Raw genomic sequence first — 40,838 nt, 5'->3', positions numbered from 1 at the left:
GCCCGGCCCGGTGAGCGTCACCAGCCGCCCCTCCGCGAGGAGTTGCCCCACCTCGGCGACCGCCGATTCGCGCCCGACGAGCTCGCCCAGCGCCGCCGGAAGGTTGCCCGCGGCGGCCGGAGCGGGCACAGGCGGCCCCGCCAGCTCCGCGTCCTGCCGCAGGATCGACTCGTACAGCGCCACCAGCTCCGGCCCCGGATCCAGCCCCAGCTCATCGGCCAGCTGCGCCCGCAGCACCCCGTAGCTCTCCAGCGCCTCGCTCTGCCGCCCCGCCCGGTACAGCGCCCGCAGCTGCGCCGCGCGCAGGCGTTCGCGCAGCGGGTGGCGGGCCACCAAGTCGCCCAACTCGTCCGCGAGCAGCGCATGGTCGCCGGACTCCAGGCGGGCCTCGGCCTGCTCCTCCAGCACGGTCAGGCGCAGCTCCGTCAGCCGCGAGATCTCCGGCCGCGCGAACTCCTCGTCCGCGAAGTCCGCCAGCACCTCACCCCGCCACAGCGCCAGTGCGTCGGCGAACAGCGCTGCCCGCGCCCGCGGTTCCGCGGTCGAGCGCGCACGGGCGGTCAGCTCCAGGAAGCGGCCGGTGTCCACCGCGTCCGGCGCGACCTGCAGCACGTATCCCGGCGTACGGGACACGACAAGAGCCCGCCCGACGCCCGGCTCGGCGTCCTCCAGCGCGCGGCGGAGCTGCGAGACCCGGGTCTGCAGGGCGCCCGCCGGGTTGGCGGGGAGCGCCTCGCCCCACAGGTCGTCGATGAGGCGGTCGGCCGGCACCACCCGGCCCGCGTGGATCAGCAGATCCGCGAGCAGGCTGCGCACCTTCACCTCGGGGACCCGGACCGGCCGCCCCTCGGACGTCCACACGGCCAACGGCCCCAGCACCCCGAAACGCATGCCGATCACCGTAGCCGACCTATCAGACAGGCCCCTCCGAAGCCCGTCTGAAGAAGACCTGCAGAAGGCCTGAAGCCCTGAAGCCCATGGTGATTCCAGTCCGGCCGACCGGGGCCGACACCGAGCAGCGAAGGAGGGATCCCGATGGATGCGGAGCCGTTGCGGATCATCGTTCTCGGTGGTCTGGTGCCCGGTCGGCCGGGACGGTCGGCCGCCGCCCTGGCAGCCGCAGGCGCCGGGCGCAGGGCCGGGCGCGAGGCCGACGTCATCGACCTCGCGGCCGCCTGCCTCCCGGAGCCGGGCCCGGAGCCCGGGTGGTGCGAGCCGGAGCCCGCGGCCGTACGGGACCTGCGTCCCTGGCTGGCCGCGGCGGACGGCTTCGCCGTCGTCGTGCCGGCCCGTACGGAGCACCCGCCGCCCCCGCTGCGCAGCGCCCTGACCTGGTGCGCGGACGCCTGGCGGGCCCGGCCGGTGGCGCTGCTCCCACACGGATACGGACCGGACGCAGCCGTACCGGCCGGGCTGCGGCAGGCCTTCGCCGAAGCCCACGCACTCACCGTCGCCACCACGGACTGTCCGGACGACGCCCTCGACCAGCTCACCTGGTGGGCCCGCGCCCTGCGCACCGCCAGGACCCACGACCCGTACCGCTTCTGAAGCAGCAATTAACGATTGAAGGGACCCACCATGTCCGCCCACCCCGCATCCCCTGCCCTCGCGGGCGTCCCCGAACGCGCCACACCGAAGCAATGGCTGGGCCTCTCCGTCCTCCTGCTCCCCACCGTCGTCCTCTTCCTGGCGATGACCGTCCTCTTCCTCGCCACCCCGCAGATGGCCGCCGACCTGCAGCCCAGCAGCGCCCAACTGCTGTGGATCAACGACATCTACGGCTTCATGGTGGCCGGCCTGCTCGTCGCCATGGGCACCCTCGGCGACCGCTGGGGACGCCGCCGGATCCTGCTCCTCGGCGCGGCCGCCTTCGGCGTCGCGTCGGCCGTGGCGGCCTTCTCGCCGAATGCCGAACTGCTCATCGCCACCCGGGCGGTGATGGGCCTGGGCGCGGCAGCCGTACTGCCGTCGACGCTCTCGCTCATCACCAATATGTTCCGCGACGGCCGCCAGCGCGGCATGGCCATCGGCCTGTGGGCCGCCTCCGTCTCGGTCGGCGTCGCCATCGGCCCGCTGGTCGGCGGGCTGCTGCTGGAGTCGTTCTGGTGGGGCGCGGCACTGCTGTTCGCCGTCCCCGTGATGGCGCTGGTGCTGGTCGCGGCGCCGGTGCTGCTGCCCGAGTACCGGGCGCCGGAGTCGGGGAAGCTCGACCCGCTCAGCGTGGTGCTGTCGATCGTGATGCTGCTGCCGCTGGTCTACGGGATCAAGGACCTGGCCAAGGACGGGGTCGGCGCCGCGCCGCTGCTGGCGATCGCCGCCGGTGCCGTGCTGATCGCGGGCTTCGTCAAGCGCCAGCTCCGCCTCGACAGCCCGCTGCTCGACGTCCGCCTCTTCGCCAACCGCACCTTCAGCGGCGCGCTGCTCGTCTTCCTCCTCGGCGCGATCGCGCTGGGCGGCGTGTACCTGCTCTTCACCCAGTATCTGCAGCTGGTCGCGGGCCTGTCGCCGCTGGAGGCGGGGCTGTGGATCCTGCCGGCGGCGGTCGCGCTGATCGCGGTGTCGATGCTGTCGCCGGTGCTGGCGCGGCGGGTGCGCCCGGCATACATCATCGCGGCGGGCATGGCCGTCTCGGCGGCCGGATATCTCGTCCTCACCCAGGTCGGCAGCGTGCACGGCCTGCCGCTGCTGATCACCGGGTTCTACATCCTCTACCCGGGCATCGCCCCGTCGATGGCGTTGACCACGGACATCGTCATCAACTCGGCCCCGCAGGAGAAGGCCGGCGCGGCCTCGGCCACGAACGAGACCGCGAGCGAGCTGGGCGTGGCCCTCGGCATCGCGGTCCTGGGCAGCATCGGCACCGGCGTCTACCGGAGCGAGATGCTGGGCTCCGTACCGGACGAGCTCCCGGCGGGTGCGGCGGCGGCGTCGCAGGACACCCTGACCGGCGCGCTGTCGGCGGCGGAGCGGTTGCCGGGCCCGCTGGCGGCTGACCTGCTGGAGCCGGCGAAGGCGGCCTTCGCGAGCGGGCTGAACACGGCGTCGTGGATCGCGGCCGGTCTGGTCGTGATCGCGGGCCTGGTGTCGGTGACGCTGCTGCGGAAGGTCGGGACCACGGCGAGCACCCCGGCGGCGGAGGAGGTGCGGGACGCCGCCCCGGAGACCCCGGAGACCCCGGTGGCCGTGCCGGCCGGGCACTGAGGGTCGTACGGCACCAGCACACCGCCGCGGCGGGAGGCACTGCGCCTCCCGCCGCGGCGGTGCGTGGTCAGCCGTCCAGGATCTTCCGCAGGCCGGTGATCCGGTTGGACGTGATCGAGTCGACGCCCAGGTCGCGGAGGCTCCTTATGTTGCGGTCCCAGTCGACCGTCCAGCAGGACACCAGATAGCCGTCCTCGTGGTCGCGGCGCACGATGTACGGAGTCACGTACCCCCAGCGGTAGTTGAGCCACCTCGGCCGCAGCGCCGTCAGCAGCGACGCGGTGTGCCGGGCGCCGTTCTTGCCCGACAGCGCGATCTCCGCCGTGTCGTCCGCCTCCCGGACCGCGAGCAGCGCCGCCGTCGCGCCGCAGTAGTACACGCTCGCCGCCGCGCCGCTCGCCTGCACCTCCGCCACCGTCGCGGTCGCGGCGTCCGGGGCGGGGAGGTCGATGAAGGAGCGGACCGACGGCTCCTCCGCCATCACCTTCAGCGCGGCGCGGAGCGTCGGGACGCCGCCGCCGGTGCGGCGCGCCACCTCCGCGTAGTCGAGCGCCGCCACCGGCATGTCGTAGCCCCAGAGCCGCTTCAGCGTCACGTCGTGCAGCAGCACCGGCACGCCGTCGCGGGTCAGGCGGACGTCGTACTCCACCGCGTCCGCGCCCGCCGCGACGGCCGAGCGCAGGGACGCCAGGGTGTTCTCGCGGACGCGGTACGGGTCGCCGCGGTGGGCGACCGCCAGGGTGCGGCCAACGGGTGTCACTGCGGGCGCTGCTCCTGCCATGCAGACAGATAAGCATCGATCTCGGCCGCGAGCCGGGTCTTTCCGGACGCGTCGAGGAACGAGGCCTCGACCGCGTTCTTCGCCAGCGCCGCCAGACCGCCCTCGTCGAGGTCCAACAGCCGGGCCGCGACCCCGTACTCCGTATTCAGATCCGTGCCGAACATCGGCGGATCGTCGCTGTTGATCGTCACCAGGCAGCCGGCCTCGACCATGGCGCCGATCGGGTGCTCGTCCAGCGTCGCTACGGCCCGGGTGGCGATGTTCGACGTCGGGCAGACCTCCAGCGGAATGCGGTGCTCCGCCAAGTGCGCCAGCAGCGCCGGGTCCTGGGCGGAGCTGGTGCCGTGGCCGATGCGCTCGGCGCGGAGGTCCTTCAGCGCGTCCCAGACGGTCTCCGGGCCTGTCGTCTCGCCCGCGTGCGGGACGCTGTGCAGGCCCGCCGCGATGGCCTTGTCGAAGTACGGCTTGAACTGCGGCCGCGGCACGCCGATCTCAGGCCCGCCCAGGCCGAAGGAGACCAGCCCCTCGCAGCCGAGGTCCACCGCGATCCGCGCCGTCTCCTCCGCCGAGGCGAGGCCGGCCTCGCCGGGGATGTCGAAGCACCAGCGCAGCACGACGCCCAGGTCGCGCTCGGCGGACACCCGCGCGTCCTCGATCGCCTCCAGGAAGGCCCGGTCCGGGATGCCCCGCGACACGGAGCTGTACGGCGTCACCGTCAGCTCCGCGTACCGGATCTGCTGCCGCGCCATGTCGCGGGCGACCTCGTAGGTCAGCAGCCGGACGTCCTCGGCATCCCTGATCAGGTCCACGACCGCCAGATACACCTCGATGAAGTGCCCGAAGTCGCGGAAGCTGAAGAAGTCCGCGAGCGCGCCCGGGTCCTTGGGCACGGGGGAGTCCGGATGCCGGGCTGCCAGCTCCGCGACGATACGCGGCGACGCGGACCCCACGTGGTGGACGTGCAACTCGGCCTTCGGCAGACCCGCGATGAACGTCTCCAGCGACTCGGGCATGATCACCCTCCCTCGGATACGGCTGCATCGGATCTTACGGGCCCGGCCCGCCGCCTCCGCCCCCACTGCCCACCCCGCGCACGCCCCTTCGGCGGGTTGTGACCCACACCACCTGCCCTTTCGCGTAATAGCCGGGCCCGGGCCCGCTCTCCCTTGTGTGCGCCGGCCCGACCGGGGGTCGGAGCGTGACCGAAACGAGGGGCGAGTGACATGACTGGCGCGGGGGCTAAAACGGCGGTCGAGTGGCTGGTGGCAGCGGCACCGGATCCGGACGGCGTGCGGTGGGAGTGGGAGCGCAATCCGCTCGGCACGATCCTGCTGCCGGCGGGAAAGCTGTGGGACGTACTGATCCTGCCGGGCGATCTCGGGCATCCCACGCTCGACGTGATCACCCGCTGCATGGACCGTCCGGGACCGGTGCTCGCCGACTTCCAGGACTCCCGGCTCGGCTTCTTTGTGCCGCCCGGTACCGCGGCCCGCTGGGTGGCCACCGGCGTACGGGGCGCGGGGCGCGGCACCTGGATCGTGGTGCCCTACCCGGGGCGGGCCACCGGCGGTGTCCGCTGGATCGTGCCGCCGGACGGCTCCGGCACGCTCACCGACCCGGCGCTGCTGGAACTCGCCATGCACGAGGCGGCGGCGCTCATCGCCCGCGAGGGCGGGAGCTGACCCGAGGGCTGATCCGCGGGCTGACCAACGCCACGGCGCACAGCGGCACCACCGCCAGGCACCAGGACGCCAGCACGTCCAGCGGCCAGTGGTAGCCGCGCCACACCAGCCCGAGCCCGTTGCCGAGGACGAGCACGACGGCGGCTGCTGCGAGCAGCCGCCGCGAGTCGCGGGTCCTGAGCAGCGGCAGCAGCACCAGCGCCGACGCGCCGTACGCCACCGCCGCCGTCGCCGCGTGGCCCGAAGGGAAGTAGCCGGCGTAGGCGCCGAGCGGTTCGCCCATCGGACCCGGGCGCGCGAAGAGGGCTTTCAGCGGCATGACGAACAGCGGGACCGCGCCCATCGCGACCGCCGCGGCCAGCGGGCCGCGCCAACTGCGGCGCGCCAGGGCGTATCCGAGCGCGGCGGCCAGGACCGGCACGGCCACCACCACGGTGCCGAGATCGGCGAGCGCCTCGCTCAGCCGGACCGGCTGGTGGCGTACGAACACCCCGGACACCCGCACATCGAGCCGCGCCAGCGGGCCGCCGGTCGCGACCTGCCACGCCAGCACCGCGAAGACGAGCGCCGATACGGCCGCGAGCGCCGCCAGCACAAGCAGAACCGTCCGCCCCGGAGCCGGGGGGAAGGCTCCGGGACGGACGGTCCCTTTTTCAGGTGGCCGCGCACCCAGGGGGGTGTAGGGCACGCGGGGATCCGATCGATGAGGAGGTTCTACGCAAAGACGGTACGGCAGCCGCCGTGCTCCGGGCAGGCGCTCCACTCGGTCACCATCGGGCCTCCGCAACTCCTTCACGCATTTATGCAATACGGCCGAACGCACCTGTGCAATCCGGCCGCATGCACCCGTGTCGGATGGCTGGATTACGCCGCCGTGGCGAGCGCCTGCTCGAGAATGTCCAGGCCCTCGTTGAGCAGGTCCTCGCCGATCACCAGCGGCGGCAGGAAGCGCATCACATTGCCGTACGTGCCGGTCGTCAGCACCAGCAGCCCGGCCTGGTGGCAGGCCTTGGCCAGGGTGGCGGTGAACTCCGGGTTCGGGTCCTTGGAGCCGGCCTTCACCAGCTCGATCGCGATCATCGCGCCGCGGCCGCGGACGTCGCCGATGACGTCGTGCTTCTCCTGAAGGGCCGTCAGCCGGGGCTTCATGATCTCGCCGATCCGCCGCGCCTTGGCATTGAGGTCCTGCTCGCGCATCGTCTCGATGGCGCCCAGCGCCGCGGCGCACGCCACCGGGTTGCCGCCGTACGTACCGCCGAGGCCGCCGACGTGCGGGGCGTCCATGATCTCGGCGCGGCCCGTCACGGCCGCGAGCGGCAGGCCGCCCGCGATGCCCTTGGCGGTGGTGACCAGGTCCGGGACGATGCCCTCGTCCTCGCACGCGAACCACTGGCCGGTGCGGCAGAAGCCGGACTGGATCTCGTCCGCGACGAAGACGATCCCGTTCTCCTTGGCGAACTCGGCGATCCGCGGCAGGAAGCCCTTCGCCGGCTCGATGAAGCCGCCCTCGCCGAGCACCGGCTCGATCACGATGGCCGCCACGTTCTCCGCGCCGACCTGCTTGCTGATCATGTCGATGGCCTGGGCCGCGGCTTCCTCGGCGCAGTTCTCCGGGCCGGTCAGCCAGCGGTACGGGTAGGCCACCGGCACCCGGTAGATCTCCGGCGCGAAGGGGCCGAAGCCGTGCTTGTACGGCATGTCCTTGGCGGTGAGCGCCATCGTGAGGTTCGTGCGGCCGTGGTAGCCGTGGTCGAAGACGACGACGGCCTGGCGCTTGGTGTACGAGCGGGCGATCTTCACCGCGTTCTCGACGGCCTCGGCGCCGGAGTTGAAGAGCGCCGACTTCTTGGCGTGGTCACCGGGGGTGAGCTCGGCGAGCTGCTCGCACACCTCCACGTAGCCCTCGTACGGGGTCACCATGAAACAGGTGTGGGTGTAGTCCTGCAGCTGGGCGGAGGCCCGGCGGACGACGGCCTCGGCGCTGTTGCCGACCGAGGTGACGGCGATGCCGGAGCCGAAGTCGATCAGGCGGTTGCCGTCGACGTCCTCCAGGACCCCGCCGCCCGCCTTGGCGGCGAAGACCGGCATGACGGTGCCGACGCCATTGGCGACGGCGGACTGCTTGCGCGCCATCATCTCCTGGGACTTCGGGCCAGGGATGGCGGTGACGAGGCGACGCTCCTGGGGGATGGTCATGGTGCTCCTCCGGTCCGGGGCAAACGGTGCGTTATGTCGCAGGCTAGGGGCGCGGGCGCGAGGCGGGGATGCTACGCGGCGGAGTGATACGCGTGTCGGGTTGTCCACCGCGTCCAGGGCGGCCTGGGGAATGCGGTCGCGGAGGGTGGCGATCAGTAGCCGTCGGTGATGGAATTGTGTGCTGCGCGACGCCCTCCGGCGCGCCGCGCGGTGCAGGTAACTGCCGGTCAACCGCCCTCGTGGGCAAGTAGATTGGGCCCGCCGAACGAGGGGCGAGGAGCGGGTTCTATGGGGACGCAGGGCAAGGACACGGCTCGGTGGCAGGGCGTACCGGCGCCGCCCAGGCCGGGGGTCCCGCCGCAGCGGTCGCCCGGGGAGCATCCGTTCCTTGCGTGGCTGCGCACACCGCGGCCGGAGGCCGGGCCGGGCATCTGGCGCTTCGGCCGGCGGCCGAAGCCGCCCGAGGAGCCGGACCGGGTCGAGGACCGGCAGCTGGTGGGCGGCGCGCTGCTGACCCTGGCCGGGGCATTCATCGTGTGGTCGCTGTACCGGAACGGCGTGATCCCCTTCCGCCACTGGCCGCTCGAGCTGGTGACGCCGGACTCGTGGTGGGACGGCAAGGGGCGGGACCGGGCCGGGGCCGTCTTCGCCGATCTGTACGACCTCGCGGTGCTCGCGTTCATCGGCTGGATCGCGGGGCGGGCCGGGCAGTGGCCCGAGGCGGTGCGGCGGTACGTGCTCGACGCCGGTGAACGGCGGCGGGCCGCGGGCACGATCTCGGGCGCGTTCGTGGTGTGGATGCTGGTCGTGCCCAGCGGATTCATCCCCGTGGTGCCGGTCTTCTTCGACCTCGCGCCGGACGCCTGGCTGCGCGATCCGAGCAGCGAGGCGGCGGTCTTCCTCTTCACCTACGGCGTCTACACGCTGCTCACCGGCGCGATCGTCTGGGGTGCCGCCCGGCTGGGGCGGTGGCGGGAGGTCTTCAGGCCGCAGCACAAGGACGCGGAGGAGGACGAGGCCGAGGAGCCCGAACTCGTCGCCGCCGACTGGGCCGAGCTGCGTGCCGTCGGGCTCGGCGATGTCGCCGACGCGCTCGAGCGCGAGGCCGCATCCGGCGCGATGAACGACGTCGACCAGGCCCGTATCACCCGCGCCTGGGAGACCGTGCAGGCGCAGCCCACCCGGCTGAAGCCCTTCACCGACGCGGTGCGGCACGACGGTGCCGGCGCCTTCCCGCATCCGTCCGGGCTGCGCGACATCGGGGCGCGGGCGGCGCTGCACGACCTCGTCACCGGGCAGGTGCGGATCGGCGCGGCGCCCGACGACGGGCGGAACGAGTACGCGTACCGCGGCGAGGGCATCGCCCTCGAGCCGTCGCTGGTGAGTACAGGCCTGCTCGTCGTCGGGCCCGCCGCCTCCGGGAAGACCGGCCGGGTCGTCGCGCCCTGCGCCGAGTCGCTGTGCCTGCTGGCGCTCGCCGGGCGGGCGGCGGTGGTCTCCGTCGGCTCTGCGGGGAGCGCGCTGGGCGCCGACGACGCGTACGACGTGGTGATCCGGATCGGCGACCCGGACTCGCGGCACGACCTCGATCTCTACGGCGGCACCCAGGACCCCGACCAGGCCGCCGCGCTGCTCGCGGACGCGCTGCTCGGCGCCGATCCGGGCGTACGGACAGCGGAGCTGCGGCAGGCGTCGCTGGCGCTCGCCCAGCTGCTCGGTCCGTATCGCTCCGCCCACGGCCGCTTCCCCGGTGTGCCGGAGCTGCGCGCCCTGCTGGACGCCGAGCCGGTCGCCGTCGGCTCGTTGCGCGAGGCCTGCGAGGCGGCGGGGGACGGGGCGGCGCTGCGGGAACTGGAGGGGCGGGAGCGGCAGTCGCGGCGGGCCGGCGACATCGGGCCGCTGCTGGCCGACCGGATCGCGGTGCTGGACCGGCCGGCGTTCGCCGGCTTCTTCGAACCCGGGTGGCAGGGGCGGCAGTTCTCCATGCGGGCGCTGGAGCACCCGATGCGGGTGCGGATCGATCTGCCGGAGCGCGGCCACGCCGAGGCGGCCCGGCTGCTGACGCGGCTGCTGCTGGCGCAGTTCGTCTCCGTCGCGCCCGCCCGCCGGGACCGGTCGCTCTTCGTCGGCCTCGTCCTCGACGACGCCGCGCACACGGTGACCGCCGAGACCGTACGGGGCGTGCAGCGGCTGCGCTCCGCCAACGCCGGCGTCGTCCTCGCGCTGCGCTCGCTCGACGAGGTCGCCGAGGCGCTGCGCGGCCCGCTGCTGTCGGCGGTGGGCTGCCGGATGGCGCTGTCCGGGGTCTCCACCTGGGACGGCCGGCACTTCGCGGACGCATGGGGGGCGGAGTGGGTGCAGACCCGCGACGTCACGCACACCCCCGATGTGTCCGGCGGCACCCTGCGGCGCTCGCTGCGCGGCGTGCGGCAGCTGGTGACCGGGTCGAAGGTGATGAGCCAGTCGGTGACCGTGCGGCAGGTGGAGCGGGAGCGCTGGTCGGCGTCCGAGCTGGCGAACACGGTGCCGGCGGGGCACGCGGTGGTTTCCTTCACAAGTGTGGAGGGTGCGCGAGGGGCGCCGGTGCTGGTGGACCTGCACGGATGAGGAAATAGGGCGGTGGCCTGCGGAAGCCCTTGGACGATGCGGCACAATTGCGGGTAGCCGTTCGTACGGAGCGGCGCAGAGCGTGCAAAAACTGTGAAGGACCCATGCCGACCCTCGCCGATCTCGTCCGCCATTCGGCGCTGAAGCTGTCCGTGCTCGCCGGCGCGGAACGGCTGGACGAGCCTGTGCGCTGGGCGACGGTCAGCGAGCTGATCGACCCGGTGCCGTATCTCGAGGGCGGGGAGCTGCTGCTCACCACCGGGATGAAGCTGGATCCGGACGACGCGGCCGCCATCCGGCGCTACGTGCGGCGCCTGGCGCGGGCCGGTGTGGTCGGCCTCGGCTTCGGGGTGGGCGTCAACATCGAGCCGACGCCGCAGGCGCTCATCGAGGCCGCGACGGAGGAGGGCCTCCCGCTGCTCGAGGTCCCGCGCCCGGTGCCGTTCATCGCCATCACGAAGGTGGTCTCCGCGGCCCTGGCCACCGACCAGTACCGCGCGCTGACCTCCGGCTTCGACGCCCAGCGCGACCTCACCCGGGCCGCGCTCGGCGACGGGGGCCAGACCGCGGTGGTCCGCCGCCTCGCGGCCCACCTCGACGGCTGGGCCGCGCTCTACGACGCCTCCGGCGCGCTGATCGCCGCCGCCCCCGACTGGGCCGCGGGCCGGGCCGAGCGGCTGACCGGCGACGTCGGCCGGCTGCGGGACCGGCCGGTGCCGGCGAGCGCGGTGGTGGCGGGCGTGGAGCCGGCCGAGGAAGGCCAGGCCGAAGACGCCGATGACGACGGCCCCGCCACGGACCGCGTCGAGCTGCAGACTCTCGGCTCCGGCCGCCGCCCCTGCGGCGTGCTGGCCGTCGGCACCGGCGCCGCGCTCGGCACCGCCCAGCGCTACGCCGTACACGCTGCCGTCGCCCTCCTCACCCTGACGCTGGAGCGCTCGCGGACCTTCCAGGTGGCCGAACAGCGCCTCGGCACGGCGGTGTTGCGCCTCCTCCTCGCCGGTCAGGCCGAGCACGCCCGCTCGGTGGCAGGCCCGATGTACGGCGGGCTGCTGGACGCGCCCGTACGGATGCTGGTCGCCGAGCCGGACCCGTCCGCGGAGGACGACGAGGGCGATCCGCTGAGCGCCCTCGCCGACGCCCTCGAAGCCGCCGCCCTCGGCGCGGGCGAGACGGTGCTCGCCGTCCCCGACGCCGGCCGCCTCATGGTGCTCGCCGTCGACGGCGGCGCCGCGGTGGCCGCCGCCGCCCGGCACTGCGCCGAGCTGGAGGCGCAGCGGCCGGACGCGATCGGCTCGCTGATCCGCGGCTCGGCCGCGGGACGGCGCGGACTGCCGCTCACGGTGGGCGTCTCCGCGCCCGCGGGCCCCGCGGTGGCCACCGTCGCGTACAAGCAGGCCGAGCAGGCGCTGTCCGTGGCGCGGCGGCGGGGGCGGGTGCTCGTAGAGCATGAAGAGGTCGCCACCGGGAGCGTGCTGCCGCTGCTGGCGGACGAGGCGGTGCAGGCCTTCGCGGACGGCACGCTGCGGGCGCTGCACGACCACGACGCCACCGGACGCGGCGACCTGGTCGACTCGCTCCGGGCGTGGCTGTCGCGGCACGGCCAGTGGGACGCGGCGGCGGCCGATCTCGGGGTGCACCGGCACACGTTGCGGTACCGGATGCGCCGGGTCGAGGAGATCCTCGGCCGGTCGCTGGACGATCCGGATACCCGCATGGAGCTGTGGCTCGCGCTGAAGGCGACGGCGGCGGCTTCGGCCTGAGCGGGCGGGTGTTGGCCCGCGCGCGGCCATGAGGCAGGGTAGTGATCATGACGACTCTGCCGGACGGCCGCGTAATACCGCCCCCGCATGCCGACGAGCGCGGCACCCTCGAATCCTGGCTCGACTTCCACCGCGAGACGCTCGCCACCAAATGCTCCGGCCTTTCGGACGAGCAGCTGCGGCTGGCGTCCGCCGAGCCCTCGGCGATGACGCTGCTGGGCCTCGTCCAGCACCTGGCGGAGATCGAGCGGAACTGGCTGCGGCGGATCTTCGGCGGCGAGCAGCTGTCCCCGGTCTTCGGCGAGGACAACGCGGACGGCTTCGGCCTGGTGCCGGAGCGCGGTCTCGACGAGGCGCTGGCCGCGTGGCGCGAGGAGATCGCCAGGGGCCGGGAGGCGATCGCGGGCGCCTCGCTGACGGACGCCGGGCACAACGTCAGCGAGCAGGAGGCCGGGTACCTGGGTGACAAGGGCGTCTCCCTCCGCTGGATCCTCATCCACCTGATCGAGGAGTACGCGCGCCACAACGGCCACGCCGATCTGCTGCGGGAGCGCATCGACGGGGTAGCCGGTACGTAGGACCGGCTGGACGATCCGTAGCAGGACGCGTCGCGACTTCTCCACGCGGGACAAACGACGAAGCAGCCCCGTGCCCCTACGGTGGGCACCAGATACCAAACCGGACCAAACTCGCACCCCGGAGGCGGAGAACACCGTGGCTACCGCACACCCCTTCTGGCTGGCCGGCCGCCAGGCGACCGGCGATGACACCCTGGACGTCACTTCCCCCTGGGACGGCCGTCTCGTGGGCACGGTGAGCGTCCCCACCGAAGCCCAGGTCGAGGAGGCCATCGCCGCGGCCGACGCGGTGAAGGACGAGTTCGCCGCGACCCCCGCGCACGTACGGGCCAACGCCCTCGACCACATCTCGCGCCGGCTCGCCGAGCGCACCGAGGAGATCGCCAAGCTGATCTCCGCCGAGAACGGCAAGCCCATGAAGTGGGCCCGCGGCGAGGTCGGCCGCGCGGTCTCGGTCTTCCGCTTCGCCTCCGAGGAGGCCCGCCGCTTCAACAGCGGTGAGGCCCAGCGCCTGGACACCGACCCGGGCGGCGTCGGCCGGCTCGCCTTCACCCGCCGCTTCGCGCGCGGTCCGGTGCTCGGCATCGCGCCGTTCAACTTCCCGCTGAACCTGTGCGCGCACAAGGTCGCCCCGGCCCTCGCCGTCGGCACCCCGATCCTCCTCAAGCCGGCTCCGGCGACCCCGCTCTCCGGGCTCATGATCGGCGAGCTGCTCGCCGAGACCGACCTCCCGGCCGGCTCCTGGTCCGTACTGCCGGTCGCCAACGAGCACATGGAGCAGCTGACCAAGGACGAGCGCCTCCCGGTCGTCTCCTTCACCGGCTCCGAGAAGGTCGGCTACGCCATCCTCGACACCATCCCGCGCAAGCGCGTCACCCTGGAGCTGGGCGGCAACGGCGCGGCGCTGGTCCTCGCCGACTTCTCCTCCGAGAAGGACCTGGACTGGGCGGCGCAGCGGATCGCCACCTTCTCCAACTACCAGGGCGGCCAGTCCTGCATCTCCGTCCAGCGGGTGATCGCGGACGCCTCGGTCTACGACGAGCTGGTCCCGCGCATCGTCAAGGCGGTCGAGAAGCAGGTCACCGGCGACCCGTTCGACGACGCCACCGACGTCGGCCCGCTGGTCAGCGAGGACGCCGCCAAGCGGGTCGAGGCGTGGGTCGACGAGGCGGTCAAGGCCGGCGCCACGCTGCTCACCGGCGGCAAGCGCGACGGCGCCTCGTACGCCCCGACCGTGCTCGCGGACGTGCCGCACGACGTGAAGGTCTCCTGCGAGGAGGTCTTCGGGCCGGTGCTGACCGTGACGAAGGCGGACGGCGAGGAGGCGGCCTATGCCAAGGCCAACGACTCCAAGTACGGCCTGCAGGCCGGTGTCTTCACCCACGACCTGCAGACCGCCTTCCGCGCGCAGCGGGCGCTCGAGGTCGGCGGCGTGATCGTCGGCGATGTGCCGTCGTACCGCGCCGACCAGATGCCGTACGGCGGCGTGAAGCAGTCCGGGGTCGGGCGCGAGGGCGTGAAGTTCGCGATGGAGGACTACACGTACGAGCGGGTCATGGTCCTCACCGGTCTGGACCTGTGACGTATGTGACGAGGGCCTGACAATGTGACGGTTGTCCCCCTAGGGTGCTCGGCGTCTCGAACCGCCGTGCCCCTGGGGGGACTTCTTCATGCTGCGTCACCGCTCCATCCGGTACGCCGGGCTGCTGGCCGTGCTCGCGGGCCTCTTGTTCAGCCAGGCCTCGCCCACCTCCGCCGCCGTCCCGAAGCCCGTCATCAACGGCCCGGTCTTCAACGACCCGCTCGGCACCGCCGCGCAGCAGTCGGCCAACTTCACCCAGCTGATCAACCTCATCAACGCCACGCCCGCCGGCGAGTCCATCAAGGCGTCGGTGTTCGAGCTGGAGGACAAGGCCGTCGCCGACGCCCTCGTGGCCGCCAAGAACCGCGGCGTCTCGGTCAAGCTGATCGTCGACGACAACACCCGCGACAAGGGCAGCGCCGCGTACACGACGCTGAAGAGCGCGCTCGGCGCCAATGACACCGCGGGCTCGTGGATCGTCGTCTGCGACGACAAGTTCGAGGACGACGACGGCATCGACGACGTCAGCCGCGGCTGCGCGTCGGTCCCGCCGCCCAACCCCGCCTACAACCACAACAAGTTCTTCATCTTCTCGAAGATCTCCGGCTTCTCCGACGGCACCAGCTACTCCAAGGTCGTCTGGCAGTCGTCCTCGAACCTCAACGACTGGTACAAGGTCGAGTCCTACAACGACTCCGTCACCTTCGTGGACCCGGTGGTCTACGACGGCTACGCCAAGTTCCACGAGGACGAGCGGAAGCTGCGGGCCTCGGCGAGCGGCGACAACACGTACTACTGGTCGACGCCGACCGGCTCCGCGTACCGCGCCTACTTCTTCCCGCGCGGCGACGCCAGCTACAACAACCCGGCGACCGACACCATCGTGAACACCCTCGACGAGGTCGCCTGCTCCTACACCGGCTCCGACGGGCAGAAGCACCAGACCGACATCCGGGTCGCGATGTTCCAGTTCCTCGGCTCCCGCAAGCAGGTGGCGAGCAAGCTCGCGGAGCTGCGCGGCAAGGGCTGCTGGGTCGACGTCGTCTACAGCGAGGGCGACGCCACGGTGAAGGGCATCCTCGACAACGCCGGCATCCAGAGCCTGGCCTGCAAGTTCAACAACGGGCCGGGCATCGATGTCCGTACCCACACCAAGTTCTGGCTGCTCGACGGCGACTACAACGGCTCGATCACCCCGCGGGTCTACACCGGCAGCCACAACTGGACGGGGTCGGGGCTGCGCTCCGCCGACGAGGCGATGGTCCGGATCACCGGCGCGGACTACCACGCGAAGTACCTCTCGTACTTCTACAAGATCCGGGACACCTGCAAGGCCCGCAGCTGACGCCGCGCGGGGGCGGCGCTCCGGCCGTATTCTGCGGATATGTCTGCCAGAGGAAACAAGCGCCGCTCCCGTAAGAAGAAGAACGCCAACCACGGCAAGCGTCCCAACGCCTGACGGACACTTGCGAGCGGGCTGGTGCACCGCTCCCGTATCGGGTACATACGGACGAGTAGCACTCTCCGGTAACCCCATCGGCGGCGAGGTGAGCTGAGCTCATGACCGAGGTGCAAGAGCCCGCGAAGGTATCCGAGAAAGAGGCGCGACAGGTCGCGGAGGCGGCGCGGGAACAGGACTGGCGCAAGCCAAGCTTCGCCAAAGAACTGTTCCTGGGCCGCTTCCGCCTCGACCTGATCCACCCGCATCCCATGCCCACGGACGCGGCGGCCCAGCGCGGCGAGGAGTTCCTCGCCAAGCTCAAGGTCTTCTGCGAGACGGAGATCGACAACGCCCGGATCGAGCGCGAGTCACAGATCCCCGACGAGACGATCAACGGGCTCAAGGAGCTCGGCGCCCTCGGCATGAAGATCGACACCAAGTACGGCGGCCTCGGCCTCACCCAGGTGTACTACAACAAGGCCCTCGCCCTCGTCGGCTCCGCCAATCCCGCCGTCGGCGCGCTGCTCTCGGCCCATCAGTCGATCGGCGTACCGCAGCCGCTGAAGATCTTCGGCACCGAGGAGCAGAAGGAGAAGTTCCTCCCCCGCTGCGCCCGTACGGACATCACCGCCTTCCTGCTCACCGAGCCGGACGTGGGCTCCGACCCGGCCCGGATGGCCTGCGCGGCCGTGCCGGACGGCGACGACTACATCCTCGACGGCGTAAAGCTCTGGACGACCAACGGCGTCGTCGCGGACCTCCTCGTCGTCATGGCGCGTGTGCCCAAGTCCGAGGGCCACAAGGGCGGCATCACCGCCTTCGTCGTCGAGGCCGACTCCGCGGGCATCACGGTCGAGAACCGCAACGCCTTCATGGGCCTGCGCGGCATCGAGAACGGCGTCACCCGCTTCCACCAGGTCCGGGTCCCGGCCGCGAACCGCATCGGCCCGGAGGGCGCGGGCCTGAAGATCGCGCTGACGACCCTCAACACCGGCCGCCTCTCCCTCCCCGCCCTGTGCGCGGGCGCCGGCAAGTGGTGCCTGAAGATCGCCCGCGAATGGGGCGCCGTGCGCGAGCAGTGGGGGAGGCCCGTAGCCAAGCACGAGGCCGTCGGCTCCAAGATCTCCTTCATCGCCGCCACCACCTTCGCCCTCGAGGCCGTCCTCGACCTCTCCTCGCAGATGGCCGACGAGGACCGCAACGACATCCGCATCGAGGCGGCCCTCGCCAAGCTCTACGGCTCCGAGATGGCCTCGCTCATGGCCGACGAGCTGCTGCAGATCCGCGGCGGCCGCGGCTACGAGACCGCGGCGTCGCTGGCCGCCCGCGGCGAGCGGGCGGTCCCGGCGGAGCAGGTGGTCAGGGACCTCCGGATCAACCGGATCTTCGAGGGCTCGACCGAGATCATGCATCTCCTCATCGCCCGCGAGGCGGTCGACGCGCACCTCAAGGTCGCCGGCGACCTGATCGACCCGGAGAAGTCGCTCGGCGACAAGGGGCGGGCGGCGGCGAAGGCCGGCGGCTTCTACGCCCGCTGGCTGCCGAAGCTGGTCGCCGGCAAGGGCCAGGTCCCGCGCACCTACGCGGACTTCCACCCCGCCGGGCACCCGGACCTCTCCACCCACCTCCGCTTCGTCGAGCGCAACGCCCGCAAGCTGGCCCGCTCGACCTTCTACGCCATGTCGCGGTGGCAGGGAAAGATGGAGACCAAGCAGGGCTTCCTCGGCCGCGTCGTCGACATCGGCGCCGAGCTGTTCGCGATGAGCGCCGCGTGCGTACGGGCCGAGCTGCTCCGCACGACGGAGGACCACGGCCGCCAGGCGTACCAACTGGCGGACGTCTTCTGCCGGCAGGCCAGGATCCGCGTCGACGAGCTCTTCGCCAGGCTCTGGAACAACACCGACGACCTCGACCGCAAGGTGGTCAAGGGCGTGCTCGGCGGCGCGTACACCTGGCTGGAGGAGGGCGTCGTCGATCTCTCCGGCGACGGCCCCTGGATCGCGGACGCGACCCCGGGACCGTCGGAAAAGGAGAACGTACGCCGCCCGATCCGCTGAAGGCTCAGGCCTTCTCGAGGATCGACTTCAGCTCCGACATCATCATGGTCCAGCCGCCGCTGACGCCCTCGAGCATCTTCGAGTCGGCCGAGGTGAAGCCGTCGTGGGTGATGGTCAGCTTCACACCCGCCTCCGGCACCTCGGCCGGCTCGATATCGAAGGCCACCTGCGAGCGCTCCTTCACCGCCTCCGTGAACTCCTCGTCGCTCATGCCGAACATCTCCTGGTGCATCGGCTGCAGCGTGTGCCAGGTGTAGGCCAGCCGCTTGCCCGGCACCGATTCGGTGACGACCTGGCCGAGGTCCTGCGGCTCGCCGCCGTCCTCGACCGGCCACAGCACCTTCGAGCCGGTCTTCCAGTCCGAGGACGGCGCGTAGCCGCCGTGGTACTGCTTCAGGAACTCCGGGCTGGTCAGCCCCTCCCAGAGCTTCTCGGGCGTGGTGTGGATGTAGATCGTGTAGACGTACGCGGGCTTGCTCATCGCCGTTCCTTCCAGGGCGTTCTTCAGATTGCCGAGCGCGGCCATCCGGCCCCGCTCGTACCGGCCGATCCAGCGGTCGGCGATCTCGTGGATGGGGACGGGGTTGAGGTAGTGGTGCTTCTCCCGGCCGCTCTTCACGGCGTTGACCAGCCCGGCGGCCGCCAGCACCCCCAGGTGCTTGCTCACCGCCTGCCTGCTCATCGCCAGGCCGTCGCAGAGCTCGCGCAGCGTCTGCCCGTTCCGCTCGTTCAGCCGGTCCAGCAGCCGCCGGCGGCTCGCGTCGGCGAGCGCCTTGAACACCTCGTCCATCACCACCGACCCCCTTCGACTTCAGATTGGCAACCATTTGGTTACCTGTCAAATGCGCGGGCCGTGCCGGTCCGGGCGGCCCGACCCGCCACAATGGGGGCATGAGCGACCGCCCAGCGCCTCTCGCTGACCCTCGTCTGCACCCGCCCGCCACCACCGATGGCGGCCCGCGGGAGATCGTGATCCTCGGCTCGACCGGCTCCATCGGCACCCAGGCCGTGGACATCGTTCTGCGCAATCCCGACCGCTTCCGGGTGACGGCCCTGTCCGCCGCCGGCGGCCGGGTCGGGCTGCTGGCGGAGCAGGCGCGGCAGCTCGGGGTGGGTACGGTCGCAGTCGCCGACGCGGGCAAGGCGGACGAGCTGCGGGAGGCGCTGCGGGGGGAGTACGGGACCGAGCCGCTGCCGCAGGTGCTGGCGGGACCTGACGCCGCCACCGAACTGGCCGCGTCCGACTGCCACACCGTCCTCAACGGCATCACCGGCTCCATCGGCCTCGCCCCGACGCTCGCCGCCCTGGAGGCGGGCCGGACCCTCGCGCTCGCCAACAAGGAGTCGCTCATCGTCGGCGGCCCGCTGGTGAAGGCCGTCGCCAAGCCAGGGCAGATCATCCCGGTCGACTCCGAGCACTCCGCCCTCTTCCAGGCGCTGCTCGGCGGCACCCGCGCCGAGGTACGCAAGCTCGTCGTCACCGCCTCCGGCGGCCCCTTCCGGGGGCGTACGCGGGAGCAGCTGGAGTCCGTAACGCCGGAGCAGGCGCTCGCGCACCCCACCTGGAGCATGGGCCCGGTCGTCACGATCAACTCCTCCACCCTGGTGAACAAGGGCCTGGAGGTCATCGAGGCGCATCTGCTCTTCGACGTGCCCTTCGACCGCATCGAGGTCGTCGTGCACCCGCAGTCCTACGTGCACTCCATGGTGGAGTTCACCGACGGCTCCACCCTCGCGCAGGCCGGCCCGCCGGACATGCGGCTGCCGATCGCGCTCGGCATGGGCTGGCCGGACCGGGTGCCGGACGCCGGGCCCGCCTTCGACTGGAGTACCGCCTCGACGTGGGAGTTCTTCCCGCTCGACGAGAAGGCTTTCCCCTCCGTCCCGCTCGCCTGCCACGTAGGCTCGCTGGGTGGCACCGCGCCGGCGGTCTTCAACGCCGCGAACGAGGAGTGCGTGGCGGCTTTCCTCGACGGCCGGTTGCCCTTCAACGGAATCATGGACACTGTGACGGAAGTCGTCACCGAGCACGGGGCTCCTGCTACGAGAGGTGCGGGAACCTCGCTCACCGTGGCGGACGTCCTGGAAGCGGAGACGTGGGCGCGGGCGCGCGCCCGGGAGCTCGCAGGTCTGCAGACAGCGGAGGCGCGCGGATGACCACCTTCATGACGATCCTCGGCATCGTCGTCTTCGCCGTGGGCCTGCTGGTCTCCATCGCCTGGCACGAGCTCGGCCACCTCTCCACGGCCAAGATGTTCGGCATCCGGGTGCCGCAGTACATGGTCGGCTTCGGGCCGACGATCTTCTCCCGGAGGAAGGGCGACACCGAGTACGGCATCAAGGCGATCCCGCTCGGCGGCTACATCCGCATGATCGGCATGTTCCCGCCCGGCAAGGACGGGAAGATGCAGGCCCGGTCCACGTCCCCGTTCCGCGGGATGATCGAGGATGCCCGGGCGGCGGCGTACGAGGAGCTGAAGCCCGGCGACGAGACCAGGCTCTTCTACACCCGGGCCCCGTGGAAGCGGGTCATCGTGATGTTGGCGGGCCCGTTCATGAACCTGATCCTCGCGGTCGTGGTCTTCATGGGCGTCATGATGACCTTCGGCATCACGACCCAGACCACCACCGTCGGCGCCGTCTCCGACTGCGTGCTGCAGCAGTCCGTGGTCTCCAAGGACCCCGACCGCAAGTGCACCGGCAAGGACCCGGCCGCGCCCGCCAAGGCCGCGGGGCTGCAGAAGGGCGACCGGATCGTCGCCTTCAACGGCAACAAGGTCGGTGACTGGGATGACCTGCAGTCCGACATCCGCGGCACCATCGGCAAGGCCACCGTCACCGTCGAGCGCGACGGCAAGCTCGTCGACCTGCACCCCACCCTGATCAAGAACCAGGTCGCCAAGACCGACGGCCGCGGCTCGTACGTCGACGGCGAGTACGTCGACGCCGGCTTCCTCGGCTTCACGCCTGCTCGTGGTGTCGTCCAGCAGGACTTCGGCCAGTCGGTCGAGCGGATGGGCGACATGGTCGCCAACGGCGTGGACGCGCTGATCGCGCTGCCGTCCAAGATCCCCGACCTGTGGGACGCCGCCTTCAACGGCGGCGAGCGCAAGGACGACTCCCCGGTCGGTGTCGTCGGCGCGGCCCGGGTCGGCGGCGAGGTGCTGAACCTGGACATCCCGCCGGAGCAGCGGGTGGCCTCCATGCTGCTGCTGGTCGCCGGCTTCAACCTGTCGCTCTTCCTCTTCAACATGCTCCCGCTGCTCCCACTCGACGGCGGCCACATCGCGGGCGCCCTGTGGGAGTCGATCAGGCGCCAGGCAGCCAAGATCTTCCGCCGCCCGGACCCCGGCCCCTTCGACGTCGCCAAGCTGATGCCGGTGGCTTACGTGGTGGCCGGAATCTTCATTTGCTTCACGCTGCTGGTGCTGGTGGCGGACCTGGTCAATCCGGTAAAGCTCACGGGTTAGCGGGATCGCCTGATTCCCCCGCGATATCCGCACCGGGCACCCCGGCCGACCTGCTTGTCCGGCTGGGGGTCCGGGGGTCATCCCCCGGGAGAATGCAGCATCTGCTTCACGCTGCTGGTGCTCGTTGCGGACCTGGTCAATCCGGTCAAGCTCACCGGTTAGCCGGGGTACGGCGGTGACTGTCGCAGTTCGTCCACAGATCCGGTGATGTTGATGGCGCCGTGTGCTTCCGGTCATCGGCGTGGCGTAACCTCGAAGGCTGAGCCCGCTCGCCCAGGGCGATGAAAACGAATGCTTGGGGTTGCCGCCAGATGACTGCTGTTTCGCTCGGTATTCCGTCCGTGCCGCTGAAGCTCGCCGACCGTCGCGTCAGCCGAAAGCTGCAGGTCGGGAAGGTTGCGGTGGGCGGCGACGCCCCCGTGTCGGTCCAGTCGATGACCACCACGCGGACGTCCGACATCGGCGCCACGCTGCAGCAGATCGCCGAGCTGACGGCATCCGGCTGCGAGATCGTCCGGGTGGCCTGCCCGACCCAGGACGACGCCGACGCGCTGCCGGTGATCGCGAAGAAGTCGCAGATCCCGGTGATCGCCGACATCCATTTCCAGCCGAAGTACGTGTACGCGGCGATCGACGCCGGCTGCGCCGCGGTGCGGGTGAACCCCGGCAACATCAAGAAGTTCGACGACCAGGTCAAGCAGATCGCGCAGGCGGCCTCCGCGGCCGGCACCCCGATCCGTATCGGCGTCAACGCGGGCTCGCTCGACAAGCGGCTGCTGGAGAAGTACGGCAAGGCCACCCCCGAGGCGCTGGTCGAATCCGCGCTGTGGGAGTGCTCGCTCTTCGAGGAGCACGGCTTCCGGGACATCAAGATCTCGGTGAAGCACAACGACCCCGTGGTCATGGTCAACGCCTACCGCCAGCTGGCCGCGCAGTGCGACTACCCGCTGCATCTCGGCGTGACCGAGGCCGGCCCCGCCTTCCAGGGCACCATCAAGTCGGCGGTCGCCTTCGGCGCGCTGCTGAGCGAGGGCATCGGCGACACCATCCGCGTCTCGCTGTCCGCGCCGCCGGCCGAGGAGTGCAAGGTCGGCATCCAGATCCTGGAGTCGCTCGGCCTGCGCCAGCGCCGCCTGGAGATCGTCTCCTGCCCGTCCTGCGGCCGCGCCCAGGTGGACGTCTACAAGCTCGCCGACGAGGTCAGCGCCGGTCTGGACGGCATGGAGGTGCCGCTGCGCGTCGCCGTCATGGGCTGCGTCGTCAACGGCCCGGGCGAGGCCCGCGAGGCCGACCTGGGCGTCGCCTCCGGCAATGGCAAGGGCCAGATCTTCGTCAAGGGCGAGGTGATCAAGACCGTGCCCGAGTCGAAGATCGTCGAGACCCTCATCGACGAGGCGATGAAGATCGCCGAGCAGATGGAGAAGGATGGCGTTCTCTCGGGGGAGCCGCAGGTCAGCGTCAGCTGAGCGGCCCCGTTGCGACGCGCGCGTACACCCTTCGTGCGGGTACAGTGCGGCTGTGTTGACGACCGGTGAGACCCGGGTGCTGGAACCCGGCGACCTCGATGCCGCGCGCGCGGTGCTCGACCGCGACCCGGTCGCGAACGCCTTCGTCGCCGCGCGGGTGGAGGTCGCGGGTCTGGACCCGTGGCGGCTCGGCGGCGAGATGTGGGGCTGGTACGACGCCGAGGGCAAGCTGCAGTCGCTGTGCTACGCCGGGGCGAACCTGGTGCCGGTGTGCGCGGTGCCGGCGGCGGTCAGGGGATTCGCGGAGCGGGCGCTGCGGGCGGGGCGGCGGTGCTCGTCGATCGTCGGTCCTGTCGGGCCCACCACCGACCTGTGGTCGCTGCTGGAGCCGAGCTGGGGTCCGGCGCGGGAGGTGCGGGGGCACCAGCCGCTGATGGTGGCCACGGAGATGCCGGCCGGCGTCCGGCCCGATCCGCTGGTACGTCGGGTCCGCAAGGACGAGATGGACATGATCATGCCGGCGTGCGTGGCGATGTTCACCGAGGAGGTCGGGATCTCGCCGATGGCGGGCGACGGCGGGCTGATGTACCAGGCCCGGGTCGCCGAGCTGGTGGGCTCCGGCCGCTCCTTCGCCCGGGTCGAGAACGGCCAGGTCGTCTTCAAGGCGGAGATCGGCGCCGCGACCTCCCACGCCTGCCAGATCCAGGGCGTCTGGGTGGCCCCAGAACACCGCGGCCGCGGCCTCTCGGAGACAGGCCTGACCGCGGTCCTGCGCTTCGCGCTGCGCGAGGTGGCACCGGTGGTGAGCCTCTACGTCAACGACTACAACACGGCGGCGCGGGCCGCGTACCGGCGCGTGGGCTTCCGCGAAGTCGGCGCTTTCATGAGCGTGCTTTTCTAGCTTTCGCGGCCGCCCCGGGTTCGCGCCTGCGGCGCGGCATTCGCGCTTCGCGCGAAGTCCTCAAGCGCCGGACGGGCTTATTCAGGGCGGTCTTTGGCCGCCGTCCCATCGACCCGGGCGGTGCGCCGCCGCAGCGCTCCGCGAGGAGATAGCATGCGCGGCCATGGACGACGTCGTCATCGGCCCCCTGGACCTCGCTGCCCGCGTCGATGACGCCTTGGCCGTGCAGGCGCTCGCCTTCGGTCTCAGTGACGACGAGATCGGCGTGCGCCGGCATGTCGTCCTGCGGCATGCCGCCAATGCGGGGGTGCGGGCGCTCGGCGCCACGACCGCCGAGGGGCGGCTGGCCGGGTTCGTCTACGGGATGCCGAACAACCGGGTCTATTGGTGGTCGACGGTGGTGCAGCCGTATCTGCGCGAAACCGGCAGCGAGCGGTGGCTCGACGACGCCTTCGTCATCACCGAGCTGCATGTCCACCCGGCGTTCCAGAAGCGCGGGATCGGCCGCCGGCTGATCACCGAGATCACCGACACGGCCGTCGAACCCAAGTCGATCCTGTCGGCGATCGACGTGGAGAGCCCGGCCCGCCGGCTGTACTGGCAGCTGGGCTACCAGGACCTGGCACGCAGAGTGATCTTCCCGTCGGCGCCCGCCCCTTACGTGGTGATGGGAGCCGAGCTGCCGCTGCGGCGGGCATGAGCCCGGGATCGGCTGGGGGTCCGGGGGTCGGCCCCCGGGAGATGCAGCCCGTCGGCACCCGCCCCATACGTGGTGATGGGAGCCGAGCTGCCGCTCCGCCGGTGATACGCATTTCCGGCGCGGGCCCGCCTCCGGCTAACCTCCCGGGCATGAGCTCCCGCACCCCCCGCGCCCAGCGCATGTCCCAGATGATGCTGAAGACCCTCCGCGACGCCCCGGCCGACGCCGAGACCGCCAGCCACAAGCTGCTGGTCCGCGCCGGATACGTGCGCCGCGCCGCCGCCGGGGTCTACAGCTGGCTGCCGCTCGGCAAGAAGGTCCTCGAGAACGTCACCCGGGTCGTGCGCGAGGAGATGGACGCCATCGGCGGGCAGGAAGTGCTGCTGCCTGCCCTGCTGCCGCGGGAGATCTACGAGGACAGCGGGCGCGCCGACGAGTACGGCGACCTCCTTTTCCAGCTCAAGGACCGCAAGGGCACCGACTACGTGCTCGGCCCGACGCACGAGGAGCTGTTCACCCAGGTCGCCCAGGAGCAGATCTCCTCGTACAAGGATCTGCCCGCGATCCTCTACCAGATCCAGACCAAGTACCGGGACGAGGCCCGCCCCCGCTCCGGGATTCTGCGCGGCCGCGAGTTCCAGATGAAGGACTCGTACTCCTTCGACGCCACGGACGAGGGCCTGGCCGCCTCGTACGCGCTGCACCGGGCCGCCTACCAGCGGATCTTCGAGCGGCTCGGCCTCGACTACCGGATCTGCTCGGCCATTTCCGGGGCGATGGGCGGCTCGGCCTCCGAGGAGTTCCTCGCCCCGGCCGCGGCCGGGGAGGACACCTTCGCGGACTGCCCCGCGTGCGACTACGCCGCCAATACGGAGGCGGTGCGGACCGAGGTCGCCGCCGTGGACGGCAGCGCGCACGGCCCCGTCGAGGAGCTCGACACCCCGGACACCCCCACCATCGAGACCCTCGCCGAGCACCTCGGCGTGCCCGCCTCCGCGACGCTGAAGAACCTCCTCGTGAAGGTGGACGGCGAGATCACCGCCGTCGGCGTGCCCGGCGACCGCGAGGTGGACATGGGCAAGCTCGCCGAGCTGCTGGCGCCCGCCGAGGTCGACATCGTCACCGCCGAGGACTTCGCCGGACGGCCCGAGCTGGTGCGCGGATACGTGGGGCCGCAGGGCCTCGGCAAGATCCGCTACCTCGCCGACCCCCGGATCGCTCCCGGGACCTCCTGGATCACCGGTGCCAACAAACCGGACACGCACGCCCGCAATGTCGTCTGCGGCCGGGACTTCGAGGTCGACCAGTACGTGGACGTCGTGGTCGTGCAGAACGGCGACCCCTGCCCCAAGTGCGGCGCCGGGCTGCGGCTCGACCGGGCGATCGAGATCGGGCACATCTTCCAGCTCGGCCGGAAGTACGCCGACGCGTACCGCTTCGACGTCCTCGGCCAGAACGGCAAGCCCGCCCGCGTCACCATGGGCTCGTACGGGATCGGCGTCTCCCGTGCCGTCGCCGCGCTCGCCGAGCAGCACAGCGACGAGAAGGGGCTGTGCTGGCCCGACGAGATCGCCCCGTACGACGTGCATGTCGTCGCGGCCGGTAAGGCCAAGCAGATCGAGGCCGCGCTGGAGGTCGGCGAGCGGCTCGCCGGGCTCGGGCTGCGGGTGGTCGTCGACGACCGGAACGCGTCGCCCGGCGTGAAGTTCACCGACGCCGAACTGCTCGGGGTGCCGCGGACGCTGGTGGTCGGGCGGCGGATCGATGACGGGATCGTGGAGCTGAAGAACCGCCGCGGCGGCACCAGCGAGGAGCTCGAGATCGACGAGGCGGTGCGGCGGCTGACCGCCTGACCTGCGGCGGGCTGTTAACCCGGTCGCAGCGCAGCTTTTGCGGCCGGGTGGCGGCCTTGTTTCCCTGAGGCCATGACCTCGATGCCGCCCTTCGGCTCCTACGGCTCCCAGGACCCGTTCTCGGAGATCCTCAACCGCTTCTTCGGGATGGCCCCGGGCTCCGCCCCGCCCCAGGTGCAGCGGGTGCCGATCGGGCGGCTGCTCACCGACTCCGCGCGCGAGCTGATCGGCACCGCGCAGCAGCGGGCGCAGCAGGACGGCAGCGAGGACCTGGACACCGAGCATCTGCTGTGGGCGTGCACCCAGGTGGAGCCGGCGCGCAGCGTGCTGCGGCAGGCGGGCGCCGACCCCGAGCAGCTCGGCGCCGACATCGAGCGGGTGCTGCCCGGGGAGGGCGGCACACCGTCGTCCGAGCCGGGCCTGACGCCGGCGGCGAAGCGGGTGCTGATCGCCGCCCACGCCAGGTCCCAGGCGGCGGGCGTGTCGTACATCGGGCCCGAGCACATCCTCGGCGCCCTCCTCGACGACCCGGCCTCCGGCGCGGGCCGGCTGCTGGAGGCGTACGGGACCGATCCCGCGAAGCTCTCCAAGGCCACCGACAAGGCGTCGCGGGCGGAGGGCGTGCCGTCGTCCCGCCCCGAGAACAGCGAGACCCCGACCCTCGACGAATACGGCCGCGACCTCACCGAGGAGGCCAAGTCCGGCAAGCTCGACCCGGTCGTGGGCCGCGCCGAGGAGATCGAGCAGACCGTCGAGATCCTGTCGCGCAGGTCGAAGAACAATCCCGTGCTGATCGGCGAGCCCGGCGTCGGCAAGACCGCCATCGTCGAGGGGCTCGCGCAGCGGATCGTCGCCGGTGAGGTGCCCAAGACCCTCGAGGACAAGCGGGTGATCGGCCTCGACCTGGCGGGTCTGGTCGCCGGGTCGAAGTACCGCGGCGAGTTCGAGGAGCGGCTGAAGAACGTCATCGACGAGGTGAAGGCCGCCGAGGACACGATCCTCTTCATCGACGAGCTGCACACGGTGGTCGGCGCCGGCAGCGGCGGCGACTCCGCCATGGACGCGGGGAACATGCTCAAGCCCGCCCTCGCCCGCGGCGAGCTGCACGTCGTCGGCGCCACCACGATCGACGAGTACCGCAGGCACATCGAGAAGGACCCGGCCCTGGAGCGCCGCTTCCAGCCGGTCATGGTGCCGGAGCCGAGCGTCGAGGAGACCATCCAGATCCTGGAGGGCCTGCGGGACGCGTACGAGGCCCACCACCAGGTCCGCTTCGCCGACGAGGCGCTCACCGCGGCCGCCGAGCTCTCCGACCGCTACGTCTCCGACCGCTTCCTGCCCGACAAGGCCATCGACCTGATCGACCAGGCGGGCGCCCGGGTGCGGCTGAAGTCACTCGGCAAGTCCAGCGCGGTCACCGACCGCGAGGACAAACTCGCCAAGCTGACCCGGGAGAAGGACGAGGCGGTCACCGCCGAGGACTACGCGAAGGCGAGCGAGCTCAAGCGGCAGATCGCCGACGCCGAGGCGGAGCTGGCGGGGGTCGAGGAGCGGCGCGAGGGCGTGATGGCGGTGACCGCCGCGGATATCGCGGACATCCTCTCCCGGCGCACCGGCATCCCCGTAGCGCAGCTGACGGCCAGCGAGAAGGACAAGCTGCTGAAGCTCGAAGAGGCGCTGCACTCGCGGGTGGTGGGGCAGGAGGAGGCGGTCACGGCGGTCTCCGAGGCGGTGCGCCGCGGGCGGGCCGGGATGGGCGATCCGAACCGGCCCGTCGGCTCCTTCCTCTTCCTCGGGCCCACCGGCGTCGGCAAGACCGAGCTGGCGAAGGCCCTGGCAGAGCTGCTCTTCGGGGACGAGAGCAGGATGATCCGGTTCGACATGAGCGAGTTCCAGGAGAAGCACACCGTGTCGCGGCTGGTGGGTGCGCCGCCCGGATACGTGGGGCACGAGGAGGCCGGCCAGCTGACCGAGAAGGTCCGCCGGCAGCCGTACAGCGTGCTGCTCTTCGACGAGGTGGAGAAGGCGCACCCGGACGTCTTCTCGGCCCTCCTGCAGGTCCTGGACGACGGGCGGCTGACCGATGCCCAGGGGCGTACGGTCGACTTCCGCAACACCGTCGTGATCATGACGTCCAACATCGGGGCGCAGCGGATCCTCGCGCACCACGGCGATGTGAGCGAGATCAAGGACGAGTTGATGGAGGATCTGCGCGGCCGCTTCCTCCCCGAATTCCTCAACCGCATCGACGAGATCATCATCTTCCACGGCCTCGGGGAGGGCGAGTTGTCGACCATCATCGACCTGCTGCTGGAGAAGAGCCGCCGCCGGGTCCGGGCCCAGGGCCTGGAGCTCGAGGTCACCGAGGCCGCGAAGAAGCGCCTGGTCGCCCTCGGCCACCAGCCCGAGTTCGGCGCCCGGCCGCTCCGCCGCACGCTCCAGACGGAGCTGGACAACCGGATCGCGTCCATCCTGCTGAGCGGCGAGGCGGAGCCCGGCGACACGATCGTCGCCGACCTCAAGGACAACGAGCTGGAGCTGTCCGTACGCCACGAGGAGGCGCCCGCGGAGGAGCTCCCGGAAGCCGCCTGAGACCTTAGAGCCAGGCCCTACCCCTTGCGCTCCAAGAAGTCCGCCAGCACCGGCCCGGCGTCCTTCCCGCCCGAGCCGCCGTCCTCGATCAGCACCGCGAAGGCCAGGTCCTGGTCGCCGAGGAAGCCGGTCATCCAGGCATGCGTTTTCGGCGGCTTGTCGGTGCCGAACTCCGCCGTCCCGGTCTTGGCGTGCGGCGTGCCCGGCAGCCCCTTGAGCGCCGAGCCCGACCCGTCCGTGACGACCTTGCGCATCAGCGACCGCAGCTGCCCCGCGGCCTTCGGGTCGAGCTTCGCGGGCGCCTCGTAGCGCTTCTTCGCCGCCTCCGGTACGAGCACGGGCTGCCGGAAGCCGCCCTCCTTCACCGTGGCCGCCACCGATGCCATCACCAGCGGGCTCGCCTCCACCCGGCCCTGCCCGATCATCGACGCGGCCTTCTCGTTCTCGCTCTTCGGCGTCGGCACGCTGCCGTCGAAGGTGGTCGCCCCCACCTGCCATTCGCCGCCGATCCCGAAGGCCTTGGCGGCGTCGGTGAGGCTGCCGTCGCCGAGCTTGTCGCGGAGCCCGATGAAGGCCGTATTGCAGGACTTGGCGAAGGACTGCTCGAAGGTGGTGCCCTTGGGCAGGTCGAACTCGTCCTGGTTCTCGAACCGCTGCCCGGACACCGTCTCGTACTTCGGGCAGTCCACCCGCGTACCGCCGCTGACGCCCTTCTGGAGCAGCGCGGCGGTCGTCACCACCTTGAAGGTGGAGCCCGGCGGATAGCGGCCGCTCAGGGCCCGCTCCGCCCCGGAGTTGTCGGCCACGGCGAGGATCCGCCCGTCACTCGGCCGCACGGCCACCAGCGACGCGCTCTTCTTCACCTTGCCGACCGCCCCCTCCGCGGCCGCCTGCAGCGCGGGGTCGATGGTCGTCCGCACCGCCGTCCCATGCCCGGCCGCGCGCTTGGCGAGGGTGCGCTTGGGCTGCCCGGTCTCGCGGTCGGCGGTCACCACCTCGGCCGCCGGCGAAGCGCGCAACTGCTTGTCGTAGCGCGCCTGCAGCCCGGAAGCCCCCTTCTCGCTCCCCGGCGTCACCGACCCGACCAGCGCCTTGGCGCGATACGCCACCGGCTGCCGCGAGTCCCGGAACTGCAGCCCGGGAAGGTCCAGCAGCTCGCCCTTGGCCTTCTGATACGCGGCGTTCCGCAGCGTCACGACCGGGATGGACGCGTCCGGATTCTTCTCCTTCCCGGCCTTCACCCGCTTCTTCAGGTCCGGAATGTCGATCCCGGCATCAAGGTCGTCCAGCGCCTCGTACGCGTCGTCGGGACGGCTCAGCTTCGCCGGCCAGATCGAGACCTCCCACACCTTCCCGTCCGCGGCCAGCGGCGCCCCGCCGGAGGCCAGGATCGGCGCCCGCTCGGCCCGCTTCTTGCTGAGCACCAGGGTCTGATGCGCCCGGAGCTTCGGATGCAGCGCCCGCGGCTCCCACCGCACTCGCCACCCGTCCCCGTGCGGCTCGGCGACGGCCTCGCCGGCGTACTCCCAAGGCCCGATGGTGTCGAGCTCCATCGCGGCCCGGTACGGGACCGCGACGCCCCCGCCCTTCACCTCCCGGGCATCGCCCGCGAGCTCGAACTCGGCCTTCTTCGGCGCGAGATTCCGCCGCACGGACTCGAGCAGATCGGCCGCCGCCTTGGGATCGTCGGTCCGCCGCGCGGCCCGGTCGTCCTTCTTCGCACCCCAGTCGTCGAGGAAGGCCCGCACCTCGTCCTTGGCACCTTGATGCTCGTCATCGGCGGTGAGCAGCAGGACCGTACCCGCGATCGCACCGGCGACCACGACGGCGACGACAATGAGGACCCACCTGGGCAAGCGCATGCCGACGAAGCCTAGTTGACCGCCCTTACAGCAACCCGGCGAATTCCAGCAGCAGCTCCCCGCCCCGCCGGTCCCGGTCCGCGAGCGCGGCCACCCCCGCCGCCACGCACCGGAACTGCGTCCACGCCCGCAGCCGCTCCCGGTCCACCTCCAGCAGATCCGAAAGCCGCCCGACCCGCCGCCGCGCCGCGGCCGCCGCCCCCGGCGACCCGATCAGCGTGTCCAGCCGGTCCCGCACCAGCCACGCCAGGTCGTACGCCCGCTCACCCACCACCGGCCGCGGATCGATCGCCAGCCACGGCGCCCGCTCCGCGGCCAGCACCTGCCCCTGGTGATAGTCCCCGTGCAGCAGCGATACGGGCCCGGCGGAGTCGCCCTCCGCCGCCGCGGTCAGCGCCTCCTGGTGCGCCAGCGCCTCGTCGATCAGCACCACCTCGGCCCCGGCATCCGGCCCCTCCCGCCACCGCCGCAGCAGCTCCGCCTGCCGGTCCGTGCGGGCGGTCACGGTCGCGAAGTCCGCGTCCCCCGGCTCCGGTTCCAGCCACAGCCGCTGCAGCGTGTTCGCCGCCTCCAGCATCGCCTTCGCCTCCGGCAGCGACCGCAGGCTGACATCCGGCCGCAGCCGCTCCAGCAGCAGCACCCCGTCCGCCGGCACCGACCGCAGCAGCCGCACCGCCGCCCGCCCGTCCCAGCGGGCGAGCGCGGCATGCTCCTGCTCGTGCCCGGCAGCAGGCCGGGTGAGCTTCAGTGCGGCGGGCGTGCCGTCCTCCTGCCGGACCAGCACCACGAGCGAGCTGCGTCCCCCGGGCGTCTGCACCCGCTCGGGGGTGAGCTGCCACTTCTGGAGATACCCGGAAGCCAGCGCCGGCAGCCCGCTGAGCCACTCCTGCGCGGCCGCGGCGCCGGGCCCCGCCGCCTCCGCCACCGCGCGCTCGAGGCGCTGCGGCGGCTTCAGACCGGGCGTCGGCCGCCCCGCGGATGCCCTTGACGACGCTTCTTCTGCCACTGCCTCACGATCCCGCCGTACCTGCTGCTGGTCTGCCGGTCACGCCGGATCGGCGCCGGCCCCGGGCTCCGACCACTCGCCCGCTCCGGGCTCTGTACCCGGCTGCGACTCGGACCCACTCGGGTCGTACTCCGAATCCGGTCCTGATCCCTGATCCGTACCGTCGCCGCCGCCCCGCGACCCCCGCGAGGGCGGCGCCGCGGCGCCCTGCGCGCGCTCCGCCAGCCCCGGGAAGGCTACGCCCGCCCCGCGCCACCGCACCGCCCGGACCGCCGCTTCGCGCAGCGCCGCCGCGGCGTCCGCGCGCACATTCCCGTCGCCGGCCCGCACCAGATCGGCGTAGACCCCGGCGAGCCGGTCCTCCAGCTCGGCGGCGAGGCGCACCGCGGCCGCGGCGTCGGGCACCGCGAACGGCAGCGCGTACGCCGCCGCCGCGGGCTTCGGCTTCCCGCCGAGATCGCGTACCACCCGGGCCATCGCGTCCCGCCGCGCGCGGTGCGCGTCGTAGGCGGTACGGGCCTCCTCCTGCCGGTCGCCGTCGATCCGGGCGCCGACCACGCCGTACCCGTACACCGCGGCATGTTCCCCGCGCAGCGCGGCCTCCGCCGCGCTCCGGGCCGTCAGCTCGTCGCCGCTCACGCGTCCACCTCCGCCAGCACGTAGGCGTGCCCCGCGCCGGCCGCGGCCACCGAGGCCAGCAGCCGGGCCAGCTCGCCGGGCGCCTCGGCCAGCGCCTCGGTGTGCGCGTCGGCGGTGCTCCGCTCGGCCTCGGCGAGCCGGGCCAGGGCCTTCTTCGGGTCGTCGGGTACGTCGGGCGCCGCGGGCGTCGGCGACGGGGAGGCCTTGCCGGGTTTGCCGGACGGTGACGCCGTCTTCCGGTCCCTGCCCTTCCCCGCGAACGCCGTCACATGCGCCGCGACGTCGTTGCGCAGCGGGATGAGCGGCTCGGCCAGGTCCGGGTGCGCCTCGACCGTCGCGTCGTAACGCCGCATCAGCTCGCCGGACGCCCGCGCGGCCTGCTTGCGCATCCGCAGCTCCGCGGAGGGACTGGGCGCGGCGGCGCGCTCGCCGGGCGACGAGCAGCCGACGACCCCAACAGCGCCCGCGGCCACCGCGGCCTTGAGCACGCTCCTGCGGGCGGAAACCTTGATCAGCACGACCCGAGCGTACCTGTGGGCGCCGCCCAGGTCGTGGAGCGGATACCCTTTGACCTGACACGCACCCTGCGGCAGCAAAGCCGCACACACCCACGACAACAGCACACGCGGCCGAGGAGTCACCCGGATGAGCACCACCCAGAGCGAGAGGCTGCGCGAACTGCTTGAACCGCTCGTGCACGAGCGCTCCCTCGATCTCGAGGAGATCGAGGTGACACCCGCCGGGAAGCGCCGGGTCCTGCGCGTGGTGGTCGACTCGGACGACGGGGTGGAGCTGGACGCCTGCGCCGAGCTGAGCCGGGCGATCTCCGAGGTGCTGGACGCGAAGGAGCCCCTGGGCGACGCGCCCTACGTGCTCGAGGTGACGTCCCCCGGAGCCGAGCGGCCGCTCACCGAGCTCCGCCACTACCACCGCGCCACCGGCCGGCTGATCAAGCTGCAGCTGCACGAGGGCGAGGAGCTCGTCGCCCGTATCACCGCGGTGGACGACGACGGTCTGGATCTGGAGATCCCGGGTGTGAAGGGGCGCAAGCCCAAGGCCCGCCGGGTGGCCTTCGACGAGATCGCGAAGGCGCGTGTCGAGCTGGAGTTCAACCGCAAGTCCCCGAAGGACACCGAGGAAGAAGGGGCGTAGCCGTGGACATCGACATGAGCGCGCTGCGCGGTCTGGTGCGGGAGAAGGAGATCTCCTTCGACCTGCTCGTCGAGGCCATCGAGTCCGCGCTGCTGATCGCCTACCACCGCACGGACGGCAGCCGCCAGCGTGCCCGCGTGGAGCTGAACCGCGAGACCGGCCATGTGACGGTGTGGGCGAAGGAAGACGCGGACGACCTGGAGGAGGGGCAGGAGCCCCAGGAGTTCGACGACACGCCGTCGGGCTTCGGCCGCATCGCGGCGACCACCGCCAAGCAGGTCATCCTGCAGCGGCTGCGCGACGCCGAGGAGGAAGTCACCTTCGGCGAGTACGCGGGCCGCGAGGGCGACGTCGTCATGGGCGTCGTCCAGCAGGGCCGGGACCCGAACAACGTCCTGGTCGACATCGGCAAGCTCGAGGCGATCCTGCCGGTGCAGGAGCAGGTCCCCGGCGAGGACTACAAGCACGGGGCGCGGCTGCGCACGTATGTGGTGCGGGTGGCGAAGGGGGTGCGGGGGCCGTCGGTGACGCTGTCCCGTACGCACCCGAATCTGGTGAAGAAGCTCTTCGCGCTGGAGGTGCCGGAGATCGCGGACGGCTCCGTGGAGATCTCCGCGATCGCGCGGGAGGCCGGTCACCGTACGAAGATCGCGGTGCGCTCGACGCGGTCCGGGCTGAACGCCAAGGGCGCGTGCATCGGGCCGATGGGCGGCCGTGTGCGCAATGTCATGGCGGAGCTGGGCGGCGAGAAGATCGACATCGTCGACTGGTCGGACGAGCCGGCGGAGCTGGTGGCGAATGCCCTGTCTCCGGCGCGGGTCAGCAAGGTCGAGGTCGTGGACGAGGCGGCGCGGTCGGCGCGGGTGACGGTGCCGGACTATCAGCTGTCGCTGGCGATCGGCAAGGAAGGCCAGAACGCGCGGCTCGCGGCGCGGCTGACGGGCTGGCGCATCGACATCCGCCCGGACACGGAGCAGCCTGACGACTGACGGGCCCACCCACCCGCCAGTTGCTGTGTGTGCGCGAAGGTAAAGGGGGTGGCCCGGTGACCGGCACGCCCCTCACCGCCGCCAAGTCTGCAGCCGCTCGCCCCGCCGGTTACGGCCTCGCACGGCGCGGCCAGGCCTCCTTCCTCGTGCACCGCCGCGCCACGGCCGTCGCCCTCACCCTCGCCGTCCTCACCGCCGCCGTCTCCGTCCTCTCCCTCTCCGTCGGCGAGACCTGGGTCGCCCCGGGCGACGTCGTGCAGGTCGTCCTCGGCCAGGACAATCCCAACGAGCTGGTCGTCGGCACCCTCCGTCTCCCCCGCCTCGTCACCGGCCTCCTCGTCGGCCTCGCCTTCGGGATCGCCGGTGCGCTCATCCAGACCGTCGCCCGCAACCCCCTCGCCAGCCCGGACATCATCGGCGTCTCCCAGGGCGCCTCCGCGCTCACCGTCGGCGCGATGACGTACGGCATCGGCTCGTACGCCGTCCTGCCCTGGCTCTCCGTCACCGGCGGGCTCGTCGCCGCCGCGCTCGTCTACGTCTTCGCCTGGCGTGGTGGGCTGCACGCCGCGCGGTTCGTGCTCATCGGCATCGGCTTCGCCGTCGCGCTGAAGTCCGTCACCCAGCTCTTCCTCACCAAGGGCGACGCGCTGATGGCGCAGCAGGCCAAGGTGTGGCTGACCGGGTCGCTCAACGGCCGCGGCTGGGACGCGTCTAGGCCGCTGCTGTGGACGCTGCTGATCGCCCTCCCCTTCCTGTTCTGGGCGGCCCGCGCCCAGCGCACCGTCTCGCTCGACGACGACACCGCGACGGCCCTGGGCGTACGCCTGCAACGCACCCGCCTCGGCCTCGTCCTCCTCGGCGTCGTCCTCGCCTCCGTCGCCACCGGCGCCGCCGGGCCCGTGGACTTCGTCGCGCTGCTCGCCCCGCAGATCGCCCGCCGGCTGACCCGGACGGCACAGATCCCGCTGCTGTCGTCGGCGCTGATGGGGGCGCTGATCGTGACCGCGGCCGACATCCTCGCGCGCAAGCTCTTCGCGCCCACCGAGCTGCCCGTCGGCGTGCTGACGGCGGCGATCGGGGCGCCGTACCTGATGTGGCTCATCGTCAGGAGCCGTACCGGAGGCAAGGCATGACCACCATCGACACACCGGCCAGCCGCCTCGCGGCCCGCGCCCTCACCCTCGCGTACGACGAACGCGTCGTCGTCGAGAGCCTCGACGTCGACATCCCGGACGGCAAGGTCACCGTCGTCGTCGGCCCCAACGGCTGCGGCAAGTCCACCCTCCTCCGCGCCCTCGGCCGGCTGCTCAAGCCGCGCGGCGGGTCCGTGCTGCTCGACGGCCGGGAGCTGGCGAAGCTCCCCACCAAGCAGATCGCCCGCACCGTCGGCCTGCTCCCGCAGTCCCCGACCGCGCCCGAGGCGATCACCGTCGGCGACCTGGTGGGCCGCGGCCGGCAGCCGCATCAGAGCTGGTGGCAGCAGTGGTCGGAGGCGGACGAGGCGGCCGTGACCACCGCCATGGCGCATACGGACATCACCGAACTGGCCGAGCGCCCCGTCGACGAGCTGTCCGGCGGCCAGCGGCAGCGGGTCTGGATCGCGATGGCGCTCGCGCAGGAGACCGACCTGCTGCTCCTCGACGAGCCGACGACCTACCTCGACATCTCCCACCAGGTCGAGGTCCTCGACCTGATCCGGCAGCTCGCCGTCCCCGGCGAGCGCCGCCCGCACGGCCGGACGGTCGTCGCGGTGCTGCACGACCTCAACCAGGCCGCCCGCTATGCCGATCATCTAGTGGCGATGAAGTCCGGCCGGATCGTCGCCGAGGGTCCGCCCGGCAAGGTCGTCACGCCCGAGCTGATGCGCGAGGTCTTCGGCCTCGACGCCGTCATCGTGGACGACCCCGTCACCGGCGGCCCGCTGGTCGTCCCCGGCCGTCCGTGGCACGCGCAGTAACCAGGCTTACCCCCCACAGCCGTACCCCGTCCCCCTCGAAAGGCCCGTAAAGATGCTCCGCACCAACGCCCGCCGCCGCGGCCTCGCCGCGGGCGCCCTCGCCGTCACCGCCGCCGTCTCGCTCGCGGCCTGCGGCTCCGACTCGGACTCCGGGTCCGGGTCCGGTTCCGGCGAGAAGGACTCCACCACCCACACCATCAAGACCGCGATGGGCGACGTGAAGGTGCCCACCGACCCGCAGCGCGTCGTCGTCCTCGACACGCCCGAGCTGGACTCGGCGATCACCCTCGGCGTGAAGCCGGTCGGCGCCGTCCGCGCCGACGTCGAGTCGAAGTTCCTCAACTACCTCCCCAAGGACGAGGTCGAGGGCATCAAGGACGTCGGCACCATCGGCAACCCCAACCTGGAGACCATCGCGGGCCTCAAGCCCGACCTGATCCTCAGCAGCAAGTTCCGCGACGGCCAGCGCTACGACCAGCTCAAGGAGATCGCCCCCACGGTGTTCGCCGAAGAGGTCGGCGCCCCGTGGAAGGAGAACTTCGAGCTGCACGCCGAGGCGCTCGGCAAGAAGGACGAGGCCAAGACGGTCGTCGCCGACTACGACAAGCACGTCAAGAGCGTCAACAAGGCGCTCGGCGGCCCCGCGAAGGCGAAGGACACCACGGTCAACGTCCTCCGCTTCATGGAGGGCATGGACACCCGCATCTACGCCGACAAGAACTACATCGGCACGATCCTGCAGGACGTGGGCGTCAGCCGCCCCGAGGAGATCATCAAGCAGGCCGACAAGGGCGAGCGCCCCGGCTTCACCGTCGAGGTCAGCCCCGAGCAGATCGACAAGGCGGACGCGGACGTCATCTTCTACACGTCGTACGGCTCCACCGCGAAGTCCGGCGAGGACAAGGCCCTCAAGAGCCCGCTGTGGAAGAACATGAAGGCCGTCAAGGACGGCAAGGCCTTCCACGTCAACGACGAGCTGTGGATGCAGGGCATCGGCTACACGGCCGCGAACAAGATCCTCGACGAGATGCAGAAGGACCTGACGAAGAAGTAGGGCTCAGCGCAGCTGTCGCCTCGCGGGGGTCTGGGGGCGAAGTCCCCAGACCCCTTCGTGTCACCTCAGCGGAGCTGATCTCGTCTCGCCCGCCAGAACAGCAGCGCGGCCGAGGCGACAGCCGCGACGCGTACCGCCCACGGGAGGGCGTCGGTCAGCGCGGCGTTGAAGGCGTCCTCCGCCAGCGGCTCGCCCCAGCGGCCGTCCGCCCGCCCCCACAGCCACACCAGCAGGCCGACGGCGACCGTCCCCGGCACCCCGAAGACGACGATCTTCACCTCGGTACGCGACAGCCGCCGCGACCCGTAGACCAGCAGCCAGCCGATCACCAGCACCAGCCACACACCCGTGACGGTGCCGGCCAGCAGGCACAGGATGGCGACCAGTTCGAGCGGGCCGACGCTGCGGAGGATGTGGAGGACGGGGCGGGCGCGGCCGTACTCCTCGTCGGCGTCGTCCTCCGCCTCCTCCTCTTCGTACTCCTCCTCCGCTTCCTCCTCCGCGGCCCGCTGCTTCTGCAGCTTTACGGGCTCGTCCTCCTGCTTCGGCGGCGGCCTGAGGATCTCCGGCACCTCGATGCCGCCGGTGAAGCCCGGGACCGTATCGCCGACACTCTGCCCCGGCATCGTGTCCAGCGGCCCGGGCTCGACCCGCCACCAGTCGGGCCCCGCGCCGCTCTGGTCGAGCTCGTCCTCACCGGCCAGATGCGGCGGGGAGGCGGCGGTGCTGCGGGGCGCCGCGGACGGCTCCGGATCGGACCGGCGCGGGCGGGGCACCTTGGGGACCTTGGGCAGCTTTACGGACCGTACCGAGAAGCCACGCCCGGCGGTCTGCGGCTCCGGCGCCACCTCCGGCGCGCCGCGCCCGGGGTCCTCGGCGACGGAATCCACCACCGAGCCGGGGGTGCCGAAGCGCTTGAGGATGCGTTTGACCTGGTCCGCGGTCTGCGCGTCCTCGGCGGCCCGCACCCGGTCGATGTTCGCGCGCAACTCCGTGACCAGCCGCATCCGCTGCGCCGACGACAGCGCGCGCTGCTGCGCGATGTCGCCCACCTTGCTCAGATAGTCGTAAACGAGCTGATCGCTCTCGATGCCCACCCGATTCCCCTGCAGCAGCGCGCTGTTGGCTTTACCCACCGACCGTACCGCGATTCGGGCCTCCGGCCGTGGCCGTACGCCGCCGAGTACTGTGGATCGATGACCATCGGCGCATCCCCGCGAACCCTCGCCGAAGACCTCCGCGCCCGCGCCGACGACGCGCTCGCGGAGCTCCTCCACCTGCGCCCCGACCTGCTGTCGCCGGTCCCGAACGACGTCACCCAGCTCGCCACCCGGGCCGGCACCCGCGCCTCCGTCCTGCGCGCCGTCGAGCGCCTCGACCGCTTCGCGCTGCAGACCGCCGAGGCCCTGGCGGTGGCCCAGGACCCGTGCCCGTACGAGACCCTGCACGCCCTCATGGCGGGCGAGGACGCCGCGCCCGAGGTGACCGAGGCGCTGCCCGGCGCGGTCCGGCGGCTGCGCGCCCGCGCGCTGGTGTGGGGGCCGGAGGCCGCGGATGCCGAGGCGGGCGGCGTGCTGCATCTCGTCCGGACCGCCCGCGAGCTGCTCTCGCCCGCCCCCGGCGGCCCGCCGCCGCCGACCGGCCTCGGCCCGCCGGTCGCGGAGGCGGCGGCCGGCATGTCCCTGAACCGGCTGCAGCAGCTCCTCGAAGCCGCCGGCCTGCCGGGCACCCACGACGGGGTGACCGCGGCCGAGTCGCTGGCCGGGCTGTTCTCCGACCGCCGCCGCATGGACGAGCTGCTCGCCACCGCGCCGCCCGAGTCGATGGCCCTGCTCGACCGCCTGGTCTGGGGCCCGCCGTACGGCACCGTCTCCGCCTCGCCCGCGACGCCGGTGCGCTGGCTGCTCGACCGCGGGCTGCTGCTGCCCACGTCGCCGGGGCATGTCGTGCTGCCGCGCGAGGCGGCGCTGCACCTGCGCGGTGGGCGGGCGCATCGCGCGGTCGAGCCGTTCCCGCCGCCGGTCACCGCCGCGTACGAGCATCAGCCGGCGACCGTGGACGCGACCGCCGCCGGGCAGGCGCTGCTCGCGCTCGACGCGATCGAGGACCTGGTCGGCAGCTGGGCGGCCCAGCCGCCGCCCGTGCTGCGCGCCGGTGGCCTGGCCGTACGGGACCTGAAGCGCACCGCCGTCGCGCTGGACTGCTCCGAGCCGCTGGCCGCCTTCTGGGTCGAACTCGCCTTCGCGGCAGGCCTGGTGGCCTCCGACGGCGAGGCCGACGAGCGCTACGCGCCCACCCCCGCGTACGACGACTGGCAGCGGCAGCCCGCCGAGCGCCGCTGGGCGTCGCTGGCCACCGCCTGGCTGACCGCCACCCGCGTCCCCGGCCTCGTCGGCGGCCGCGACACGAAGGGCCGCGCCCTCTCCGCCCTCGGCGACGGCCTCGACCGCGGCGCGGCCCCGGACGTCCGCCGCCGCGTCCTCGGCCTGCTCGCGGGGCTGCCGGAGGGGGTGGCCGCTGACCGCGCGACCCTGCTGGCGCGACTGCGCTGGGAGCGGCCGCTGCGGCAGGGGGATCCGACGGGTGAGGACGGGCGGCAGGACCTGCGGACCAGGCTGGCGCAATGGGTGCTGGATGAGGCGGAGTTGCTGGGCGTTACGGCCCGCGGCGCGCTGTCCGCGCCGGGGCGGGCGCTGCTGGGGCCTCCCGCAGCCGCCGCCGTCCTGGCGCTCACCGGTGCCGAGCTGGCCGCCGCCACCGAGGCCGCCGCTCGCACTCTCGCTCCCCTCCTCCCCGAGCCGCTGGACCACGTCCTCCTCCAGGCCGACCTCACCGCGGTGGCACCCGGTCCGCTCCAGCGCCCCCTCGCCGAGGTGCTCGGGGTCCTCGCCGACGTGGAGTCGAAGGGCGGCGCGACCGTCTACCGCTTCACCCCCGCCTCCGTCCGCCGCGCCCTGGACGCCGGCAAGGCGGCCGCCGAGCTGCACGACTTCCTCGCCGCGCACTCGCGCACCCCGGTGCCGCAGCCGCTCGCGTACCTGATCGACGATGTGGCCCGTAAACACGGCCAGTTGCGCATCGGCGCGGCCTCCGCGTACGTCCGCTGCGACGACGACGCGCTGCTCGCCGAGATCCTCGCCGACCGCCGCTCCGAGGGCCTCAGGCTGCGCCGCCTGGCCCCGGCGATCCTGGTCTCGCAGACCCCGCCTGAGGTGCTGCTGGAGCGGCTGCGCGAGATGGGTTACGCCCCGGCGGCCGAGTCCGCGGAGGGCGACGTCCTCATCGCCCGCGCCTCCGCCCACCGCACCC

At 72.2% G+C, this 40,838-nt stretch carries 33 protein-coding genes and 1 pseudogene; 23 read left to right on the top strand and 11 right to left on the bottom strand.

Annotation, left to right across the window (positions count from 1 at the left end; genetic code table 11):
• On the bottom strand, positions 1–891 hold an 891-nt coding region (locus G5C51_RS13325; protein ID WP_165236770.1), incomplete at its 3' end, for an AfsR/SARP family transcriptional regulator.
• Between the two features lie 144 nt (positions 892–1,035).
• Here G5C51_RS13325 and G5C51_RS13320 point away from each other — a divergent pair.
• Both G5C51_RS13320 and G5C51_RS13315 read left to right on the top strand, forming a co-directional pair.
• Entirely contained in the window at positions 1,036–1,548 is a 513-nt protein-coding gene (locus tag G5C51_RS13320; protein WP_165236768.1) for an NAD(P)H-dependent oxidoreductase, read from the top strand.
• Positions 1,549–1,578: 30 nt separating this feature from the next.
• Positions 1,579–3,201: an MFS transporter gene (locus tag G5C51_RS13315; protein ID WP_165236766.1), complete on the top strand. Its 1,623-nt coding sequence runs from the start codon at positions 1,579–1,581 to the stop codon at positions 3,199–3,201.
• A gap of 67 nt (positions 3,202–3,268) precedes the next feature.
• Here the strand turns inward: G5C51_RS13315 and G5C51_RS13310 are convergent, their stop codons facing one another.
• On the bottom strand, positions 3,269–3,982 hold the full coding sequence (locus G5C51_RS13310; RefSeq protein ID WP_165236764.1) for a glycerophosphodiester phosphodiesterase: 714 nt from the start codon (positions 3,980–3,982) through the stop codon (positions 3,269–3,271).
• Positions 3,958–4,995: an adenosine deaminase gene (locus tag G5C51_RS13305; RefSeq protein WP_165236762.1), complete on the bottom strand. Its 1,038-nt coding sequence runs from the start codon at positions 4,993–4,995 to the stop codon at positions 3,958–3,960. Before G5C51_RS13305 ends, G5C51_RS13310 begins: the two co-directional genes overlap by 25 nt.
• 210 nt (positions 4,996–5,205) lie before the next feature.
• Between G5C51_RS13305 and G5C51_RS13300 the strand changes: the two genes are divergently transcribed.
• The gene (locus G5C51_RS13300) at positions 5,206–5,664 is read left to right on the top strand and encodes a hypothetical protein (RefSeq protein WP_165236760.1); all 459 of its coding nucleotides are present in this window, start codon (positions 5,206–5,208) and stop codon (positions 5,662–5,664) included.
• Here G5C51_RS13300 and G5C51_RS13295 read toward each other — a convergent pair.
• Both G5C51_RS13295 and gabT read right to left on the bottom strand, forming a co-directional pair.
• On the bottom strand, positions 5,639–6,259 hold the full coding sequence (locus tag G5C51_RS13295) for a phosphatase PAP2 family protein (protein WP_165236758.1): 621 nt from the start codon (positions 6,257–6,259) through the stop codon (positions 5,639–5,641). The genes G5C51_RS13300 and G5C51_RS13295 overlap by 26 nt on opposite strands.
• 269 nt (positions 6,260–6,528) lie before the next feature.
• Positions 6,529–7,860, bottom strand: coding sequence for a 4-aminobutyrate--2-oxoglutarate transaminase (gabT, locus tag G5C51_RS13290; RefSeq protein WP_165236756.1), 1,332 nt, complete (start codon positions 7,858–7,860; stop codon positions 6,529–6,531).
• Positions 7,861–8,148: 288 nt separating this feature from the next.
• Here gabT and G5C51_RS13285 point away from each other — a divergent pair, with 288 nt between their 5' ends.
• From G5C51_RS13285 to G5C51_RS13260, 7 genes are all read left to right on the top strand, one after another.
• Positions 8,149–10,467, top strand: a complete 2,319-nt coding sequence (locus G5C51_RS13285; RefSeq protein WP_240929612.1) for a hypothetical protein — start codon at positions 8,149–8,151, stop codon at positions 10,465–10,467.
• Positions 10,468–10,571: 104 nt separating this feature from the next.
• Positions 10,572–12,230, top strand: coding sequence for a PucR family transcriptional regulator (locus G5C51_RS13280; RefSeq protein WP_165236754.1), 1,659 nt, complete (start codon positions 10,572–10,574; stop codon positions 12,228–12,230).
• A gap of 47 nt (positions 12,231–12,277) precedes the next feature.
• Positions 12,278–12,808 (top strand): DinB family protein, encoded by a 531-nt coding sequence (locus G5C51_RS13275; protein WP_165236752.1) that lies wholly within the window; start codon positions 12,278–12,280, stop codon positions 12,806–12,808.
• Positions 12,809–12,944: 136 nt separating this feature from the next.
• Positions 12,945–14,390, top strand: coding sequence for an aldehyde dehydrogenase family protein (locus G5C51_RS13270; protein ID WP_165236750.1), 1,446 nt, complete (start codon positions 12,945–12,947; stop codon positions 14,388–14,390).
• A gap of 88 nt (positions 14,391–14,478) precedes the next feature.
• A complete protein-coding gene (locus tag G5C51_RS13265; protein WP_165236748.1) occupies positions 14,479–15,735 on the top strand; it encodes a phospholipase D-like domain-containing protein in 1,257 nt (418 codons plus the stop codon).
• Positions 15,736–15,774: 39 nt separating this feature from the next.
• The gene (locus G5C51_RS44275; protein WP_420824803.1) at positions 15,775–15,849 is read left to right on the top strand and encodes a 50S ribosomal protein bL37; all 75 of its coding nucleotides are present in this window, start codon (positions 15,775–15,777) and stop codon (positions 15,847–15,849) included.
• Between the two features lie 101 nt (positions 15,850–15,950).
• Entirely contained in the window at positions 15,951–17,888 is a 1,938-nt protein-coding gene (locus G5C51_RS13260; protein WP_165236746.1) for an acyl-CoA dehydrogenase family protein, read from the top strand.
• Between the two features lie 4 nt (positions 17,889–17,892).
• Here G5C51_RS13260 and G5C51_RS13255 read toward each other — a convergent pair whose 3' ends face one another.
• Entirely contained in the window at positions 17,893–18,678 is a 786-nt protein-coding gene (locus tag G5C51_RS13255) for an ArsR/SmtB family transcription factor (protein WP_165236744.1), read from the bottom strand.
• Positions 18,679–18,779: 101 nt separating this feature from the next.
• On the opposite strand from G5C51_RS13255, the gene dxr reads away from it, so the two are divergent.
• The 7 genes from dxr to G5C51_RS13220 all read left to right on the top strand — a co-directional run bounded on the left by dxr (position 18,780) and on the right by G5C51_RS13220 (position 28,870).
• On the top strand, positions 18,780–20,045 hold the full coding sequence (gene dxr, locus G5C51_RS13250; RefSeq protein WP_165236742.1) for a 1-deoxy-D-xylulose-5-phosphate reductoisomerase: 1,266 nt from the start codon (positions 18,780–18,782) through the stop codon (positions 20,043–20,045).
• Positions 20,042–21,358 (top strand): M50 family metallopeptidase, encoded by a 1,317-nt coding sequence (locus tag G5C51_RS13245; RefSeq protein ID WP_165236740.1) that lies wholly within the window; start codon positions 20,042–20,044, stop codon positions 21,356–21,358. Before dxr ends, G5C51_RS13245 begins: the two co-directional genes overlap by 4 nt.
• Positions 21,359–21,669: 311 nt before the next feature.
• Positions 21,670–22,824 carry a flavodoxin-dependent (E)-4-hydroxy-3-methylbut-2-enyl-diphosphate synthase gene (gene ispG, locus G5C51_RS13240; RefSeq protein WP_165236738.1) on the top strand — a complete coding sequence of 385 codons (1,155 nt, stop codon included), beginning with the start codon at positions 21,670–21,672 and terminating at the stop codon, positions 22,822–22,824.
• 52 nt (positions 22,825–22,876) lie between these two features.
• A complete protein-coding gene (locus tag G5C51_RS13235; RefSeq protein WP_165236736.1) occupies positions 22,877–23,725 on the top strand; it encodes a GNAT family N-acetyltransferase in 849 nt (282 codons plus the stop codon).
• Positions 23,726–23,888: 163 nt separating this feature from the next.
• Positions 23,889–24,425, top strand: coding sequence for a GNAT family N-acetyltransferase (locus G5C51_RS13230; RefSeq protein ID WP_165236734.1), 537 nt, complete (start codon positions 23,889–23,891; stop codon positions 24,423–24,425).
• Positions 24,426–24,574: 149 nt separating this feature from the next.
• Complete coding sequence (locus G5C51_RS13225) at positions 24,575–26,278, top strand: proline--tRNA ligase (protein ID WP_240929611.1); 1,704 nt, start codon at positions 24,575–24,577, stop codon at positions 26,276–26,278.
• A gap of 72 nt (positions 26,279–26,350) precedes the next feature.
• Complete coding sequence (locus G5C51_RS13220) at positions 26,351–28,870, top strand: ATP-dependent Clp protease ATP-binding subunit (protein ID WP_165236732.1); 2,520 nt, start codon at positions 26,351–26,353, stop codon at positions 28,868–28,870.
• A 17-nt stretch (positions 28,871–28,887) separates the two neighbouring features.
• Here G5C51_RS13220 and G5C51_RS13215 read toward each other — a convergent pair whose 3' ends face one another.
• From G5C51_RS13215 to G5C51_RS13200, 4 genes and pseudogenes are all read right to left on the bottom strand, one after another.
• Positions 28,888–30,732, bottom strand: coding sequence for a penicillin-binding transpeptidase domain-containing protein (locus G5C51_RS13215; RefSeq protein WP_165236730.1), 1,845 nt, complete (start codon positions 30,730–30,732; stop codon positions 28,888–28,890).
• Between the two features lie 25 nt (positions 30,733–30,757).
• The gene (locus G5C51_RS13210; protein WP_338118124.1) at positions 30,758–31,738 is read right to left on the bottom strand and encodes an aminoglycoside phosphotransferase family protein; all 981 of its coding nucleotides are present in this window, start codon (positions 31,736–31,738) and stop codon (positions 30,758–30,760) included.
• A gap of 192 nt (positions 31,739–31,930) precedes the next feature.
• A pseudogene (locus G5C51_RS13205) lies at positions 31,931–32,362 on the bottom strand (ferritin-like domain-containing protein); the annotation flags it as partial.
• Positions 32,363–32,373: 11 nt separating this feature from the next.
• Positions 32,374–32,895, bottom strand: a complete 522-nt coding sequence (locus G5C51_RS13200) for a hypothetical protein (RefSeq protein ID WP_338118123.1) — start codon at positions 32,893–32,895, stop codon at positions 32,374–32,376.
• Between the two features lie 127 nt (positions 32,896–33,022).
• On the opposite strand from G5C51_RS13200, the gene rimP reads away from it, so the two are divergent.
• The 5 genes from rimP to G5C51_RS13175 are packed head-to-tail and all read left to right on the top strand — an operon-like array spanning position 33,023 to position 37,529.
• Complete coding sequence (rimP, locus tag G5C51_RS13195; protein WP_165236728.1) at positions 33,023–33,529, top strand: ribosome maturation factor RimP; 507 nt, start codon at positions 33,023–33,025, stop codon at positions 33,527–33,529.
• 2 nt (positions 33,530–33,531) lie between these two features.
• Positions 33,532–34,518 carry a transcription termination factor NusA gene (gene nusA, locus G5C51_RS13190; protein WP_165236726.1) on the top strand — a complete coding sequence of 329 codons (987 nt, stop codon included), beginning with the start codon at positions 33,532–33,534 and terminating at the stop codon, positions 34,516–34,518.
• 56 nt (positions 34,519–34,574) lie between these two features.
• Positions 34,575–35,651, top strand: a complete 1,077-nt coding sequence (locus G5C51_RS13185) for an iron chelate uptake ABC transporter family permease subunit (protein ID WP_165236724.1) — start codon at positions 34,575–34,577, stop codon at positions 35,649–35,651.
• Positions 35,648–36,475 (top strand): ABC transporter ATP-binding protein, encoded by an 828-nt coding sequence (locus G5C51_RS13180; RefSeq protein WP_165236722.1) that lies wholly within the window; start codon positions 35,648–35,650, stop codon positions 36,473–36,475. Before G5C51_RS13185 ends, G5C51_RS13180 begins: the two co-directional genes overlap by 4 nt.
• 52 nt (positions 36,476–36,527) lie before the next feature.
• A complete protein-coding gene (locus G5C51_RS13175; RefSeq protein ID WP_165236720.1) occupies positions 36,528–37,529 on the top strand; it encodes an ABC transporter substrate-binding protein in 1,002 nt (333 codons plus the stop codon).
• A 65-nt stretch (positions 37,530–37,594) separates the two neighbouring features.
• On the opposite strand, the gene G5C51_RS13170 is transcribed toward G5C51_RS13175, so the two are convergent.
• Entirely contained in the window at positions 37,595–38,665 is a 1,071-nt protein-coding gene (locus G5C51_RS13170; RefSeq protein ID WP_338118122.1) for a hypothetical protein, read from the bottom strand.
• A 60-nt stretch (positions 38,666–38,725) separates the two neighbouring features.
• Here G5C51_RS13170 and G5C51_RS13165 point away from each other — a divergent pair.
• The coding region (locus tag G5C51_RS13165) for a helicase-associated domain-containing protein (protein ID WP_165236718.1) at positions 38,726–40,838 on the top strand (2,113 nt) is incomplete at its 3' end.

The sequence above is a fragment of the Streptomyces coryli genome (assembly GCF_011044975.1).
Lineage (GTDB): Bacteria > Actinomycetota > Actinomycetes > Streptomycetales > Streptomycetaceae > Streptomyces > Streptomyces coryli.
This window is presented reverse-complemented; position numbering and strand designations above follow the sequence as displayed.

Excerpts from the sequence above, each read along its gene's own strand:
- G5C51_RS13225 (WP_240929611.1), top strand. The coding sequence starts at position 24,575 with ATGAGCTCCCGCACCCCCCGCGCCCAGCGCATGTCCCAGATGATGCTG.
- G5C51_RS13175 (WP_165236720.1), top strand. The coding sequence starts at position 36,528 with ATGCTCCGCACCAACGCCCGCCGCCGCGGCCTCGCCGCGGGCGCCCTC.
- G5C51_RS13215 (WP_165236730.1), bottom strand. The coding sequence starts at position 30,732 with ATGCGCTTGCCCAGGTGGGTCCTCATTGTCGTCGCCGTCGTGGTCGCC.
- rimP (WP_165236728.1), top strand. The coding sequence starts at position 33,023 with ATGAGCACCACCCAGAGCGAGAGGCTGCGCGAACTGCTTGAACCGCTC.
- G5C51_RS13285 (WP_240929612.1), top strand. The coding sequence starts at position 8,149 with ATGGGGACGCAGGGCAAGGACACGGCTCGGTGGCAGGGCGTACCGGCG.
- G5C51_RS13180 (WP_165236722.1), top strand. The coding sequence starts at position 35,648 with ATGACCACCATCGACACACCGGCCAGCCGCCTCGCGGCCCGCGCCCTC.
- G5C51_RS13300 (WP_165236760.1), top strand. The coding sequence starts at position 5,206 with ATGACTGGCGCGGGGGCTAAAACGGCGGTCGAGTGGCTGGTGGCAGCG.
- gabT (WP_165236756.1), bottom strand. The coding sequence starts at position 7,860 with ATGACCATCCCCCAGGAGCGTCGCCTCGTCACCGCCATCCCTGGCCCG.
- G5C51_RS13230 (WP_165236734.1), top strand. The coding sequence starts at position 23,889 with ATGGACGACGTCGTCATCGGCCCCCTGGACCTCGCTGCCCGCGTCGAT.
- G5C51_RS13310 (WP_165236764.1), bottom strand. The coding sequence starts at position 3,982 with ATGGCAGGAGCAGCGCCCGCAGTGACACCCGTTGGCCGCACCCTGGCG.
- G5C51_RS13265 (WP_165236748.1), top strand. The coding sequence starts at position 14,479 with ATGCTGCGTCACCGCTCCATCCGGTACGCCGGGCTGCTGGCCGTGCTC.
- ispG (WP_165236738.1), top strand. The coding sequence starts at position 21,670 with ATGACTGCTGTTTCGCTCGGTATTCCGTCCGTGCCGCTGAAGCTCGCC.
- G5C51_RS13255 (WP_165236744.1), bottom strand. The coding sequence starts at position 18,678 with ATGGACGAGGTGTTCAAGGCGCTCGCCGACGCGAGCCGCCGGCGGCTG.
- G5C51_RS13245 (WP_165236740.1), top strand. The coding sequence starts at position 20,042 with ATGACCACCTTCATGACGATCCTCGGCATCGTCGTCTTCGCCGTGGGC.
- G5C51_RS13260 (WP_165236746.1), top strand. The coding sequence starts at position 15,951 with ATGACCGAGGTGCAAGAGCCCGCGAAGGTATCCGAGAAAGAGGCGCGA.
- G5C51_RS13220 (WP_165236732.1), top strand. The coding sequence starts at position 26,351 with ATGACCTCGATGCCGCCCTTCGGCTCCTACGGCTCCCAGGACCCGTTC.
- dxr (WP_165236742.1), top strand. The coding sequence starts at position 18,780 with ATGAGCGACCGCCCAGCGCCTCTCGCTGACCCTCGTCTGCACCCGCCC.
- G5C51_RS13275 (WP_165236752.1), top strand. The coding sequence starts at position 12,278 with ATGACGACTCTGCCGGACGGCCGCGTAATACCGCCCCCGCATGCCGAC.
- G5C51_RS13280 (WP_165236754.1), top strand. The coding sequence starts at position 10,572 with ATGCCGACCCTCGCCGATCTCGTCCGCCATTCGGCGCTGAAGCTGTCC.
- G5C51_RS13315 (WP_165236766.1), top strand. The coding sequence starts at position 1,579 with ATGTCCGCCCACCCCGCATCCCCTGCCCTCGCGGGCGTCCCCGAACGC.
- G5C51_RS13305 (WP_165236762.1), bottom strand. The coding sequence starts at position 4,995 with ATGCCCGAGTCGCTGGAGACGTTCATCGCGGGTCTGCCGAAGGCCGAG.
- G5C51_RS13320 (WP_165236768.1), top strand. The coding sequence starts at position 1,036 with ATGGATGCGGAGCCGTTGCGGATCATCGTTCTCGGTGGTCTGGTGCCC.